The organism is Catenovulum sp. SX2, assembly GCF_052056295.1.
Classification (GTDB): domain Bacteria; phylum Pseudomonadota; class Gammaproteobacteria; order Enterobacterales; family Alteromonadaceae; genus Catenovulum.
In genome coordinates this window covers 3,460,287-3,517,957 of sequence record NZ_CP182493.1, presented here as the reverse complement: position 1 = coordinate 3,517,957, position 57,671 = coordinate 3,460,287, and the positions used below count along the sequence as shown (strand labels likewise).

The 57,671-nt window shown below is 40.6% G+C and carries 53 protein-coding genes and 3 rRNA genes (2 of these 56 cut by a window edge); 21 read left to right on the top strand and 35 right to left on the bottom strand.

From position 1 onward, the window contains the following. From flgL to ACMZOO_RS14710, 13 genes are all read right to left on the bottom strand, one after another. On the bottom strand, positions 1-702 hold the 5' portion of the coding sequence (gene flgL, locus ACMZOO_RS14770) for a flagellar hook-associated protein FlgL (RefSeq protein WP_440904096.1). Its footprint begins 525 nt before the window's first position; only the first 702 of its 1,227 coding nucleotides appear in the window; it begins with the start codon at positions 700-702; the stop codon falls past the left edge of the window. A 3-nt stretch (positions 703-705) separates the two neighbouring features. Continuing rightward, complete coding sequence (flgK, locus tag ACMZOO_RS14765; protein ID WP_440904095.1) at positions 706-2,754, bottom strand: flagellar hook-associated protein FlgK; 2,049 nt, start codon at positions 2,752-2,754, stop codon at positions 706-708. 63 nt (positions 2,755-2,817) lie between these two features. Next, entirely contained in the window at positions 2,818-3,795 is a 978-nt protein-coding gene (flgJ, locus tag ACMZOO_RS14760) for a flagellar assembly peptidoglycan hydrolase FlgJ (protein ID WP_440904094.1), read from the bottom strand. Positions 3,796-3,806: 11 nt separating this feature from the next. Next, on the bottom strand, positions 3,807-4,898 hold the full coding sequence (locus ACMZOO_RS14755; protein WP_440904093.1) for a flagellar basal body P-ring protein FlgI: 1,092 nt from the start codon (positions 4,896-4,898) through the stop codon (positions 3,807-3,809). A gap of 7 nt (positions 4,899-4,905) precedes the next feature. Next, positions 4,906-5,598 carry a flagellar basal body L-ring protein FlgH gene (gene flgH, locus ACMZOO_RS14750; RefSeq protein ID WP_016955579.1) on the bottom strand — a complete coding sequence of 231 codons (693 nt, stop codon included), beginning with the start codon at positions 5,596-5,598 and terminating at the stop codon, positions 4,906-4,908. 25 nt (positions 5,599-5,623) lie between these two features. Then, positions 5,624-6,412 (bottom strand): flagellar basal-body rod protein FlgG, encoded by a 789-nt coding sequence (gene flgG, locus ACMZOO_RS14745; protein ID WP_016955578.1) that lies wholly within the window; start codon positions 6,410-6,412, stop codon positions 5,624-5,626. 28 nt (positions 6,413-6,440) lie between these two features. Next, positions 6,441-7,205, bottom strand: a complete 765-nt coding sequence (locus ACMZOO_RS14740; RefSeq protein ID WP_440904092.1) for a flagellar basal body rod protein FlgF — start codon at positions 7,203-7,205, stop codon at positions 6,441-6,443. A gap of 178 nt (positions 7,206-7,383) precedes the next feature. Then, positions 7,384-8,868 carry a flagellar hook protein FlgE gene (flgE, locus tag ACMZOO_RS14735; RefSeq protein ID WP_440904091.1) on the bottom strand — a complete coding sequence of 495 codons (1,485 nt, stop codon included), beginning with the start codon at positions 8,866-8,868 and terminating at the stop codon, positions 7,384-7,386. Between the two features lie 31 nt (positions 8,869-8,899). After that, complete coding sequence (locus tag ACMZOO_RS14730; RefSeq protein WP_440904090.1) at positions 8,900-9,637, bottom strand: flagellar hook assembly protein FlgD; 738 nt, start codon at positions 9,635-9,637, stop codon at positions 8,900-8,902. Positions 9,638-9,655: 18 nt separating this feature from the next. After that, positions 9,656-10,087 carry a flagellar basal body rod protein FlgC gene (flgC, locus tag ACMZOO_RS14725; protein ID WP_016955574.1) on the bottom strand — a complete coding sequence of 144 codons (432 nt, stop codon included), beginning with the start codon at positions 10,085-10,087 and terminating at the stop codon, positions 9,656-9,658. Beyond that, entirely contained in the window at positions 10,087-10,488 is a 402-nt protein-coding gene (flgB, locus tag ACMZOO_RS14720; protein ID WP_016955573.1) for a flagellar basal body rod protein FlgB, read from the bottom strand. The genes flgC and flgB overlap by 1 nt, the downstream gene beginning before the upstream one ends. A gap of 218 nt (positions 10,489-10,706) precedes the next feature. Continuing rightward, entirely contained in the window at positions 10,707-11,540 is an 834-nt protein-coding gene (locus tag ACMZOO_RS14715; protein WP_440904089.1) for a CheR family methyltransferase, read from the bottom strand. A gap of 15 nt (positions 11,541-11,555) precedes the next feature. Next, positions 11,556-12,479: a chemotaxis protein CheV gene (locus tag ACMZOO_RS14710; protein WP_440904088.1), complete on the bottom strand. Its 924-nt coding sequence runs from the start codon at positions 12,477-12,479 to the stop codon at positions 11,556-11,558. 206 nt (positions 12,480-12,685) lie between these two features. Here ACMZOO_RS14710 and flgA point away from each other — a divergent pair, with 206 nt between their 5' ends. From flgA to flgN, 3 genes are all read left to right on the top strand, one after another. Beyond that, a complete protein-coding gene (gene flgA, locus ACMZOO_RS14705; RefSeq protein WP_440904087.1) occupies positions 12,686-13,375 on the top strand; it encodes a flagellar basal body P-ring formation chaperone FlgA in 690 nt (229 codons plus the stop codon). Between the two features lie 76 nt (positions 13,376-13,451). Continuing rightward, the gene (flgM, locus tag ACMZOO_RS14700) at positions 13,452-13,781 is read left to right on the top strand and encodes a flagellar biosynthesis anti-sigma factor FlgM (protein WP_016955569.1); all 330 of its coding nucleotides are present in this window, start codon (positions 13,452-13,454) and stop codon (positions 13,779-13,781) included. Between the two features lies 1 nt (position 13,782). Then, a complete protein-coding gene (gene flgN, locus ACMZOO_RS14695) occupies positions 13,783-14,208 on the top strand; it encodes a flagellar export chaperone FlgN (protein ID WP_440904086.1) in 426 nt (141 codons plus the stop codon). A gap of 688 nt (positions 14,209-14,896) precedes the next feature. On the opposite strand, the gene ACMZOO_RS14690 is transcribed toward flgN, so the two are convergent. From ACMZOO_RS14690 to ACMZOO_RS14680, 3 genes are read right to left on the bottom strand one after another with little or no spacing between them, the layout of a single operon-like run. Beyond that, positions 14,897-15,601, bottom strand: a complete 705-nt coding sequence (locus tag ACMZOO_RS14690) for a FlgO family outer membrane protein (protein WP_440904085.1) — start codon at positions 15,599-15,601, stop codon at positions 14,897-14,899. Positions 15,602-15,633: 32 nt separating this feature from the next. Continuing rightward, positions 15,634-16,104 carry an LPP20 family lipoprotein gene (locus ACMZOO_RS14685; protein ID WP_440904084.1) on the bottom strand — a complete coding sequence of 157 codons (471 nt, stop codon included), beginning with the start codon at positions 16,102-16,104 and terminating at the stop codon, positions 15,634-15,636. Then, positions 16,097-16,798, bottom strand: a complete 702-nt coding sequence (locus ACMZOO_RS14680) for a FlgO family outer membrane protein (RefSeq protein WP_440904083.1) — start codon at positions 16,796-16,798, stop codon at positions 16,097-16,099. Before ACMZOO_RS14680 ends, ACMZOO_RS14685 begins: the two co-directional genes overlap by 8 nt. Positions 16,799-17,048: 250 nt before the next feature. Between ACMZOO_RS14680 and ACMZOO_RS14675 the strand changes: the two genes are divergently transcribed. Continuing rightward, positions 17,049-18,242, top strand: a complete 1,194-nt coding sequence (locus ACMZOO_RS14675; protein WP_440904082.1) for a flagellar assembly protein T N-terminal domain-containing protein — start codon at positions 17,049-17,051, stop codon at positions 18,240-18,242. On the opposite strand, the gene ACMZOO_RS14670 is transcribed toward ACMZOO_RS14675, so the two are convergent. The 3 genes from ACMZOO_RS14670 to lptF all read right to left on the bottom strand — a co-directional run bounded on the left by ACMZOO_RS14670 (position 18,239) and on the right by lptF (position 20,899). Continuing rightward, entirely contained in the window at positions 18,239-18,643 is a 405-nt protein-coding gene (locus tag ACMZOO_RS14670; protein ID WP_440904081.1) for a YbaN family protein, read from the bottom strand. The genes ACMZOO_RS14675 and ACMZOO_RS14670 overlap by 4 nt on opposite strands. Before the next feature lie 82 nt (positions 18,644-18,725). Continuing rightward, on the bottom strand, positions 18,726-19,790 hold the full coding sequence (lptG, locus tag ACMZOO_RS14665) for an LPS export ABC transporter permease LptG (protein WP_440904080.1): 1,065 nt from the start codon (positions 19,788-19,790) through the stop codon (positions 18,726-18,728). Continuing rightward, positions 19,787-20,899, bottom strand: coding sequence for an LPS export ABC transporter permease LptF (lptF, locus tag ACMZOO_RS14660; protein WP_440904079.1), 1,113 nt, complete (start codon positions 20,897-20,899; stop codon positions 19,787-19,789). Before lptF ends, lptG begins: the two co-directional genes overlap by 4 nt. 315 nt (positions 20,900-21,214) lie before the next feature. Between lptF and pepA the strand changes: the two genes are divergently transcribed. From pepA to ACMZOO_RS14640, 4 genes are all read left to right on the top strand, one after another. After that, the gene (gene pepA / locus ACMZOO_RS14655; protein WP_440904078.1) at positions 21,215-22,720 is read left to right on the top strand and encodes a leucyl aminopeptidase; all 1,506 of its coding nucleotides are present in this window, start codon (positions 21,215-21,217) and stop codon (positions 22,718-22,720) included. After that, positions 22,720-23,160, top strand: coding sequence for a DNA polymerase III subunit chi (locus ACMZOO_RS14650; protein WP_440904077.1), 441 nt, complete (start codon positions 22,720-22,722; stop codon positions 23,158-23,160). The genes pepA and ACMZOO_RS14650 overlap by 1 nt, the downstream gene beginning before the upstream one ends. A gap of 26 nt (positions 23,161-23,186) precedes the next feature. Continuing rightward, a complete protein-coding gene (locus ACMZOO_RS14645; RefSeq protein WP_440904076.1) occupies positions 23,187-26,033 on the top strand; it encodes a valine--tRNA ligase in 2,847 nt (948 codons plus the stop codon). 75 nt (positions 26,034-26,108) lie between these two features. After that, positions 26,109-27,947 (top strand): DEAD/DEAH box helicase family protein, encoded by a 1,839-nt coding sequence (locus tag ACMZOO_RS14640; RefSeq protein ID WP_440904075.1) that lies wholly within the window; start codon positions 26,109-26,111, stop codon positions 27,945-27,947. Positions 27,948-28,215: 268 nt separating this feature from the next. Here ACMZOO_RS14640 and rrf read toward each other — a convergent pair. The 3 genes from rrf to ACMZOO_RS14625 form a co-directional block, all read right to left on the bottom strand. Beyond that, positions 28,216-28,329, bottom strand: a 5S ribosomal RNA gene (gene rrf / locus ACMZOO_RS14635). Positions 28,330-28,481: 152 nt separating this feature from the next. Then, positions 28,482-31,360 (bottom strand): 23S ribosomal RNA (locus ACMZOO_RS14630). Positions 31,361-31,661: 301 nt separating this feature from the next. Continuing rightward, a 16S ribosomal RNA gene (locus tag ACMZOO_RS14625) occupies positions 31,662-33,189 on the bottom strand. Together the 16S, 23S and 5S rRNA genes form the textbook arrangement of a ribosomal RNA operon. 536 nt (positions 33,190-33,725) lie before the next feature. Here ACMZOO_RS14625 and ACMZOO_RS14620 point away from each other — a divergent pair. After that, on the top strand, positions 33,726-35,477 hold the full coding sequence (locus ACMZOO_RS14620; protein ID WP_440904074.1) for a sensor histidine kinase: 1,752 nt from the start codon (positions 33,726-33,728) through the stop codon (positions 35,475-35,477). Positions 35,478-35,480: 3 nt separating this feature from the next. Here ACMZOO_RS14620 and ACMZOO_RS14615 read toward each other — a convergent pair whose 3' ends face one another. Together ACMZOO_RS14615 and ACMZOO_RS14610 are read right to left on the bottom strand one after the other, a co-directional pair. Further along, positions 35,481-36,230: a methylenetetrahydrofolate reductase gene (locus ACMZOO_RS14615; protein WP_440904073.1), complete on the bottom strand. Its 750-nt coding sequence runs from the start codon at positions 36,228-36,230 to the stop codon at positions 35,481-35,483. Positions 36,231-36,266: 36 nt separating this feature from the next. Beyond that, on the bottom strand, positions 36,267-37,010 hold the full coding sequence (locus tag ACMZOO_RS14610) for a dienelactone hydrolase family protein (RefSeq protein WP_440904072.1): 744 nt from the start codon (positions 37,008-37,010) through the stop codon (positions 36,267-36,269). Positions 37,011-37,247: 237 nt separating this feature from the next. On the opposite strand from ACMZOO_RS14610, the gene ACMZOO_RS14605 reads away from it, so the two are divergent. The 8 genes from ACMZOO_RS14605 to ACMZOO_RS14570 all read left to right on the top strand — a co-directional run bounded on the left by ACMZOO_RS14605 (position 37,248) and on the right by ACMZOO_RS14570 (position 46,417). Continuing rightward, the gene (locus ACMZOO_RS14605; protein WP_440904071.1) at positions 37,248-38,180 is read left to right on the top strand and encodes a hypothetical protein; all 933 of its coding nucleotides are present in this window, start codon (positions 37,248-37,250) and stop codon (positions 38,178-38,180) included. Next, on the top strand, positions 38,167-38,985 hold the full coding sequence (locus tag ACMZOO_RS14600) for an HAD-IIB family hydrolase (RefSeq protein ID WP_440904070.1): 819 nt from the start codon (positions 38,167-38,169) through the stop codon (positions 38,983-38,985). The genes ACMZOO_RS14605 and ACMZOO_RS14600 overlap by 14 nt, the downstream gene beginning before the upstream one ends. Positions 38,986-39,054: 69 nt before the next feature. Further along, positions 39,055-40,284 (top strand): glycosyl transferase, encoded by a 1,230-nt coding sequence (locus tag ACMZOO_RS14595; RefSeq protein ID WP_016956884.1) that lies wholly within the window; start codon positions 39,055-39,057, stop codon positions 40,282-40,284. Between the two features lie 52 nt (positions 40,285-40,336). Then, on the top strand, positions 40,337-42,070 hold the full coding sequence (locus ACMZOO_RS14590) for a sugar phosphorylase (RefSeq protein WP_440904068.1): 1,734 nt from the start codon (positions 40,337-40,339) through the stop codon (positions 42,068-42,070). Positions 42,071-42,202: 132 nt separating this feature from the next. Beyond that, positions 42,203-42,907 carry a DUF3334 family protein gene (locus ACMZOO_RS14585; protein WP_440904066.1) on the top strand — a complete coding sequence of 235 codons (705 nt, stop codon included), beginning with the start codon at positions 42,203-42,205 and terminating at the stop codon, positions 42,905-42,907. A gap of 102 nt (positions 42,908-43,009) precedes the next feature. Continuing rightward, positions 43,010-43,753: a sporulation protein gene (locus tag ACMZOO_RS14580; protein WP_440904064.1), complete on the top strand. Its 744-nt coding sequence runs from the start codon at positions 43,010-43,012 to the stop codon at positions 43,751-43,753. A 46-nt stretch (positions 43,754-43,799) separates the two neighbouring features. Next, positions 43,800-45,869: a GNAT family N-acetyltransferase gene (locus tag ACMZOO_RS14575; protein WP_440904062.1), complete on the top strand. Its 2,070-nt coding sequence runs from the start codon at positions 43,800-43,802 to the stop codon at positions 45,867-45,869. After that, positions 45,866-46,417 (top strand): hypothetical protein, encoded by a 552-nt coding sequence (locus ACMZOO_RS14570; RefSeq protein ID WP_440904060.1) that lies wholly within the window; start codon positions 45,866-45,868, stop codon positions 46,415-46,417. Before ACMZOO_RS14575 ends, ACMZOO_RS14570 begins: the two co-directional genes overlap by 4 nt. On the opposite strand, the gene ACMZOO_RS14565 is transcribed toward ACMZOO_RS14570, so the two are convergent. The 4 genes from ACMZOO_RS14565 to rsgA all read right to left on the bottom strand — a co-directional run bounded on the left by ACMZOO_RS14565 (position 46,404) and on the right by rsgA (position 49,990). After that, entirely contained in the window at positions 46,404-47,105 is a 702-nt protein-coding gene (locus ACMZOO_RS14565; RefSeq protein WP_440904058.1) for a glycerophosphodiester phosphodiesterase, read from the bottom strand. The two genes, ACMZOO_RS14570 and ACMZOO_RS14565, sit on opposite strands and share 14 nt — an antisense overlap. Before the next feature lie 5 nt (positions 47,106-47,110). Next, positions 47,111-47,992 carry a DMT family transporter gene (locus tag ACMZOO_RS14560; protein WP_440904056.1) on the bottom strand — a complete coding sequence of 294 codons (882 nt, stop codon included), beginning with the start codon at positions 47,990-47,992 and terminating at the stop codon, positions 47,111-47,113. A gap of 5 nt (positions 47,993-47,997) precedes the next feature. Then, complete coding sequence (gene asd / locus ACMZOO_RS14555; RefSeq protein ID WP_440904054.1) at positions 47,998-48,852, bottom strand: archaetidylserine decarboxylase; 855 nt, start codon at positions 48,850-48,852, stop codon at positions 47,998-48,000. A gap of 97 nt (positions 48,853-48,949) precedes the next feature. After that, positions 48,950-49,990, bottom strand: coding sequence for a small ribosomal subunit biogenesis GTPase RsgA (gene rsgA, locus ACMZOO_RS14550; protein WP_026016885.1), 1,041 nt, complete (start codon positions 49,988-49,990; stop codon positions 48,950-48,952). A gap of 133 nt (positions 49,991-50,123) precedes the next feature. Here rsgA and orn point away from each other — a divergent pair, with 133 nt between their 5' ends. The 4 genes from orn to ACMZOO_RS14530 all read left to right on the top strand — a co-directional run bounded on the left by orn (position 50,124) and on the right by ACMZOO_RS14530 (position 53,835). Next, positions 50,124-50,672 (top strand): oligoribonuclease, encoded by a 549-nt coding sequence (orn, locus tag ACMZOO_RS14545; protein WP_440904052.1) that lies wholly within the window; start codon positions 50,124-50,126, stop codon positions 50,670-50,672. A 210-nt stretch (positions 50,673-50,882) separates the two neighbouring features. After that, positions 50,883-51,470, top strand: coding sequence for a hypothetical protein (locus tag ACMZOO_RS14540; RefSeq protein ID WP_440904050.1), 588 nt, complete (start codon positions 50,883-50,885; stop codon positions 51,468-51,470). A 117-nt stretch (positions 51,471-51,587) separates the two neighbouring features. Beyond that, positions 51,588-52,952, top strand: a complete 1,365-nt coding sequence (locus tag ACMZOO_RS14535) for a S41 family peptidase (protein ID WP_440904048.1) — start codon at positions 51,588-51,590, stop codon at positions 52,950-52,952. Position 52,953: 1 nt separating this feature from the next. After that, on the top strand, positions 52,954-53,835 hold the full coding sequence (locus ACMZOO_RS14530) for a TraB/GumN family protein (RefSeq protein WP_440904046.1): 882 nt from the start codon (positions 52,954-52,956) through the stop codon (positions 53,833-53,835). Between the two features lie 17 nt (positions 53,836-53,852). Here the strand turns inward: ACMZOO_RS14530 and flhB are convergent, their stop codons facing one another. The 7 genes in view from flhB to fliM are tightly spaced (at most 29 nt apart) and all read right to left on the bottom strand, a layout consistent with a single transcriptional unit that may run on beyond the window. Beyond that, positions 53,853-54,986 (bottom strand): flagellar biosynthesis protein FlhB, encoded by a 1,134-nt coding sequence (gene flhB / locus ACMZOO_RS14525; protein WP_440904044.1) that lies wholly within the window; start codon positions 54,984-54,986, stop codon positions 53,853-53,855. Positions 54,987-54,989: 3 nt separating this feature from the next. Further along, positions 54,990-55,739, bottom strand: a complete 750-nt coding sequence (gene fliR / locus ACMZOO_RS14520) for a flagellar biosynthetic protein FliR (RefSeq protein WP_440904042.1) — start codon at positions 55,737-55,739, stop codon at positions 54,990-54,992. 27 nt (positions 55,740-55,766) lie between these two features. Continuing rightward, positions 55,767-56,036, bottom strand: a complete 270-nt coding sequence (gene fliQ / locus ACMZOO_RS14515) for a flagellar biosynthesis protein FliQ (RefSeq protein ID WP_016956868.1) — start codon at positions 56,034-56,036, stop codon at positions 55,767-55,769. 19 nt (positions 56,037-56,055) lie between these two features. Beyond that, complete coding sequence (gene fliP, locus ACMZOO_RS14510) at positions 56,056-56,802, bottom strand: flagellar type III secretion system pore protein FliP (RefSeq protein WP_440904040.1); 747 nt, start codon at positions 56,800-56,802, stop codon at positions 56,056-56,058. Next, positions 56,795-57,226, bottom strand: a complete 432-nt coding sequence (fliO, locus tag ACMZOO_RS14505; RefSeq protein WP_440904037.1) for a flagellar biosynthetic protein FliO — start codon at positions 57,224-57,226, stop codon at positions 56,795-56,797. The genes fliP and fliO overlap by 8 nt, the downstream gene beginning before the upstream one ends. After that, complete coding sequence (fliN, locus tag ACMZOO_RS14500; protein WP_440904035.1) at positions 57,186-57,593, bottom strand: flagellar motor switch protein FliN; 408 nt, start codon at positions 57,591-57,593, stop codon at positions 57,186-57,188. Before fliN ends, fliO begins: the two co-directional genes overlap by 41 nt. A gap of 29 nt (positions 57,594-57,622) precedes the next feature. Further along, a protein-coding gene (fliM, locus tag ACMZOO_RS14495) for a flagellar motor switch protein FliM (protein ID WP_440904033.1) crosses the window boundary here: on the bottom strand, positions 57,623-57,671 show its end. The gene runs 1,025 nt beyond the window's last position; the window shows 49 of its 1,074 coding nt (coding positions 1,026-1,074); its start codon lies off the right edge, out of view; the stop codon is at positions 57,623-57,625.

The following is a 57,671-nucleotide window of genomic DNA, read 5'->3' as shown; positions in this document are numbered from 1 at the left end:
GTCGTTAGAACCAGCCGGACTCGGTGGAATTTTTAGATAGTTTTGTTTGTGGAAGTTGTCAAAACTATCACCATTGTCGAGTCGGTAGCTAGCGCTAGCAGTTGATGTACCTGCGATTGTTACACCATTGCGGGCAGCTGTGTCTTCAAAAATCGAAAAGCCAGATCCAGGAATACCAGATTCAACTTTGAGTGTTTCAGAAATTTGTACTTTCTTGACGTTTTCATCACCTTGATACACATAATTGCCACTGCTGTCTTGGACAAAAGGCGTTTGTGAAGATTTTGCTCCAGCAAAAATATAATCACCTTGTGAATTTTTCGAATTCATCAAGTCGGCGATTTCACCTTTAATTAATTCAAGCTCAACCGCCAATGCGCGTCTGTCGGTATAATCATGCGCGCCGTTACCGGATTGGATTGCTAAAGTATGCGCACGTGTTAACGCAGTATTAATTCCTGTCAACGCGGTTTCTTGGGTACTTAATTGATTTTTTAGATGAATGGTATTTTTACCAAACTGCTCCAGCCGCGCTAAATCTTCATCAAAACGAACAACTTTAGTAGCACCAGTTGGATCGTCAGACGGCTTTAAAATATTCGTCTGTTTAGTTAATACATCGTTTGCGCGTACAAGTTTTTTTTGCGTTTCCAAAATACCTTGTAAACTGCGATCATAAATAAGATTAGTGGTTAATCGCATACATTACCTCACTGCTTGTAGCAAAGAGTCAAACAAAGTGTTTGATACTGTAATGATTCTAGCAGCTGCGTTATACGCTTGCTCGTATCGAACCAAATCAGCGGCTTCTTCATCCAAATTCACACCAGACATATCCGCCACCCGCTGCTCTGACTGTTCAAGCATAGTTGTACTGGCCGTTAAATCGATTTGCGCTCGATTGGCAGTATCACCAACAAAACCAATTAAATTGGAATATGCTTCGGTAAAAGTCAGGGTATTATTGCCTGTCCCAGCAATATTACGGCGCATGGTATCGTCTGATTGTAAATCAGTTAATTTCTGGCCGTTAAAATTATCGTCCAGCGCATCTGAATTAAAACTAATATTAAATTCATCACCCGCTTGCGGCTGGCCTGAAACACTAATTTCATAGCCTGGGTAATCATCACCATGCGTTGCTGTTGGCCAAGTACCTGCTGCTTGCAACTGCGCCATAATATTGTCGCCAGAAGCAACCGTACCAATAACAGCACCCGTGCTGTCTTGAACTTCGTATTCACCCGTTAAGGTATAAACCACTTTCGCTGGCGCATCTGCATCTAACGCATTAGCTGCGTCAAAAGCACTCATATTCAGTGTCGAGTTATCCGTATCAGTAGAGGTTATATCTTGCAACTTTATTGTGCCGTTGCCGATATTAGTGATCGGGTTTTCAACTTTAATTGGTGATGCTAATGCCAGCTGTTCAGGGCGATTTAAATTCATTTCAATTTGCACACCAGCCAAGCGGGTTGGACGAGCTAAAAAGCTATCGCCTGCAACAAAAGCTGTGTCTGGTGAAAATCTTAATTCTAAACCATCAGGTAATCCATCTGCGCTGCCTTGATAATCGGCCGTACTCGCAGGAATAGTGAATGGGCCACTTTGTGAACCTATTGTTTCACCTTGTTTATATGCTTGAATTGTGTATTCAGTCGCAGAAGTAAAGGTGATTTGATAATCAAAGTTGGTGACTTCATCACCCAAACCTTCTTCGATTCGAACCTCAACATAATGATTCGCACTACTGTTGTCATCGTAACCCAAAGCTTGCGTACTAGGTATAGTGAAAATATCACTCCCTAATTGACCGTCTAAATCAACACCTTTTTTGTTTTGCTGATTCATCGCATCAGAAAAAGCAATCGCCAATTGACCAAGCGAATTAATCGCTTCATCTAAAACTGTTGTTCTGTAATCGACCAAACCACCAATTGAGCCACCCAAGTTATCTGTACGGAAATCTTTGACCGCATTTGGGTTATTATTTATGTAGGTTTGAATTTCAGTACGATTTGGGTCTGGATCGCCAGATACAGCTTTAAATTGAAAATAGTTTGCATTAGTTACCAGCGATTGACCACCTTGGGTATTAACATAAATCGCGCCTGTATCTGCTTCTAAAGTTTGAATATTTACTTTTTCGGCAAGGCGGCGAATAACTTCGTTGCGTTCATCTAGTAACTCAGGTGCAGACTGGCCATTTACTGACGATTGTTTTGAGGCGACTATTTTTTCATTGAGTTGATATAAACCTTGAATCAGTGAATTGGTTTCGCTGAGCTCAAGTTTAATTTCATCATTAACAATTTCTTCTTGCTCTAATACCCTGTCAGTCAAACTTTGCATGCGGCTTACTAACGCGTTGGAATCAGAGATCACCAATTGGCGAGGGGTTAATGAAGTAGGCTCGTCGTTCGCTTCGTGCAAACGCTGAAACACACCTTCAAGGCCTTTAGCAATACTAACAGTTTGATCTGAGAAAAGGTTATCCAGCACACTGGTATTTTCAGAATAGGTTTCCAAACGTGCGTTTTCTGTGGTGTCACGGCGATATTGGTCAATTGCATAACGGTCAAACATGCGGATAACTTGTGGGCGACCAAGGCCCCACTCTACATAATTAGCATATTCAGTACGCTGACGGGTATACCCCGGCGTATTCATATTCGCAATATTGTTACTGGTTGTTGCTAGTTGGTTTTGATTACCCAACAAAGCGGAAGAACCAATTTTTAACAAGTCCGTCATTTAATTAAACCTTAAACCGAGCACAAGCAAAACTTTCGCTATGTTCTTTATCGGCAGCTATTCTTAAAACTTTAGCATATCTCTTGCTGAATCGAACACAGAATCTTTTAATACAGACATAATTTTGTCAGCATAGTTAGGATCTGTCGCATAACCTGCTTTTTGTAATTCAGAAAAGTAGCTTTTGGCGCTATCGCTAGATTCCACCGCTTGTTGATATCTAGGGCTATTTAAGATGAAGTCGGCGTAATCTTGCATGGATTCAGCAATATTTGAATAAGCTCGAAAATGCGCTTTTTCTTGTTGAGCAACACCATTGCGATATTCCAAAGTATTGACTGTGGTTTTGTCACCACTCCAACGACCATCAGCTTTAATACCAAAGAAGTTTAATGCATTGCTGCCGTCAAGTTTTTGCATCATTTTCTGACCCCAACCAGTTTCTAACGCTGCTTGACCTATCATGGCAATTGGCGAAATACCCAGTTTGCTTGCCGCCATAGTGGCATACGGCATTAACTTGTCGACAAAATCCTGTTTATTGGCAAACTCTATCTTCTCTTCGTTGCTTGTTTTGTTGGTATTTTGTGCTTGCAAGGGTTGCTGAGTTTGATTGGAATTTTGATTGTTCTCAGCCATTAAATTGAACTGAGCTTTTGCTTGGGCTTGTGCTCTCGCTAATTGGCCATCGTTTCTAAGCGCGGATGCTGGCATGGTATTGTTACTACCTGGAGATAGTTGCTCAACGATTAAATCGGCTAAACCCAAAGCGCCACTCGAGGATAAATCAACCGCCATTTGATCATCCATCATGCCACGGAAAAACTTAGTTTCTTGGCTGTTAAACGGGCTATCTTTGTCTTCTAGTACTTCTTCTGCTTGACGCATGCTTTGCAACATCATTTTCATAAAGATAGATTCAAAATGTTCAGCAGCTTTACGTAAAGCTTTTTGATCGTTCGGATTACTTTGTGCCGCTTCGCGCAGGCCATTTAACCCAGAAAAATCTTGAACAAATTGTGCTTGATCTAACTTATCCATGATGTCACCTACTAGATAACCACTAACTCGCCTTGCAACGCACCCGACTCTTTTAACGCTTCTAATATCGCCATTAAGTCACCTGGTGCTGCGCCAATTTCGTTTAACGCTCTAACTAATTCGTCTAGGCTAGTACCTGCATCCAATACAAACATACGTGTATCGTCTTGCGCAACATCAATTAAAGTTTGTTTGGTTGTCACTGTTTCACCATCAGCAAACGCATTTGGCTGGCTCACTTGCTGATTAGCGGCAATAGTAACTGTGAGTCCACCATGTGTTACAGCCGTTGGAGCTAGACGTACATCTTTGCCTATGACAATTGTGCCAGTACGTGAGTTTACAATCACTTTGGCAGGTGCATCTGCCGGGGTAAATTCTAAATTTTCTAACGTCGCAATGTAAGAAACACGTTGGCCGATATCACGCGGTGCAATTACTTGCACTGAGGTTGCATCTAACGCTGTCGCCGAATTAGGCCCGACTAATTGATTAATCACATCAGCCATACGTTTTGCTGTGGTAAAGTCTGATTGATGTAAGTTAAAGGTAAGTGTATCTCCATGACCTAAAGCAGTCGGAACTTCTCGTTCAACTAATGCACCATTTGGTATACGGCCAACCGTTGGGGTATTAACCAACACCTGTGAACCATCTTGCCCTTGAATACCAAAACCACCAACAATTAAACTGCCTTGGGCAATTGCATAAATTTTACCGTCAGCACCTTTTAACATGGTTTGTAATAAAGTACCGCCGTTTAAACTACCTGCACTACCAATAGAAGAGACTGTGATGTCAATTTGTTGACCTGGTTTGGTAAAAGGCGGCAAAGTGGCTGACACAGCAACTGCGGCTACGTTTTTGATTTTTGGTTTGGTCGACGCAGGTAAACTAATACCAAAGTTATTTAACATGGTTCGAAAACTTTGTTCAGTAAACGGGCTCTGTTCACCTGTTCCCGGCAAACCCACTACTAAGCCATAACCAACCAACTGGTTGTCGCGAATACCTTGAATGCTTGCTAGATCTTTAATGCGTTGCGCTTGAGTAAAACCGCTAACAAGCAACAAACTAATAAATAAAATAAGTTTTTTCATCATCTACTCCTTAAAACGGCCACCAAGTGGAATAGAAGAATTTAGATAACCAACCTTGTTGATTCGATTCAGCAAATGAACCTGTACCACTGTACTGAATGCGCGCATTGGCAACTCGAGTACTGGACACTGTGTTATCACTGCTAATATCGGCTGGGCGCACTATGCCGGTTACACGAATATATTCGTCACCTGTATTTAAAGTTAACCACTTTTCACCACGTACAACTAAATTACCATTGGGTAAAATGCGTGTTACGTGCACAGAAATTTGCCCAGTTAAACTGTTGCTCTGGTCAGCTTTAGAGTCGCCTTTAAATTCACTTTCACTGCTTAAACTTAAATCAAGTGGATTGCCACCAATTGTTGCCACTCGGCCAAGTGCTGAAAATGGCTGTAGTGACACGTCATTTTCTTTCCCATATTCAGCTTTAGCTTGTTTAGACGCTGATGTATTTTCTTTCAATACCACAGTAATGATATCGCCTAACCTTCTTGCTTTGCTGTCTGAGTAAATATTATTTGGGCTAATATCTGAATACAGTGAGCCTGTCGGCACAATAGCAACAGCTTCTGGAATTGGTTCAATCGGTGCAAATTCAGGATCATCAGGAATAGCAGCTGATTCTTTGGTGGTTGCACAGCTTGCTAAACACAAAAGCATTAAGCCCGTTGCCGTTGATTTATACATTAAACTTTTCATCAGCCACCTCCAAATCACACTAAGTTTATAGCTGCTGTACCGCTTGACCCAACATTTGGTCAACCGACGAAATTACTTTAGAGTTCATTTCAAATGCACGCTGACTTTCAATCAGATTAACCAACTCTTCGGTGACGTTTACATTAGAGGTTTCAAGCGCACCTTGAATGGTAAAACCTAAACCATCAACTCCAGGGTTACCCTGCACTGGCGCACCACTTACCGCGGTTTCTGTATACAAATTTTGCCCGATAGGTTGTAAACCAGACGGATTAATAAAATCCGTTAAAGTTAACTGACCAACTACTACGTTATCAGCTTGCCCAGGTAAAGTAACACTCACTTCACCATCTTGAGACACAGTGATAGATTGTGCATCAGGTGGAACTGTGATATTTGGCTGAATTAAAAAACCAGCACCAGAAGTAACCATTTGCCCATCTGCATCTAAGGTAAATTGACCATTACGCGTATAGGCTATGGTGCCATCAGGCTGAAGGACTTCAAAAAAGCCTTTACCTTGCACCATGACATCCAATGCATTGTCGGTCGTTAAAGTATTACCTTGCGAAAAGTTCTTTTGGGTTGCGACTACTTTAGAGCCAGCGCCTAACATTAAACCATTTGGTAACTCAGTATCTTGTGATGAGCGACCGCCTGGTTGGTTAATATTTTGATAGAGTAAGTCTTCAAAAATAGCACGGCTCTTTTTAAAACCAATGGTGCTCGCATTAGCCAAATTGTTCGAGATAACCGAAATATCGGTTTGCTGCGCATCAAGCCCAGTTTTACTGATCCAGAGTGCTGAATGCATATTTCACCTCCTGAGTAATTAAACTCAATTAAAAAACTCTCATTAACATGTCAGATTGTTGGTCGATTTTTTCTGCTTGTTTCATCATTTTGTTTTGCATCTCAAACTGACGCTGCAATGAAACCATATCAACCATAGCGGTTACCGCATTGACGTTGCTCGACTCCAATGCACCTTTGATAATGCGTACATCAGGTGATGCTTCACAGAATCCACATTGGGCAAAAGCGTCTAACTCTTTTGGTCTAAATAAACCATCGTTGCCTTTGTCGAGTTCAAAATCATTGTCAGGTTTTATCAATTTAATCCGGTCAACTTCTTCTAAAAAATTGGCCGGTGCACCTTGAGGACGAACAACAATTGCGCCATCTAAACCAATTTCAATTTTGTCGACTGGAATAGGCAATAAAATAGGTCCACCTTCACCAATAACCGGCTGACCTGTAGATGTTGTTAACAAACCTTCAGGGGTTATTTGTAAATTACCTGAACGTGTATATGCTTCTTGGCCATTTTTATCTTCAACCGCCATCCAACCATCACCTTGAATGGCTATGTCTAGATCACGACCTGTGGTTATCATGGTGCCACCCGACATATTTTGCGAAGGACGTTCAGCCATTGAAAATACGCGTGTTGGTAGCCCTTCGCCAAAAGCTTGCATACTGCGCGCTTGCACAAGATCAGCTTTAAAACCAACCGTTTTTACATTCGCTAAGTTATTGGCTTGGACAGATACCGCCATCAGATTTTGTTTGGCGCCACTCATGGCCACCCACAACATTTTATCCATGTTAACCGCCGTTCTGACAATAGTTTGACATAGGGTTAATTTTGCAAGGTTAGTGCCAACTAGATAAATAAAATAAATTTATTTTTATAAAGAAAGTCAGAAACTTACGACTTTGATAAATAGAAAAACGAGCAGCCATTTTTTTGACTGCCCGTTTGAAGAAGAGGTAAAAATTAAATTAACGAATTTGCAGTATATTTTGTTGTAACTGCGAGTTAACGTCTAATGCTCTAGAGTTAGCTTGGAATGATTTTTGTGAAGTAATTAAATCCACTAGCTCTTGAGTAATATCAACGTTAGATTGCTCTAATGCAGACGAAACTATAGTACCAAAAGTACCTGTATTTGCTTCACCCGCTAACGGCTGACCAGAATTAATAGTTTCTTTCCAACTAACATTACCAATTTGTTGTAAACCTTGGTCGTTAGCAAATCGAACCAAAGCCACACGGCCTAAATAATCAACTGTACCATTAGAATAGTTCGCCGAAACTAAACCATCATCAGCAATTGTTACACCAGTCAAACGACCGACTGTCGCGCCATCTTGTTCAAGTGATGTTACTTCAAATGCGGATGCAAACTGTGTTGGTTCAGTGAAATCTAAAATAATACTTTGGGTTGCATCAGCACCATTGGTTAACACTTGAGCTTCCGCTGGCGCAACACCATCATCAGTACCTAATGGTTGGCTGCGAACAAATGGCTCTGAATCTGTACCTGGGATATATCCGTTAACAGATTGAATTTCACCTTGGCTATTAAATACCAAAGGAACACCAATAAAATCACCATCACCCGCCGCATAACCTGTAGGTGCCGCAGTAATATGGCCACCGCGGGTAATACCATTACCGGTTAAGTTGCCCGTATTGGCAGCATCACTGGCACCAATATCTACAGTGCCATTAACAGCATTACCACCACCTAAGTCGACTGGAATCGGATTACCGTTGGCATCTGCATCCATAGACATAAATACATACCAACGGTTAACTGGTGGTGACGAGCCTGCTGCTGCTGCATCTTTAACAAAATAGGTTGTTTGAATATGACTTTCACCTAATGAGTCAAACACAGTCACAGACGAAGATGCATGATAAGTGGTATTATCATTTGGATTAAACAAGGCTGGATCTAACGGTGTTGAGGTTGAATCAACGTTAAAAGTCATTTCAACTTCACTGGTAGCAACCGGTACACCAGCAGAATCTGGAATACGTAATGTTTCAGTCGTAGATAAGGATACACCTTGTGATGTCCCATCTTCGTTTACTGGGTAAACTTGTAAATAATGACCTTGATTTGAAACCACAAAGTTATCATCATTGAGTTTAAAGTTACCAGCACGAGTAAACGACATATCACGCGATGCTAAATCAGGTGTCATGGCAAAAAAACCATTACCGGTAATCGCCAAATCAAGCGAGTTGTTGGTAAATTTTAAGCTACCTTGGCCAAACTGCTGGGCAACAACCGAGGTTAAACCACCGTCACCCACCTTAGTTTTGCCTGCACCAAATACAGATGTTGCAAACACATCTCCAAACTCCGCACGGCTTTCTTTAAAACCTGTGGTGTTGGCGTTGGCAATATTATTTGCCGTTGTATTTAAATCTTTCTGTGATACCGAAATACCACTTAACGCTACGTTAAAAGACATACCTTATTACCTCTTCGTTTTTTGAACCTAATTAAGGCGCAACCTCAATAATGTCATCCATTGAGTAATTGCCTAACCCGGCTAAATTCATATCTAGTGCATTACCGGCACCAAAGCGCACACTGCTAACCGTTGAGTATGAGCCGTTTGTAATACTTGTTCTTTGACCCGATGATGGATCAATCCCCGTGGCTTTAATTGTGTATAAACCTGCAGGCATTTGTTCACCAGAACTGTTTTTTCCATCCCACGTATAAGTTAGCGGGCCTTCAGAAGTCGCTCCTAACTCTAACGTCTGAATGGTTTTACCCGAGCTGTCTTGAACATTGACACGAATGTCATTCATGCCACCTTCAAACAACAATTGCGCTGGCATCATGTACTCTTCTTCACCTACTTGGAAAAGCGCAGCCTGTTCTGATTCAACTAATACTTGGCGACCAACCATAGATGAAGCTTGCAATGCTTTATTCGACGTTTGATTAACTGTGTTGTTGGCCAAAAACTCACTAAATTGGCTGGTAAAGGTGTCAAATTTATCACCTAAGTCGGTAATACCTTCAGCCATAGTGAAACTGGTCATCTGTGAAATCATTTCTTCGTTACTAGCAGGGTTGGTTGGATCTTGCGCAGCTAACTGGGTAGTTAACAACGAGAAAAAGTCCTCTTGCCCCATAGTGTTACGCTCTGATTCACTCTCGTTCTGAGTTGCCGTGTTTGAGCGTAAACTTTCCAAATAACTAGCAGCACTGGTATCAATCGTTGACATAAATATAAACCTCTACCCTTATTTACCTTGGCCGATTTGCAAGGTACGCGATAACATTTTTTTCGCGTTGTCAGCAATTTGAATATTGGTTTGATAAGCACGTGAAGCCGAAATCATATTGGCCATTTCTTCCATCACATTTACGTTGGGCTTATAGATATAACCGTTTTTGTCCGCCATTGGATGATTCGGGTTATATTCGATATTAAGTGGTTTATCACTTTCAACTACACCCATAACTTTTACACCAATGCTTTCACTGTTTTCCATATTGCTACTTGCTCGAGACATTTCGGCTGCAAAAACTGGATGACGAGCTCGGTAAGTTTGATCAACCGATGAACTGACACTGTCGGCATTAGAAAGATTACTGGCTGTGGTATTTAAGCGCACTGACTGTGCACGCATAGCTGAGCCAGAAATATCAAAAACATTAAATAAACTACTCATTAGCCTTGCCCACCGTTAATTGCTTTTTTCAAACCAGTAATTTTGTCAGTCATAAACTGAACACTGGCATTAAAGCGTAATTGATTTTGTAGAAACTCATTTCGTTCGGCTTGCAATTCAACCGTATTACCATCACCAGTATCTGGTTGGGTTGGTGTTCTAAATTGCAATCCATCATTCATAGTCGACTGAACATTAATGTGCTTTTCGCTAGTACGCTCTAAAGAAGTTGTATACTTTCTTCTCTCGCCAGCTAATGCAGCTTGAAAGTCAAAATCTCTAGCTTTATAACCAGGCGTATCCGCATTTGCTATATTGCTCGCTAAAACTTCTGAGCGTTCGATGCGCAGCTGGATAGCTTGCGGATGCACACTAAAGGCTTTATCTAACGAAATCGCCATTTTTTTGTCTCCTATGTTACTTAAACTAGACAAAGCAACTTAGATGCCAAATTTACAAAGACTCGACAAAAGGCACATCAAAAAACAAACAAAACACTTTAATATCAAACATTTAAAACAAAACCAGAGTCTAAAGCAGACGACTCAAATTTAAGTTAAAACAAGATGTTTTTTAGATTTTGGCAGGTAAAAACAATAAAGCGGCAAGGATTGCCGCTTTATTTTTTCTTAGGACGGTAAACAATTCCTGGATTACAGCGCTGCATTTCAAAATCATCACTTAAACCAGTAATAGATTCAGAAGCGCCTAAAAACAGATAACCATCAGGATTGAGAGCTTGGGCAAATTGACGCAGTATTTTCGCTTTATTTTCAGCAGAGAAATAAATTAATACGTTTCGACAAAAAATAATGTCAAATTTGCCTAACAAGGAATAACTATCTAACAAATTCATTTGTCGGAAGTTAACCAAATTTCGAACATTATCACGTAAACGCATAGTGCCAGCTTCAGCGCACGGCTCAAAAAATTGCTGTTTACGCTGTGGCGATAAACCTCTAGCCAACGCCAACGAGTCGTACACACCACTTTTACAGATATCCAGCATAGACGGCGAAATGTCTGTACCTAATATATTGACTCGTGCGCCCATACGTTTCTTTTGTTGATATTCCAAAGCTGTCATAGCAATAGAGTATGGTTCTTGACCTGAAGACGAAGCCGCAGACCAGACTTTGATACCACCAGCTTTACCGTCGTATTGAGGGAAGATATCTTTAACTAAAACTTCAAATGGGTAAGAATCTCTAAACCAAAGAGTTTCATTAGTTGTCATGGCATCAACAACAGCAGCACGCAATTGTCGCTCTGTTATATTCATCGCACGGTTAACTATTTCACCTAAACTGTCCGCTTTATACTTGGACAATAAAGGTGATAATCGGCTTTTGACTAAATACTGCTTATTTGTACCCAGCACAATGCCACATTGATGCTCAAGAAAAGTACAAAATTTATTGTAGTCGTCAGTTCCAATGGTTTTATCTAACACAGAGTATTCCTAATCTTAAACATTCAACCATTTTTGTACCGCACCAGCCAATTCGTCTGGATTAAATTTGGCAATGAAGTCATCAGCGCCCACTTTATCAACCATAGCGTGGTTAAACACCCCACTCAAAGAAGTATGCAAAATAACATGTAGATTTTTAAGTTTTGGATTATTTTTAATTTCCGCAGTTAAGGTATAACCATCCATTTCTGGCATTTCAATGTCAGAAATTAATAAAGCTACTTTGTCAGTTACATCGCCGGTTTCTTGGGCTAACTCATTTAATTTAATTAATGCATCTTTACCGTTTATGGCTAGCTGCATATCAATGCCCAAGCCTTCCAACGCACGTTTTACTTGGTTACGCGCAACCGACGAGTCATCGGCAATAAACAATACTTTGTTAGTGTAATCTTTGGTGACAGGGTTTGATTCCAACACCTCTTTACTGACTTCGGCATCAATTGGCATGATTTCATGGAGGATTTTTTCTACATCTAAAATCTCGACCAACTCTTTATCAACTTCGGTAACCGCGGTTAGATAACTATAGCGACCAGCACCTTTTGGTGGTGGCATAATTGATTCCCAATTAATATTGATAATTCGCTCAACCGAAGAAACCAAAAAGCCTTGCACCGAACGGTTGTACTCAGCAATTACAATAAAACAATCTTCAGTATTTTGAATTGCTCGGCCACCTGTTGCCATACCTAAATCAATCACTGAAATAGTTTGGCCACGAATATGCGCAACACCACGTATATATTTATTTCGTTTTGGTAGCGAAGTCAGTTTTGGACACTGTAGTACTTCCCGAACTTTAAACACATTAATACCAAACCTTTGTTGGCCTTGTAATTTAAACAGTAAAAGCTCTAGCCTGTTTTGACCAACCAGTTGTGTTCTTTGATTTACGGAATCTAGTACTCCGGCCATTTTTATCTCCAGATTTAAATAGAGTAGATAGCAGTATTGCCTCTATCAGTTTCGGCACAATGTTTGCCTAACTTAACCCTAAAAGCAGAAAAAGTTACCAAATCAACAAATATTTGACAGATATTAGATTCATTTATAACGCTTTTTTCAAATTAAGCATAGTCGAATATTTAAAAAGTGGAACTTAAATTAGTTAGGTAAATATTATGAAGTTAACTACCCATTTATTGTGCTATTTATTCAGTATAATGTCTTTTACGTCAATGGCGAATGTCTATGATAAAAAACACATTGAGTCGCTTGCTGAAGAGCATGCACTGTCTATTTATCCGGCTGAAGCCGATGAGCAACTTGAGGCGTTTGCATCACCCATTGATAGTAGATTAACCATTAGACCTTGTGATAGTGAAATTACCGCACAAGTACCCAACTTTAACAGCTACTCAAAAAATATGACTGTACGTATTCGTTGTGAGGGTGACGACGGTTGGGGGTTATATGTGCCAGTTCAAGTCAAAATTATGACGCCTGTGATTGTCGCGGAAACTTATATCGAATCTGGGCAAACCATCACACAACAAGACTTAAAAGTGGCAATGATTGAAAAGAATCGTTCAAGAAATGGCTTTATTGCCGATATAAAAAGCATAGTAGGCAGCAAAGCAAAAAGGCAAATTCGCTCGGGAGAGGCTATAATTAGCAAAAATATTTGTTTTGTCTGCCAAGGAGAACTGGTTACAATAGAAGCGGTATCTAACAACTTGAGTGTTAAAACAACCGGCGTCGCCCTGTCTGATGGCAGTTATGGTGATACTGTGAGTGTAAAAAACCGTAGTTCTAACCGGGTCATTCAAGGACGGGTCAGCTCTGTATCAGAAGTGCAGATTTTTTTATAAAACTAGCTATTAATTGCTAAAGTTTTTAAACTTATGGCCGATACAGATAGTGAAGTTAAATTTTTAGGTAAAGATCATGGCTATCAATGTAAACAATCTGAACAATAATCAGGTTGGTAAAGCAGCGGCAGAGGCGCAACAAAAAGCGCAACAAGGCCAGCAAACAGCCAACCAAACAAACACTCAAGCTGCGCAAACAGGTGCGCCGCGTCAAGACTCTGTGTCGCTTACTCAAACAGCACAGAACTTGAATAATTTAACCAAAAAGGCTAACGATGCCTCAGGGTTTGATCAAGAAAAAGTGGACAAGTTAAAAAAAGCAATCGCTTCTGGCGAATACAAAGTGAATGCAGAGAAATTAGCTGCTAACATTATTGCAAGTGAAGGTAAACTTTTCGGTTTATAAGATGACAACAAACGCGGTTGATTTATTACAGCAACAACAAGATAACCTAAACCAGTTAATGGGTTTATTGGATAGTGAGCTGTCTGCGTTTAAAAATCGCCAAGCCGATGAAGTTTACCAAATCGCGCAAAACAAAAACGAGTTAATCAACCAAATCCAGCAGATTGATAAATCAATTGCCGAACTGGCTGATTTAGACCATTTAAAAACTCAAGATGATTTTGCTGCTAAAGTTGAGCAAATAGAAACGACTCTAGCACAAGTAAAAAGCAAAAATGCCGTTAATGAACGTGTTATTCGCACTAGCCTTAACAATGTGCAACGCTTAAAACAATCCATCCTCGCGTTAAAAAATTCCGACGCTATGACTTACGATAAACAAGGTCAGGCAAAAACCCAAACCTTGGGTAAAGGTATTAAAGCTTAGTTCTTTCGTAGAATAGTTCCCCCCGCACTCTGGTATACTCCGCTTTTGAAAAAAACTCGCTACTCGTCTGGTGGAAAATGAGCCCATTTGAAGCATAATTTTATAAACTCGCTTGCCTTCTATCTCCATATAACTTTTGAGAGGTAATTCATCCATGAAGGACCACTCCTGTCGTCATCCCTGAATTCACCTCATCAAACTGCGAAGCGGTGCTTCGGTTTCGATTCGCCCTTATCTTTTGAAGTTTTATAAATTAGCATTCAAACAGGCTCATATCAGGCGTTTGAGTTGCTGTTGTTTTTGATTACAACCGCCACTTATTTAGCGTCTGCATAAAAGCAGCACAAAGCAATATAAATGTTTAGAGAGATGGTTGGGGTTGTGTTTCTCAAAACTTCCAATCGGTAGGGATACCGTTTGAGAGCGGGCCATGGATGGCCTTGAAGCGCTTTTGAGAAATTCATCGCAAGCAGCTCGATTTTCTCAGCCACAATTACGCAGCGCCCTGGCAAAGCTATGCTCTAGTATTTTCGCTATTTTTGCACCGCTTGTGCAGCGCTCAACCCACCAACACAAACTCTAATATAACTTGGTGTTTAATTCTCGATCGATTAATAGATTAACTAGGAGTTATTTGCGAGTAACCCCTATGATTGGAAACTCGCAAAACCAAAGTAAGAGGTGCAACTTACTCCTTCACCAACTTAATGCCATCCTTTTGCTTACTCGGCATCAACTGCTGGGCAACATTGTGCGGAATAAAACCTTGAGCTGAAGCAACAATGCCACGCGACTCAATACCAACAACACGCGCAACTACTTCAACACCATTGTCTTTATAAGTAAAAGTACCAGTTAACACATATTCAATTGGATGCCACTGACGTAACTCGTCGATATCACGACTTAATGCAAAGTCGCCGGTTTCGGTTACACGAATTGTCCCTGTCGCTTTATAATCAACTACGGATAAACCCAACACCATAGCTTGATGCTGAAAACTTTCCGCTAAATGAATGCCGAATAAATTAGTCTCTTCTAAATTGGAATCAACCGGCACAAAACTCGCAACCGCAACAGGTGTTTTATCAGTCACATAGCGCATATTCTTAATCAGCTTAATCGCCATAGCCTCTACATAATCACTAATGGCTAAACGAGTGTCAGAACGAATATGGCTATTTTGTTGATTTAAAAACCTATGTGGATCACGCGCCCAATGATTCAATAACGCTGGGTCTTGATGACCATTAAAACTTTCTAGAGACAAACGCGTATTTGTTTCCGGTTCAGTTTGCTCTTGCTGCGCCCAAGGAGACGTGACCTGGCAAGCAGACAAAGCCAACACAGAAACTATTGGCGATGCAATTTTTAGATTTTTCAACGTTTTCATAATGTCCTCACTTTCAATTCGAAAGTTGCCGCCTAATGGTATCTCGCATCTATAATTCGAGTTTGCCCATTGGTAAAGGCTCTGATGCGATACAAATCGCGTAAATTTAATTCTAACTCAGTGATATACACACCATCTAAGTGATAAGTTTTAATAATACGTGCACCTTTAATCACCCCTTGCACCGAGGCTCTAACACTCTCATTACCTAACACTAGATCACTGACTTTTACTTGGCTATTTAATTTATAACCATGTACTTTTTCAGTTAAATCTCTATATGCATCCAGTTTAGACGCTTTTATCGCTTTAACCATTTTAGTCGATTTGTCTTGGCCTAACTGACTGTCAATTGGCGCATAACCAATAGCAGAAACAATGTAATCTTGCTCAGGTAGATCGTATTGCCATTGATAATGTTTATTTATCTCAACCGTAGGCATGGTATTTTGGCAGCCAACAATAACCAATAAACTGATTAATAAAACAAAGAGTCTAATCATATTGAACTCCATTAGCCTGAGGTACGCGTGCCCGCTCTCCTTTATGAATTAACATACCGTCTTGGGTCATAATTTCTTGGCTAGAATAAAAAACATTGTGTGGCACAAACCCCTGCGCAGATGCAATAACCTGCTTACTGCTGCTATCCATCATTCGTACATTTACTACAGCGCCGTTTTGATGCATAGATAAAGTACCGGATAATAAGTACCTAACATCAACATGGCTATTTAGTTTATTAATGTCGCGGCTCCAAATTTTATCGGCCTGCTGCCCCACTTGAATGTCACCAGTTAACTTAAAATCAACCACAGAATAACCACGTTTTTGCAGCTCATAAATAAAACTTTCTTCTAACTGACCACCTAAAGCTTTTAACGGATGCCCTTGCCCATCGATAATCTGACGATTGGCTTGCTCAACAAAATGGGTAACGGCAACATTACCATATAAACTTTCAGGACGGACATTTAACAGTAGCTCATCTGCTAGCATAAAAGCATAAGCTTTTATTGATAGCTGACTGACACTAGGCTGATAATATTGTGGCACTTCCTGAGGCATTTTCTCCGGCACTATATAACTATGGGTAGATTTGTACGCACATCCACTTACAAGTAAAACACTTGCAGCAACCAAGGTTAAGTTTAATGAATTATGCCAGGCCATAAAATGCTCACGTAAATTAGTCAAAAATTACTTCTTGGCTGGATTACTGCAAAATTAGTTCCAAAATTATAATAAGCATATTTATTAATTGCCTTAGCTCCACAATCAAATAATTTTTTCTTTTAAATCAATCTCTAGCTAACAATAGTGTAAGTTTTCCACTCAATGAGAGGTTTTGGCACAGTCTTAGCTTTATCTAATCAATAAAGCTAATTTTGGCGATTTAAAGGTTAATTCGTCAATTAAATGACTGTTTGTGATAGGTAGTCGAATAATGAAAGTTTTGACAAAAATAATCTTTAGTATGCTGTTAACTCTGCCGTGGGCGAATTCTAGTTACGCTGCTTGGTATCAAGCCAGCGCTTCTAGCCGTGTGATCAACGGCAATATTGCTCAGGCGCGCCAAGCAGCGATTGAAGAAGCAGTTAAACAAACTTTGTTGTTTTCTGGTGCTTCCATCACTAGCTCTCAACAAGTAACCAACGGATTATTGACGCAAGACATGTTTATGGTTCGCGCTAGCGGCGTGGTCAATGAAATTGAATTGTTGGACGAGTCAATTAACAAAGGTGAGCTGTCTGTTACGGTTCGCGCAGATATATTTGCCGATACTCGGCAATGTTATGCCTCAGACTACAAAAAAGCTATTACTGTGCTGCCATTGCAAATCAGACATAATGAACATGCAAAAATCGGTGGTCTATATCAACTGGGCATGGTGTTAGGTGAACAAATTTATCAACAAATGAGCAGTCATAGTCGGAATGTTGAAGTAAGAGATTTTTACCAAAATCCCATTTTAAATACCCAAGAAAACAAAAAAGATCAGGTATCGAGCAATCAATCAGCTGCAATATTGCAACAAATAGCGCGACAAACCGATAGCCAATTGGTTATCTCAGGTGAATTGGTCGACTTATCTATTGGCAGTACTTCCAACCAACTCACCCAATGGTTTAGCAATCAAACAGCCGAAAGATTTTTTGAAATGCGCTTATATTTACACGATGCCTTTACTGGAGAGCGTATTCAACAATTTGATTATTTTGACCAAACTATGTGGGAGTTTGATTTAAAACAAAGAGTTGATCTGACAAGTCGACGTTTTTGGTATAGCGCCTACGGGCAAATCATTAAACAATCGATAGCTAAAGCAGTCTCTGAAATTGATGGCTCACTTGCGTGTGTTGCAGCTAAAGCAAGAATTGTGGATGTTGATGCGCACCAAGTCCGATTTAACATAGGTCGTAACAACAATGTGCAGTCTGGAGATATTTTTACCATTTTACATCAAGCGAGTTTTGTTGATAAAAATGGTATTAGCCGCCCACATTTTATTGTTAGTCGCCATCAAATAGAAGTGACTCAAGTGTATGGCCAGTCAGCTATAGCGGTTAGCCAAAACAAAGAGTTATTAGCAAATATTCAAGCAGGTGATATTGTACGCCCATTTAGTGTAATGGATTAATTAACTTCGTGTATCACTTGTGGTGACGGACTTGGCGCATTTGGCATGCGCCACAAGTATAAAGACACACAAATAGCAATGCTAAACAACATAGCGGCTAACCAAACTTTGCCGATAACTAGAGCCGAAGCAGTCATGCTCAGCCAAATTAAACTGATAGCACGAATTTTCGTTTGTTTTTGAATACCTCTATAAGCTTGATAATCTCGAATCATTTGTCCGAAATATTTTTGGCGGAGTAACCACTGGTGAAAACGCGGTGAGGATTTAGCAAAACAGCCTGCCGACAATAAAACGAATGGTGTTGTTGGCAACACAGGTAGTACCACACCGGCAACCGCCAGCGCGAGTGACACCCACCCTGCAATCATTAAACTTATTCTTACGACAGTCTTAAGCATAGATTGAATACTCCAAATTCACCGCTAGCTAATTTAACACTAGCAGCAAGATAAAAAGCAGACAAATAATTCCGACAAAAATTTATCTGCGTTTTAAATAATGCATTGCAACTAGAGTAAAAACTAAACTTGGGATCAGCGCACCTAATACTGGCGGGAAGTTAAATACCAGGACCACAGGGCCAAATATTCGATTGGCAATAAAAAAGCCAAATCCTGTCATAACCCCCATCAAAATGCGCGCGCCCATAGAAGTACTGCGTAATGGGCCAAAGATAAAAGACAGTGCAACCAACATCATAACGGCAACCGTCACTGGCTGAAAAACTTTACGCCAAAATGCCAATTGATAACGAGTTGGATCTTGCTCATTACCAGCAAGATAATCCAAGTGGTCGTGTAAATCAGTTAACGACCAAGCTTCAGGTGTGGCATTAGCAACCGTTAACTTATCAGGGGTTAACTTACTTGACCAAGACTGCTCATCAGTGTCAAAACGAACAATATGCTCAGCAAACAATTGAGTATTGTTTACTTGTTTAAGATGCCAGCCATCACCTGTATATTCTGCTTGTTGCGCGTAAGTCACTTGTTGCAACTTCTGCGCGTCGTTAAACTGATAAACTGTTACTTGTTGTAATGCTTCAGGCTGCTGCCCATCACCAACAAATACAAAGTTATTGCCATCTTTTAACCACATAGCTTTTGGCTGCAAACTATTCCCTGTGCCGTATATCGCGTCATCGCGCACCTGCTCTGCTTTTACTTCTAATTTAGGTGCAACAAACTCACCTATCAAGAGCACAAGTACAACCATAAGTATAGTAGTTTTCATTGCTGATTTAACAATGTTAAGTTTTGACCAACCTGCCGCCTGCATAACAATTAGTTCAGAGTTAGTTGCCAATGCGCCTAAACCTAACAAACCACCTAACAGCGCAGCCATAGGAAAAAAAACTTCAATATCACGTGCAATAGAATAAACCACAAATAACGAAGCTTCCGCCATGGTATAGGTGCCACGGCCTATGTATCTTAGTTGTTCAACAAACCGAATCAAGCCACTTAACGCAGTTAAAACTAAAATAGAGAAAAATGTCGAACTAACAATCGAGCGGCCAATATAAATATCTAAAATTTTAATCATGCTAAACGTCGTCCTTTTTTAAGCTTAAACAACAACTGACGACCTAAAGTTCTTTCCATAGTAAACAAGTACCCACCGTACATAAGTGCACCGGCATGTATCCACCACAAACCTATGCTTGTTGGCAATTTACCATCTTCAAGTGCAGATTTACCTGCCATTAGTAACAAGAAATAACACAAATATATTGCAAATGCTGGGACCATTTTGGCGTATTTGCCCTGGCGAGGGTTTACTCTAGCCAAAGGCACAGCAATTAATGCAACAATCAATACAGTCAAAGGCAATGAAATGCGCCATTGTAGTTCTGCAATATGGCTAAGTTCATTCGACTGCCATAACTCTTGGCTAGATACAGCCATTAGTTTTAGCCTACGCTCTTCAATGGTTTGCTCTTTCACCACCATGCGATATTGGCTAAAGTCGGTAATTTGATAGTTTAAGCGGTTGGTGCCACCTGAATAGGCTGTGCCATCAGACAATACCAGCTGTTCTGTGCCATCTGCAAAGGTTTCCATTGTACCTTTATCTGCGTAAACAAGATGAAACTCATTATCAAAGTTGGTGTCTGGGTTGACCTTAGCAACAAACACTCGGTCGAACGAATTATCTTGTTCGCTTTCGTGAACAAATATAACGGCTTTTTTGTTGCTTGATTCCTTAAATTGGCCTGGCACTAATGAAGATATACCTACATCTGAGCGAATTTCTTCACGCAAGCTTTCACGCTTTTCATAAGATAACGGGGTTAAATACAAAGCAAACAAGCCAGTGATTAAAGCGACTATTAATGCAAACGACAAAGTAACCCGCGTGATATACCACTCACTGACCCCACAAGCTTTAAATACCGTCATTTCACTGTCAGCATACATTTGTCCATGCGCCAGAAAAATACCGATAAACAAACTCAGAGGTAAAATTAATCCAGCCAGTGGTGGCATGCTTAATGTCAGCATGTCGAAGACTAAAGAAGTTGGTACTTTGCCGTCCATTGCGTCATCTAAAACACGCATTAACGTCTGAGAGCTAAATATGGCTAACAATACGCTGAATACAGCGAACTGGGCTTTAAAAGTTTCTGAAAAAATATACCGAAAAATAATCAAACTTTTATCCGTTTATTGTCTATTTTGCTGCAAACCAACAAAAATTTAAGTAAACTCGTTGTTTTCGCAAAGTTAAGCACCATTTTAGGCAAATGCGTGGCAATTTTGTCCTACGCAGCCCTGTTTAACGTATCAGCAGATAATAGCAGTTTATCCGCGATTTGAATTGCTTTTAGCTAGGCTTGCAACAAATTATATAGCTTCTTCGAGAAAAGTAATCCCTTGATATTGCCCTATAGGCAAAAAAGACTATGTTTAATGGGTGAAATTGTCAGTTTGCAAGCTAATTAAGCTAAAGCTATTTTAGGAGTCAGTATGGAATTTAGTGTAAAAAGTGGTAGCCCAGAAAAACAACGCAGTGCTTGTATTGTTGTGGGCGTATTTGAGCCAAGACGCTTAACCGCTGTAGCTGAGCAGCTAGACAAAATTAGTGATGGTTATATCAGTAACCTTATTCGTCGTGGTGATTTAGAAGGCAAAGCCGGCCAAATGTTATTACTTCACCACGTACCTAATGTATTAAGCGAACGTGTATTACTGGTTGGCTGTGGCAAAGAACGTGAATTAGACGAACGCCAATATCGCCAAATTATCGCTAAAACAATTAACACGCTTAATGAAACTGGCTCAATGGAAGCTGTATGCTTTTTACCAGAATTACACGTTAAAGGCCGTGATATTTATTGGAAGTTGCGTTTAGCTGTTGAAGCAACGCAAGATTGTTTATATACATTCGACCAATTAAAGAGCAAAAAAGACGAAACTCGCAGGCCACTGCGCAAAATTGTCTTTAATGTGCCAACCCGCCGTGAATTACATTTAGGTGAAAAAGCAATTGAACAAGCATTAGCAATATCTACAGGTAAAAAAATCTGCCGTGATGTCGCCAACATGCCACCAAATATATGTAACCCTGAATATCTAGGTCAACAAGCTTTAGCTTTAGCTGAAAACTACCAGACAATTGATACTTACCTGGTTAAAGAAGCAGACATGGAACAACTTGGTATGGGTTCATACCTAGCGGTTGGTCGAGGCTCTGATAATGAATCTGTCATGTCTGTTATCCAATACCAAGGCGCAGGTAAAGATGTTGCCCCTATAGTATTAGTCGGCAAAGGTTTAACCTTTGACACAGGTGGTATTTCAATTAAACCTAGCGAAGCTATGGATGAAATGAAATACGATATGGGTGGTGCAGCTTCAGTATTAGGTACTATGCATGCATTAGCACAGCTTAATTTACCTATTAACGTTGTTGGTATTTTAGCTGGCTGTGAAAACATGCCTGGTAGTAACGCATATCGACCAGGGGATGTATTAACCACTATGTCTGGGCAAACAGTTGAAGTATTAAATACCGACGCAGAAGGCCGTTTAGTATTATGTGATGCCCTCACTTATGTTGAGCGTTTTAATCCAGATGTTGTCATTGATGTTGCAACATTAACCGGCGCTTGTGTGATTGCATTAGGTAAACACGCAACAGGATTAATGAGTAATCATAATCCACTGGCGCACGAATTGATGAACGCTTCAGAACAATCTGGTGACAGAGCTTGGCGTTTACCTTTATGGGATGAGTATCAAGAACAATTAGAAAGTCCATTTGCGGATATGGCCAATATTGGTGGCCGCCCAGCAGGTAGTATTACCGCGGGTTGTTTCTTGTCACGCTTTACCCGTAAATATAACTGGGCACATTTAGATATTGCAGGCACAGCTTGGGTAAGTGGTAAAAACAAAGGCTCAACAGGTCGCCCTGTGCCTATGTTAACCCAATACCTAATTGACCGTGCGGCAGAAGTAACTAACAGTTAATGACTCAAGTAACTTTTTACATAGTAGAACAACAGCCGGACGTGAATGTATCGGCTGTTGTGCATTATGCTTGTGAACTTGCTTCACAGCATTATCGTCAGAATAGTCGTGTATTTATTTTTGCCGATAATCAGCAGCAAGCAGAGCAAATTGATGAATACCTGTGGCAATTCGATCCAGCGAAATTTGTTCCACACAATTTACTCGGCGAAGGTCCTAAATACGGCTCACCAGTCGAGATTAGCTGGCAACCACCGCGTGGACGCAAAGATGTGTTGATAAATATCAGCCAACAGATGCCAGCTTTTGCCAAACAATTTAAACAAGTATGCGATTTTGTACCGGCAGATGAAGCCGAAAAAGTACAAGCACGTGAACGTTATAAACATTATCGAGCTGCAGGTTTTGCGCTAGCAACCACACCTGCAACAACCAATTAATACAGTATTAGAGTAAGACACCGGCTATGGAAACTAAATTTAATCCATCCAATATCGAAAAAGCCCTTTACCAAGCTTGGGAAGAAAAAGGCTATTTTAAACCGTCTGGCGAAGGCCAAGCGTACAGCATTATGATCCCACCACCCAATGTGACTGGTAGTTTGCATATGGGTCATGCTTTCCAAGACACCATAATGGATACACTGATCCGTTATAAACGTATGGATCAATTTAACACTTTATGGCAAGTCGGTACTGACCATGCAGGTATTGCGACACAAATGGTTGTTGAACGCAAACTAGCAGCAGAAGAAGATAAAACACGTCATGATCTAGGCCGTGAAGCTTTTATCGACCGAATCTGGGATTGGAAAAAAGAGTCAGGTGGCACCATTACTCAACAACTACGTCGTTTAGGCGCTTCAGTTGATTGGGATCGCGAACGTTTTACTATGGATGATGGTTTATCTGAAGCAGTAAAAGAAGTGTTTGTTCGTTTACACAAAGAAGATTTAATCTATCGTGGCAAACGCTTAGTTAACTGGGATCCTAAACTACACACAGCTATTTCAGATTTAGAAGTAGAAAACAAAGATAAAAAAGGCCATATGTGGAATTTCCGCTACCCATTAGCGGACGGTGTGACCACTAAAGATGGCAAAAACTACATAGTTGTTGCCACTACTCGTCCAGAAACCATGTTAGGTGACACGGGTGTTGCGGTTAATCCAGAAGATGAACGCTACCAAGATTTAATCGGCAAAGAGATCATTTTACCAATTGTTGAGCGCCGCATTAAAATTGTCGCCGATGAACATGCTGATATGGAAAAAGGCACAGGTTGTGTGAAAATCACCCCTGCACACGACTTTAACGATAATGAAGTTGGTAAACGCCATCAACTTCCTATGATCAACATCTTCGATAAAGACGCAGCTATTTTAGCTCAAGGCGAAACCTTCACCTTTGATGGCAAACCACTTGAATTAGACGCACCAATTCCTGAACGTTTTCATGGTTTAGACAGATTCGCTGCGCGTAAAGCCATAGTTGCTGAATTTGAACAGCTGAGTTTGTTAGAAGTGATTGAAGATCACAGTTTAACCGTACCTTATGGTGATCGTTCTGGTGTTGTTATTGAGCCATTGTTAACTGACCAATGGTATGTGCGTGTTGCACCATTAGCAGAACCTGCAATTGACGCTGTAAAAAATGGCGACATTAAGTTCGTTCCACAACAATACGAAAACATGTATTTCTCGTGGATGAATGATGTGCAAGATTGGTGTATTTCACGCCAATTGTGGTGGGGCCATAGAATTCCAGCTTGGTACGATGCTGAAGGCAATGTATATGTAGGTCGTGACGAAGCTGAAGTACGTAGCGAAAACAATATCGCGGCTGATGTAACCTTAACTCAAGACGAAGATGTTTTAGATACTTGGTTCTCATCTGCCCTTTGGACTTTCTCAACCTTAGGTTGGCCAGAGCAAACACCTGAGCTTAAAACCTTCCACCCTTCAGAAGTGTTAGTCACAGGTTTCGACATTATTTTCTTCTGGGTTGCCAGAATGATAATGATGACAATGCACTTTATTAAAGATGAAGATGGCAAAGCGCAAGTGCCATTCAAAACTGTTTATGTAACTGGACTTATTCGTGATGAAAACGGCGACAAGATGTCTAAGTCTAAAGGTAATGTGTTAGATCCTATCGACATGATAGATGGTATCGACCTTGAATCTTTAGTAACTAAACGTTGTGGCAACATGATGCAGCCACAGCTAGCGAAGAAGATTGAGAAGAATACGCGTAAAACCTTTGAAAATGGTATTGAAGCACATGGTACTGACGCATTGCGTTTCACCTTAGCAGCTATGGCTTCAACCGGTCGTGATATCAATTGGGACATGAAACGTTTAGAAGGTTATCGCAACTTCTGTAACAAGTTATGGAATGCCAGCCGTTATGTATTGATGAACACAGAAGAACAAGACTGTGGTTTAAATGGCGGTGATATTGAATTGTCGTTAGCCGACAAATGGATTTTAGGCCGTTTGCAGCAAACGATAGAAACATCACGTAAATATATTGATAGCTATCGTTTCGATTTGTTAGCGCAAACCTTGTATGAATTTACCTGGAATCAATTCTGTGATTGGTACTTAGAATTAACTAAACCAGTATTAACCAGTGGTACAGAGGCGCAGCAACGTGGTACACGTAAAACCTTAATCCAAGTACTAGAAACTTTATTAAAATTAATGCACCCAGTTATGCCATATATCACTGAAGAGATTTGGCAAAAAGTAGCACCTTTAGCAGGTGTGACTGGCGAAACTATTATGCTTCAAGCCTATCCACAATTTACTGCGGATAAAGTCGACGAAGCAGCAATTGCTGACGTTGAGTGGTTAAAACAGTTTATTTTAGGTATTCGTAATATTCGTGGCGAAATGAACATTTCACCAAATAAACCTTTAAATGTATTGTTGCGTAACCTAAATGTAGATGACCAACGCTGTTTAGCTGAGAATCAAACCTTCTTACAGTCATTGGCTAAACTTGAATCGATTGAAATTCTAGCCGCTGACGACAAAGGTCCAGCTTCAGCAAGTGCCTTTGTTGGTGATATGCAGATACTTATCCCAATGGCAGGTTTAATTGATAAAGATGCCGAACTAGCTCGCTTGAAAAAAGCCATGGATAAAGCTGAAGGTGAACTTGGTAGAGTGCAAAACAAACTTTCTAATGAAAAGTTTGTCAACAACGCACCAGCACATGTATTGGACAAAGAGAAAGAAAAGCTGGCCGAGTTTGAAGGTGCATTAACTAAGCTAAAACAGCAATATGATGAAATATCTGCTCTGTAACCTATTAGCTTAGAGCGAAACTGTGTAATAGAGTGATTTACCTGCTCTATTACACATCTTCTAACCCTAACAAACATGGCATATCAACTTCGCCCCTATCAACAACAAGCTGTGAATGCAGCAATCGAACACTTCAAAAAGTCACCCAAATCAGCTGTAATTGTTCTACCAACTGGCTCAGGTAAAAGTTTAGTTATTGCGGAACTTGCAAAAAAAGCCAAGGGTAAAATATTAGTTCTGACTCATGTCAAAGAGTTAGTTGAACAGAACCATGCTAAATATCAAAGTTATGGCCTGACCGCCGGCATCTTCTCAGCAGGGTTAAATAAAAAACAAACCCAATTTAAAGTAACCTTTGCCAGCATTCAGTCAGTAGCACCTAACTTAACAAAATTCAGAGAAAAATTTTCTTTAATCATTATTGATGAATGTCATCGCATAGGTTTACCGTCAGAAAAACTAGTAAAGCCCACTGAAGATTTAACCAGTGAGACCGTGGGTAAAAAGCTTACAGGTCTAGCAACTGAAACCGCGCATAATCAATACACTAAGGTGCTTAGTCACCTACAAGAGCTAAACCCTAATTTAAGAGTATTAGGCTTAACAGCCACACCCTACCGGCTTGATACAGGCTGGATATATAGATACCACTACTATGGATTTGCTCGCAGCGAACATACAGTACAATTTGAACACTGTATTTTTGAACAACCATTAGCCGTTATGATCAAACAAGCTTATCTAACTGAGCCTAAATTAATCAAAGCAGCAACTGAGCATTACGATTTTTCATCCCTTAAAGCAACAGCCAATGGTGAATATAAACCTAATGATATTAATCAATTAGTCGCAAAATATCCAAGAGTCACCCAAGCGATTTGTGAACAAATATATCAGCATGGACAAACTCGCCAAGGAATTATGGTTTTTGCAGCGACAGTTGAACATGCACAAGAAGTTTTTCATTATTTAAGCCAGTTTAACCCAGAGCAAGCCGCTTTGATTACTGGCCAGACAGACAACAAAAAACGTGATGATTTAATCGAAGCTTTTAAACAAAAAAAGCTTAAATATCTAGTAAACGTTTCTGTTTTAACTACAGGTTTTGATGCACCTCACGTCGATTTCATTGCCATTTTACGTCCTACCCAGTCGGTTAGTCTTTACCAACAAATTGTCGGTCGAGGGCTAAGACTAGCGCCAAATAAAAAAGATTGTTTGGTGATAGATTATGCAGGTAATGATTTTGACCTCTATTACCCAGAAGTTGGCTCTGTTAGACCGAATAAAGGTACAGTGCCGGTACAAGTACCCTGCCCTGTATGTGATTTTCAAAATATCTTTTGGGGAAAAGTGGATGCGGATGGTGATTTAATCGAACACTTTGGCCGTCGTTGTTGGGGATTAATCCAGCAAGATCCACCAATCCAATGCAATTATAGATTCGTTTTTAAACAATGCCCTAAATGCCAGCACGAAAATGATATAGCAGCGCGTTACTGCGAAGCTTGCAAACAAGTATTGGTTGATCCAGATGAACAAATAAAAGACGCGCTTAAACTAAAAGATGCTATGGTCATTCGCTGTGCAGGAATAACCGCTGAAATTAAAGGCCAAGCGCTTTATATACAATATTTTGATGAAGACGGCAGCGAGATAAAAGAAAGCTTTAATTTTAATTCTAAGCGCCAACGCGAAGTGTTTAATCAAGAATTCTCAAGAAGAATTGGCTCTGGAGCCTCACCAAAACAATTTGATCAATTAACAGAGTTAGCTCCTTACTTAAGTATGTTGCCTCATCCAGACTTTATAATCGCCAAACAAGACAAAAAAGCCAAACAGAAAAACTGGCTAGTCAGCACCCGTATTTTTGATTATCAGGGAAATTATAGAAAGGCTAATCAGATTAATTAATACGAAGTTAGCAGAAGATTTTTCCGAATGAGTTAGGAATTTGTCTAACGTTAGGCCTGATTTGGACCGAGTTTCTTGAAAAACCGGATATAACAGATGCACAGCAACGGATGGAAAAAGCCCGCCTCGAATATTTACAGACTATAAACGAAAAAACCCCGCCTCGAATATTTACAGACTATAAACGAAAAAACCCCGCCTCGAATATTTACAGACTATAAACGAAAAAACCCCAACTCATTGAGTTGGGGTTCTTCTTAAATTAAAAGCCTGGCAGTGTGCTACTCTCACATGGGAACTCCCACACTACCATCGCCGCTATTGTGTTTCACTTCTGAGTTCGAAATGGTTCAGGTGGTTCCACAATGCTATCGCCGCCAGGCATAAACTGTCTCGTGATTAATTTCTTAATCACCAATCTGAATTTGTAAAAGCTTAATCTTTAAGTTCTATTTCAATCTGTTGTTTATCTAATCTATTTAATCAAACAACTATCTTTGTATTCTTCGCAACCCAATAAACATTTGGCGTTGTATGGTTAAGCCGCACGGGCAATTAGTATTGGTTAGCTCAATGCCTCACAGCACTTACACACCCAACCTATCAACCTCGTAGTCTACAAGGGCCCTACAGGACCTCAAGGGTCTGTGACAACTCATCTCGGGGCTCGCTTCCCGCTTAGATGCTTTCAGCGGTTATCGATTCCGAACTTAGCTACCCGGCAATGCTCTTGGCAGAACAACCGGAACACCAGAGGTTCGTCCACTCCGGTCCTCTCGTACTAGGAGAAGCCCCCCTCAATTCTCAAACGCCCACGGCAGATAGGGACCGAACTGTCTCACGACGTTCTAAACCCAGCTCGCGTACCACTTTAAATGGCGAACAGCCATACCCTTGGGACCGACTTCAGCCCCAGGATGTGATGAGCCGACATCGAGGTGCCAAACACCGCCGTCGATATGAACTCTTGGGCGGTATCAGCCTGTTATCCCCGGAGTACCTTTTATCCGTTGAGCGATGGCCCTTCCATTCAGAACCACCGGATCACTATGACCTGCTTTCGCACCTGCTCGACGTGTCTGTCTCGCAGTTAAGCTGGCTTATGCCATTGCACTAACCGTACGATGTCCGACCGTACTTAGCCAACCTTCGTGCTCCTCCGTTACGCTTTGGGAGGAGACCGCCCCAGTCAAACTACCCACCAGGCAATGTCCGCATCCCAGATTATGGGACTACGTTAGAACATCAAACATACAAGGGTGGTATTTCAAGGATGGCTCCACACATACTGGCGTACATGCTTCAAAGCCTCCCACCTATCCTACACATGTAGGTTCAATGTTCACTGCCAAGCTATAGTAAAGGTTCACGGGGTCTTTCCGTCTAGCCGCGGGTACACTGCATCTTCACAGCAAGTTCAATTTCACTGAGTCCCGGGTGGAGACAGCGTGGCCATGATTACACCATTCGTGCAGGTCGGAACTTACCCGACAAGGAATTTCGCTACCTTAGGACCGTTATAGTTACGGCCGCCGTTTACCGGGGCTTCGATCAAGAGCTTCTCCATAAGGATAACCCCATCAATTAACCTTCCGGCACCGGGCAGGTGTCACACCGTATACGTCATCTTTCGATTTTGCACAGTGCTGTGTTTTTAATAAACAGTTCCAGCCACCTGGTTACTTCGACCACCTCTCGCTCCAGGCGTAAAGCCCTTCACAATAACGTGGCGTACCTTCTCCCGAAGTTACGGTACTATTTTGCCTAGTTCCTTCACCCGGGTTCTCTCAAGCGCCTTAGTATTCTCTACCTGACCACCTGTGTCGGTTTCGGGTACGGTTCTTATTAACCTGATGCTTAGAAGATTTTCCTGGAAGCCGGGCATCAACTACTTCGCTACCTTGGTAGCTCGTCTCGTATCTCAGCCTAATAAAGTTCCGGATTTGCCTAGAACTTTAGCCTACTTACTTTCACTTGGACAACCAACGCCAAGCTAGTTTAGCCTTCTCCGTCTCTCCATCGCAGTTAATAAAAGTACAGGAATATTAACCTGTTTCCCATCGACTACGCATCTCTGCCTCGCCTTAGGGGCCGACTTACCCTGCCCTGATTAGCATGGGACAGGAAACCTTGGTCTTTCGGCGAGCGGGTTTTTCACCCGCTTTATCGTTACTCATGTCAGCATTCGCACTTCTGATACCTCCAGCATGCTTTACAACACACCTTCAACAGCTTACAGAACGCTCCCCTACCACTCATACAAAGTATGAATCCGCAGCTTCGGTTACTAATTTAGCCCCGTTACATCTTCCGCGCAGGCCGACTCGACTAGTGAGCTATTACGCTTTCTTTAAAGGGTGGCTGCTTCTAAGCCAACCTCCTAGCTGTCTAAGCCTTCCCACATCGTTTCCCACTTAATTAGTATTTGGGACCTTAGCTGGCGGTCTGGGTTGTTGCCCTCTTCACGACGGACGTTAGCACCCGCCGTGTGTCTCCCGGATAGTACTCACTGGTATTCGGAGTTTGCAAAGGGTTGGTAAGTCGGGATGACCCCCTAGCCTTAACAGTGCTCTACCCCCAGTGGTATTCGTCCGAGGCGCTACCTAAATAGCTTTCGGGGAGAACCAGCTATCTCCCGGCTTGATTAGCCTTTCACTCCGACCCACAGGTCATCTCCTAATTTTTCAACATTAGTGAGTTCGGTCCTCCAGTTGATGTTACTCAACCTTCAACCTGCCCATGGGTAGATCGCCGGGTTTCGGGTCTATACCCAGCAACTGAACGCGCAGTTAACACTCGCTTTCGCTACGGCTCCCCTAAAAGGTTAACCTTGCTACTGAATATAAGTCGCTGACCCATTATACAAAAGGTACGCAGTCACAGAACAAGTCTGCTCCCACTGCTTGTACGTACACGGTTTCAGGTTCTATTTCACTCCCCTTACAGGGGTTCTTTTCGCCTTTCCCTCACGGTACTGGTTCACTATCGGTCAATTGGGAGTATTTAGCCTTGGAGGATGGTCCCCCCATATTCAGTCAAGATAACACGTGTCCCGACCTACTTAATATGTATCATAAAGCTTTTCGCATACAGGACTATCACCTACTATGGTCAAACTTTCCAGAATGTTCTGCTGAACTCTATGATATCGGCTGTTCCGCTTTCGCTCGCCGCTACTGACGGAATCTCGGTTGATTTCTGTTCCTCCGGGTACTTAGATGTTTCAGTTCTCCGGGTTTGCTTCTTACAGCTATGTATTCACTGTAAGATACTCTAAAAGAGTGGGTTGCCCCATTCGGAAATCTTGGTCTCATGCGTCTTTTATCGACTCGACCAAGCTTATCGCAGATTAACACGTCCTTCATCGCCTCCAATTGCCAAGGCATCCACCGTGCACGCTTAGTCACTTAACCATACAACCCGAATGTTTATCAGATTATAAAATTAAACAACGCTTCGTTTATTTGAATATATCTTTCGATATATTCTGGATTAGAATACTTGGTTTGCTTGATTAAACTCGTTAGATCAGATTTAAAATTGAACTTAAAAATTTAATTTTAGCTTTTACTTTTTCAGATTGTTAAAGAGCATTTGACGTTAAGTCATTGCTAATACACTTAGGTAAGCATCTTAGCGATAACTTCTCGTCGTTCTTAATTATTAGTACCGTTATTTATCTGTGTGAACACTCAGCACGTTTAATAGCTTCGTTAAGGAGGTGATCCAGCCCCAGGTTCCCCTAGGGCTACCTTGTTACGACTTCACCCCAGTCATGAACCACAAAGTGGTAAGCGCCCAATGTTAAGCTACCTACTTCTTTTGCAGCCCACTCCCATGGTGTGACGGGCGGTGTGTACAAGGCCCGGGAACGTATTCACCGCAGCATTCTGATCTGCGATTACTAGCGATTCCGACTTCATGGAGTCGAGTTGCAGACTCCAATCCGGACTACGAACAGCTTTAAGGGATTCGCGTACTCTCGCAAGTTAGCTGCCCTCTGTACTGTCCATTGTAGCACGTGTGTAGCCCATCCCGTAAGGGCCATGATGACTTGACGTCGTCCCCACCTTCCTCCGGTTTATCACCGGCAGTCTCCTTAGAGTCCCCAACTTAATGCTGGCAACTAAGGATAAGGGTTGCGCTCGTTGCGGGACTTAACCCAACATTTCACAACACGAGCTGACGACAGCCATGCAGCACCTGTCTCAGAGTTCCCGAAGGCACTAAAGCATCTCTGCTAAATTCTCTGGATGTCAAGGGATGGTAAGGTTCTTCGCGTTGCATCGAATTAAACCACATGCTCCACCGCTTGTGCGGGCCCCCGTCAATTCATTTGAGTTTTAACCTTGCGGCCGTACTCCCCAGGCGGTCTACTTAGCGCGTTAGCTTCGCTACTCACGCATTAAATGCACAAACAGCAAGTAGACATCGTTTACGGCGTGGACTACCAGGGTATCTAATCCTGTTCGCTACCCACGCTTTCGCACCTCAGTGTCAGTAATGGGCCAGGGGGCCGCCTTCGCCACCGGTATTCCTCCAGATCTCTACGCATTTCACCGCTACACCTGGAATTCTACCCCCCTCTCCCTTACTCTAGACAGACAGTTCTGAATGCACGGCCGAGGTTGAGCCCCGGTTTTTCACACCCAGCTTATCTATCCACCTACGTGCGCTTTACGCCCAGTAATTCCGATTAACGCTTGCACCCTCCGTATTACCGCGGCTGCTGGCACGGAGTTAGCCGGTGCTTCTTCTGTTGTTAACGTCACAGATAGCAGGTATTAACTACTACCCTTTCCTCACAACTGAAAGTGCTTTACAACCCGAAGGCCTTCTTCACACACGCGGCATGGCTGCATCAGGCTTGCGCCCATTGTGCAATATTCCCCACTGCTGCCTCCCGTAGGAGTCTGGGCCGTGTCTCAGTCCCAGTGTGGCTGATCATCCTCTCAAACCAGCTAGAGATCGTCGCCTTGGTGAGCCATTACCTCACCAACTAGCTAATCTCACTTGGGTTCATCTCGTCGCAAGAGCCGAAGCCCTCTTTAACCCGTAGGTATTATGCGGTATTAGCCATCGTTTCCAATGGTTATCCCCCACAACAAGGCAGATCCCCAAGCATTACTCACCCGTCCGCCGCTCGTCATCATCTAGCAAGCTAGATATGTTACCGCTCGACTTGCATGTGTTAGGCCTGCCGCCAGCGTTCAATCTGAGCCATGATCAAACTCTTCATAAAAAAGTTTTAATCTTTGTCTCAATCTTACTGAATTAACAAGTATGTCACTTCTGATAGATTGAATATTTTTTATCTATTCAAACTATGCGAGTGCCCACACAGATAAATAAGGTTACTAATTTTTAAAGAACATTTTAGCGAGCAACTTATGTTTAACTCGTTAAGTGAGGCGCGCATTCTACGCTTCTCATTTCGCTTGTCAACCTTTTATTTTTAAGCTTTTTAGATAAGTTTTAAAAACAAGTTTTTGATTCAAGCTAGCAGGATTTGGAGGAGTTGAACTTCACCGCGTCGCTGCGTTGTGGTGGCGCATTATAGGGAGAAAAGAATGGGCGTCAACGATTTTTTTAAATATTTATTGATAAAAGTTTTGTTTGTTCAGTTAACGTACAAATCAAACAATCTTGTTACAGCTTAGGTTATATTTCCCAACAAGTGCCACAATGAAACTACATTTAAATGTCGTATTGAGTTAGGCATTTTCTTTAAGTTGCGCCTATAGTGTTTATGTGGTGTTTTCAAAAATTACTAACTAGATGAAACAACTTAGTATTTCTCGTAAGCTTTTAACCAAAGTACTGACCATATACTTACTCTTAACTGTCATAGTGACTGCTGTGCAAGTCGTTAGTGAGTACTACATCACCAAAAGTCACATTGAAGACGAATTAAAAACCCTACAAAAAACCTTCAGCGGTAGTCTCACTCGAGCAATTTGGGAGTTAAATGTTCAGCAATCCGTAACTATTGCTCAAGGTTTGTTAGCTATGCCTTCTATAGAAGGTATTATTTTACGTGACGAAAATGGCCAAGTCATTTCTCGACTTGGTGACGCCATAGTTAATGATAATCTCGATGTGAACTACAACAAAGACTCTGTCATTATCAATAAAAATCCAGATGGACTATTCGGCTACATATATCCTCTTATATTTGAGTTTTCTGGCCGACCAATTCAAGTTGGTGATGTGACACTTATTTCCTCTCGAAATATCATTATAGAAAGAATAAAAATTCCGCTGTTCTTATTAATGTTTAAAGCGGTTTTTATTACCTTGAGTTTATTTATCATCATTTGGCTCACTTTTAGAACTTTACTCTCTAGACCTTTATACGAATTAACAGAACAGATAGAAGACTTTGATATTGAGCGCCTTGCAAAATCTAAAATTAATCTAGATCAGGCCGAGCACAATGAATTATCAGTGTTGCAAGATGCTTACAATGGCTTAATTGATCGTTTAATCGACTACAACAAAGAACTAGAGTCAGCTCACAGTCGTTTAGTTGAAGCCAATAGTAAGCTTGACGACCAGAATCTAATGCTTGAACAAGAAGTTGCGCGCAAAACCGCAAATTTGAGTCGGGTTATGCTTGATTTAGAAGAACAGAAAAAGGAGCTTGAAGGCAGTCGTAATGAATTAAGGCAAGGTATCGAAACCCGTAAACACGCCGAGCAAGCATTATTGGTTAAACAAAAAGAACTTGAAGCCTCGTTGCACGAGCTAAAATCGGCACAAGGTCAACTTGTAGAGTCCGAAAAAATGGCCTCTCTTGGCGGCTTAGTTGCCGGCATCGCCCATGATGTTAATACACCAATAGGAGTCAGCGTAACAGCCAGCAGTTATTTAACTGAACAAATTCGTGTGTTAAATAAACACTTTGAAGAAAAAACTCTGACACCAAAACACTTGCAAAAATATGTCAAGGATGCAGAAGAAAGCATCAACCTAATCACCTCTAATTTAAAACGCGCTTCTGATTTAGTTGCTAGTTTTAAACAGATAGCGGTTGATCAAGCGAGTGAAGCCATTCGAGATATCGAACTCAATCATTACGTCCACGACATCATTAAATCTCTTAATCCACATTTAAAGAAAACTCAGCATAAAATTTCAGTGGCATGCCCAGAACAATTAGATATGCGTTGTCCAGCGGGTGCTATTTCACAAATTTTTACCAACTTAATTATGAACTCAGTGATCCACGGATTTGAGCGGGTGAAACAGGGTCAGATCGATATTGAAATCACCGACCTAGGTGAAGAGATCCAAATTGAATACCACGATAATGGTAAAGGTGTTAGCAAAGAAATCCTCAATAAACTATTTGACCCATTTTTTACCACTAAACGTGAAAAAGGTGGTTCTGGTTTAGGCACCCATATTACCTACAACTTAGTTAAACAAACGCTAAATGGCAGTATTAGTGCTAAAAGTGAATTGGGCAAAGGCTTGCATTACAGTATTACCATACCTAAAGTAACTGAAATGCAAGCACTTGCTTAAACTTTACCAATTCATTGCTTGGCGAATTGGCAAGAAGTATTTTTGTAGATCGATACGAATTGGCATGAAATAACAGTGTGAACCTGTCTGCTGACAATGTTTCAGTACTTTTACTGCAAAATCCGTATTCCAATCATAGTCTGGTTTAAAGTCAGATGGGAATACTACCTTATTAACATTTTCCCAATACGCTTGGCTACGCTCAGTAATAACTGGAGAAACCCCCCAATACACTTTATCTGCTGGTAAAAAATCAGCATATATATCTAACAAACGCGTATCAAAAAATGGCTGCGATAAAATGTAATCAGCCCCTGCTTCAAACTTATCTAAGATATAGTCTTTTTCTTGTTTAACACCATGACGATATGGGTCAAAGCCACAATAAATTTCGATATTAGGGAAATCTTTTCGTATGACCTTAATTAAATCCACTACGTCTGTTGAATAAACTAAATGAGTTCTATCTGGTGGTGGATCACCTGTGACCAATAATATTTTATCTAACTCATTAGCTTCGATAATTTGCTGCAATCGAGTTGATTTAATATCAAAATCAATCGCACGTACATGTGGAATGTAACGATACTTTTGACGATTAACCAACTTAGCACCGTCCCAACTGCGAATAGGCAAACGCAACAAATCAGGTATATTAATTGTGTCTACAAAAGGCAAATTTTGTTCAACAAATTCTAATTGTTCAAAAGTTGCTTCTTCAGTCCTTGGGACGACTTCAAACGAAATATTCATATATCCTCACACTTACTGAGCTAATTTAAACCGAAATTACGCAAGTAAGCTTCTTCTAAATAAATCAACAGCCATTTTATAAACTGTTAAGGCTAATTCTGGATCGAATCTATCTAACCCTTCATCACGCATAAATGCATGGGCAGCATTAAATTCATGCCAAGTAAACTTAACTTTGCTATCAAGCAAATTTTGATGAACTAAAAAACGCCCTGCATCAGGGACATGTGGGTCTTGTTTACCCCAAATCATCATTAACTCCCCTTGAATTTCTTTAGTACGAGTTAATGAGTCGCCGTTTTCTTCACTCGGTAAGGTGTTTGAATGAATATCTGTTGCATATAAACAAACAGCGGAAAGTATATTTGGGTTGATCGCAGCACGGTATGCCAAGTGACCACCAATACAAACCCCCATAGCACCAACTTTGCCAGTACAATAAGCTTGTTGCTGTAAAAAATCATACATAGCAACAACATCAGAGTCATGGCTTTCTAAAGGTTTGGCAAACTTATCTGCATTGCCTTTGTCTTTACCTTCATCATCATAACCTAACACAGTACCGATTGGATTTAATTCATGAAAAACTTCCGGAACCAATACAACAAAACCGTGCCCAGCCATTAATGCGGCAGAACGTGCGATAGGTGCGGTTTGCTGAAATATTTCTGAGTAATAAATTATCGCAGGATACGAACCTTCCGCTTGCGGACGATATATATATGTTCTCATAGTGCCTGTTGGCGTTGGCAAGTCGACAAATTCAGTTTGAATAATCATGAAAAATCCTAATTTAGCGCTTTTGGCCGCGCATTATATACCCAAGCTACTTGGGTATAAAGTTTTCCAGCCATTTAGTTTTTTCTCTATCTCCTGTCGCAAAACAATTTTTTTGCTATGCTTAATTTGTCGCTAATTAAGTCATTAACAAGGATTGGCGCTGAATTTGCTTGATACAGATAAAGGCAACAAAGTTCTACCGAGTTACCTATATTCAGCACTAACATGGAGCAGCTAATGTCAACAACCACTCTCTGCCAACCGACGGCACTGTCTAAGCAGTGTTTAACCGCTGTCAGTAATTTAATGCAAACACATAAATTACCAACATCTTTTATTGATACAGTGAAAGACTGGTACTGGCCGATTGCCAAACAAATTACCGAGCTTAAACAACAGAAGGGACAAACTTATTATCTGGCGATAAACGGCAGCCAAGGTAGTGGTAAATCGACTATGGCAGCTTTTCTACAGTGCATCTTCGAACATCAATTCGACCTGTCTGTCGCTAATTTATCAATAGATGATTTTTACTTAACGCGTAAAGAGCGTAAACATTTAGCTGAACATATCCACCCACTCTTGGCCACCCGTGGTGTGCCAGGCACACACGATATTCCATTAGCGATAGAAACATTAAAAAAACTCAGTGAGCTTCATAATAATGTCCAACTTGTACGTTTTAATAAAGCTTATGATGATAGAGCAGAAAAACACCTCTGGGACAAAGTGGCCGCTCCAGTAGATATTGTGATACTTGAAGGTTGGTGCATGGGTTTACAAGCACAAAACCCAGCTGACTTGTACACCCCGATAAACCAACTAGAGCAGATGGAAGACAGCAATGGTCGCTGGCGTAAATTTGTCAATGCTCAACTTGAAGAGCACTACCCAGATTTATTTAATATGTTTGATCAACTCATTATGCTCAAGGCACCTTCGTTCGATTGTGTGTATAAATGGCGGAAAAACCAAGAAGACAAGCTTATCTCGCAACAATCCACCCGTTTTACTATGGATCAAGCGGAACTGAATCGATTTATTCAACACTATCAAAGGCTCACAGAGCATGCATTAGAATCATTACCAGATTATGCCAACTTAGTGATAGAGCTAAACGAACAACAACAATTTGTAAAAGCCAAAGGAGCCGCTTATGACTTCAGCTAGATTGCTGGTTTTTACCGACATGGATGGTACTTTGCTTGATCATGACGATTACTCGTGGCAAGCCGCTAAACCAGCATTACAACAATTAGCCGAACTCAATATTCCTGTTATTTGTAATACCAGTAAAACCTTTGCTGAAGTTAAACAATTACATCAACAAATTGGTTTATCTGCACCTTTTATCGTAGAAAATGGCTCTGCGATTTATCCAGCTGACGCAAAAGATGCCGAACAAACATTGCACACAATTGGTGCAAGCCGACAACAAATCTTAGTTGAATTAGCCTCGCTGCGAGAGCAAGGCCATGAATTTTCAGGATTCAACGATTGGAGTAATCAACAAATAATTCAAAATACTGGACTATCGTCAGAAGAAGCAGAACTCAGTAGCCAGCGACAATACTCTGAACCACTTTTATATTCTGGAAATGAAGTAACGAAAGCTGAATTTATCCGCCAGTTAGAACAGAAAAATTATTTAGCTTTGCAAGGCGGACGTTTCCTGTCAGTTCAAGGTCAATGCGATAAAGGCAAGGCGCTATTGGAGTTAAAAAACCAATACCAAACCTTGTGGCAAACCCCTGTTATAACAATAGCTTTAGGCGATAGCCAAAATGATTGCGCCATGCTTGAAGCCGCTGACGTGTCGGTATGGATAAAAAGCCATAAAGCCTTTCCAACAATTCAGAAAAAACAACAAGTTTTTTATAGTGATTTATGTGGGCCCGCTGGTTGGAATGAAACTATGGCTCACATATTGCTTCAACATTCAAACGAACAATTAAAACCAGTAACAACCAGCTAGAACAAATCGAACCAACTAATGTTTAGTTGGGAAAGTAACGACAATTATGTCAATAAAAGAGGATTCTGTATGGGTGATTTCTATCAAAATGGAGTAATTACAACGTTACACAACTTGTCACGAGACAGTGTAACCATTGAACAAATGGAGCATCAACTCACTGAGTTTGCCAAAGTCCGTCCATTGTCACTTGTTTTACCTTCTTTATATTCAGAGCTTCAAGGTCCAGCTTTAGCTAATATTATCAACGAATTGGCGGAAGTACCTTATTTAAATCAAATCGTCATTGGTCTAGACAGAGCAACCGAAGACGAATATCGCCATGCACTTAAATTTTTCTCAAAATTACCACAAAACGTAAAAGTGTTATGGAACGATGGTCCAAGATTACAAAAAATAGACGCCTTACTACAAAAAGAAGGTTTGGCCCCTAAAGAATTGGGTAAAGGTCGTAACGTTTGGTATTGCTTGGGTTATGTATTGGGCTCAGGCGAAGCCGCATCAGTTGCATTACATGATTGCGACATATTAACTTATGACAGAAAGCTGCTCGCAAGATTAATCTACCCTGTTGCAAACCCAACTTTCAATTACGAATTCTGTAAAGGTTATTATGCCCGTGTAGCAGATGGCAAAATTAATGGCCGTGTTAGTCGCTTGCTTGTAACCCCCTTACTTCGCGCGTTAAAAAAGATTTTTGGCAACCTAGATTATTTAGAATATTTAGACAGTTACCGCTACCCGCTAGCGGGTGAATTTTCGTTTAGAACCGACGTGATCAACGATATTAGAATTCCAAGTGATTGGGGTTTAGAAATTGGTGTACTGTCTGAGATGGAGCGCAATTATTCTACTAACAGATTGTGCCAAGTGGATATTGCCGATACCTACGACCATAAACATCAGTCTTTATCAGTAGACAATGATGAAGGTGGTCTATCAAAAATGTCGATTGATATTTCTAAAGCTATCTTTAGAAAACTCGCAACTAATGGTGTGGTATTTAACACGGAAACATTCCGTTCAATCAAAGCGACTTATTATCGAATTGCGTTAGATTTTGTTGAAACCTATCGTAACGACGCAACTATTAACGGCTTAAATTTCGACATTCATAGTGAAGAACAAGCAGTTGAATTATTCGCGCACAACATCTTAAAAGCAGGCATTCACTTCTTAGAAAACCCAATGGAAACCCCTTTTATTCCAAGTTGGAACCGAGTTTCAAGTGCAGTGCCAGATGTATATGGACAAATGATCCAAGCCGTTGAGGCTGATATGGAGGAATTTGGCGGTTAGTCCAAAATATTTATCAACAAATAACATTCGAACAAAAAATGGGGTGGTAAAAATGGCAATTGAAACTGAACTAGAACACAAGGTTCAAACACATTTAAAGTTTATTTATCCAGAATTAGACGAAGCAGAAGTCTGCCAGCAGCTGCTAACTTTAATGCGCTTGGATAGAGCCACCCCAACCCCGCCCAATCATCAAAATCATTGGAGCCAGAAAGATATAATTGCCATTACTTATGGCAATAGTTTATTGCGTGAACAAGAAAAACCACTGCACACATTACATGGTTTTTTCAAAAATAATCTAGCAGGCATTATCAACAGCATACATATACTGCCGTTTTATCCATATAGTAGTGATGACGGTTTTGCGGTAATGGATTACTCCAAAGTAAATGATTCTTTGGGTGACTGGGTTGATGTTGAGGCAATTTCAACTGATTTTAGATTAATGGCTGACTTAGTGATAAACCACTGTTCTAGTCGCAGCCTCTGGTTTGAAAATTTTAAGCTTGATAAAGAACCGGGCAAAAACTACTTTTTTACCGCAGACCCGACTGATGATTTAGACTCAGTGGTACGGCCACGCACCAGTCCTTTGCTACGAGAAGTGAATACTCCATCTGGCACCAAACATGTCTGGTGTACATTCAGCCATGACCAAGTTGATTTTGATTTTCGCCAGATTGAAGTTTTATACGAATTTGTCAAAATCACCCGCTTGTATCTAGACCGCGGGGTTAAAATATTTCGCTTTGATGCGGTGGCTTTTTTATGGAAAGAAGTTGGCACCAACTGTATTCACTTAGCACAAACACATGAAATGATAAGGCTATTGCGCGTGTTGGTTGAACATGCCGTGCCAGACGCAATAATCATTACCGAAACCAATGTGCCCAATCATGAAAATCTAAGTTATTTTGGTAACGGTAACGAAGCCCACTGTGTATATAATTTCTCATTGCCACCCTTGCTGGTAAACACCCTAATTACCGGTAACTGCAAACATTTAAAGCGCTGGATGATGAGTATGCCACCCGCGCAAATAGGTACAACCTACTTCAATTTTATTGCATCACACGATGGTATAGGTTTAAGACCTGCCGAGGGTTTGCTTGATGAAGATGAACTAGCCACACTAGCCAACACAGTTAATATGTTTGGCGGTAAAGTATCTTGGCGCACTGCCAATGGCAGCAACAAACCTTACGAGCTAAACATCAGTTTGTTTGATGCGCTGCAAGGTACATTCAAAGGTACCGACAAATACCAAATTGACAGGTTTGTCTGCGCGCATGCAGTTATGTTGGCGCTCGAAGGCATCCCTGGTATTTATATTCATAGTTTATTGGCCACCACCAATGATTATGAACGCATGGATAATACCAGCCATAATCGCAGCATTAACCGTCATCAGTGGGATATTCAAGCACTAGAAGACGCGTTAGCCAACCAATTCTCTCACCATAGCAAAGTATTTAAACGTATGTGTGCGCTAATTGAAAAACGCATCGCCCAACCTGCCTTTCATCCAAATGCGGTACAATTTACTTTGCAGTTAGGTGAAGAAATTCTTGGTTTTTGGCGTCAAAGTCATAGTCGAAAACAAAGCATATTCTGCATTTTTAACGTGACGGATCAGGAACAACACATTGAAATGGCAGAAATTAACTTAATTGACACTGAACATTGGTTTGATTTGATAGCAGAGCAACCAATCAATGATTTACGTGGCACCTTAGTATTAAAACCGTATCAAGCCGTTTGGTTAACTAATTACCGCACTTAGCCTAGTTAAGTGCGCAATTTTACCAACAAACTCCTTGCCTTTGTTGCAAGTTCCACCTACTTTTAATAAGTTACATAGCTATCAAGCTATTGTGATTCTTTTTATAAAAACAATTTGTTGGCAGGAACTTATATGAATAAACCGGCGGTTAAGCCCAATAAAAAATCGACTTTTGTCTCAACTGACGACATTTTAGTCATGTTGTGTAAATCAGTGACAGACGTGTTAGCAGGTGCAAATGCCAATCAAGTGACTTATTCAGCTTTAGTGCAAAAAATCACTAAAACGAGTTTAAAACCCGACATAGGTTCTTTTGTCCTTTTTGATGGTGGCTTTTCAGGTTTGGTGGTCATTAACTTTAGCGCAGCTGCTGCTATCGAAATATACCAAAAGTATATGACCAATATGGGCATTCCAATTGAAGAACTCTCTTCGCAACACACCTCAGATGATGTTGCCAATGTTATGGGTGAATTACTTAATCAGATACTCGGTGACTTTACAGGTTTAGTGCATAAAGAGTTACAAACCTCTATTACCCAAAGTCAGCCGAAAATGTTGACGGTAAATAAACAGTTGATTATTTCGATTGATACGAATTTAGATAGACCTCAAGCACGCCGAGTAACTTTTACCACACAAAAAGGCAATATTTTCTATCTAGAGATGGCGATGGATAGAACTGAATTTATTAAACTGCATGATTTTGTCCCTGAAGAATTTGACCCAGATGACATTATTCGTGGTGCTTCTGTGCAAATGGAAGAAGAAAACAACCAAAATAATAAAAAAGGCCCAGATGTTGACCAAGATTTACTAGATGAACTTGGATTATAAATATTAATTTTGCGGGGACATTCCCCCGCAAAATATCTACCAACCCAGCCATACAACTGCTATAGTCGACTTGTTCATTTAATAAACACTGGATGTTTAATTATGAGTTTGCTCAAGCGGATATTTACCCAGTTAACCTCTACAGAACAAGCTGCCAGCATACATTGGAATATGGAAGAAAAAGCCTATGCCTTAGGCAGTGATCTGACATTTTCTGTTGAATATCATGGTGGCGCGGTAGAACAACATATAGATAATGTAGAGGTAGAACTCATTTGCCACTTACATGAGATCTCAGGTGATGTTAATGCAGTTCAAGTAAAATTAGTCAGCTGTGATATTGATAGAGACTTTTTTATTCCAGCAAAACAAAAGTTACAAAAATTCTATTCGATTCACTTGCCAAAATTTTCGCCCATTTCAAATGATATATGTCATTACAGCTTAGAACTAAAGTTAAACCATGGAACCTCAGCAGCCAATAACTTATCGACAGAAATTAAAATTGCGCCGTCAGAGCATATATCCACTTGGTTTCAGTTACTTAATGCACTTAATTTTGTTCACCAATCGCATTGGAATCAGCCATTAAATAACTCCTATGACGCAGCTCAGTTCGTACAAAAGTATAGATACAGAAAAAACAACTTTGTTGAGCAAAAGTCGCTAGATTTGATCTTTAGATTTGAGCAGTACAATGATTATCTTGATGTTTTTGTCGAAGCTTACATAGCTAATCAAGCACAATTTTCTCATCAAACCACAAATTCGTTTCGTTTTACCATTGAAGACAACAGGGTTGATTTGTATAAAAGCAAACTGCAAGAGCAATTAAGCCAAAGTTGAAAAGCTGCTATACTGGCATCAAAATAACACCTAACCACAGCGCCAAATGACAGCAACTATTTCTTCTGCCTTATTCAGTCAATTAACCAACAATGGTTGGCGTTGCCCAATCTTGATAAAAGGCGATATAGAAACACGCTATCAGATTGCACAAACATTAATAAATCAGCAAAATTGGCGAGCAGGTTTTAATCCAGATACGCTCAATACAAATAACAAACACTTACAAGCCTACCTAGGCCAAGAGCTAGATTATGTTTGGCTCGATAGTTCAAGCTTTTTTGATATAGATGTTGTCTGTGCGTTAGCTGGATGCATACAACATGGTGGGGCATTAATACTCACCTTAAGTCCAACCTTTATCGAGCAAGATGCGACCAATATCAGCAGCCTGCCCCACCCATACAATCAAGCAAGCCATAATTATTCATATTATATGCAAAGACTATGGCAACTTAGCCAGCAAACGGCGGGCTGTGTTATCGTCGATAACTGTGAATTAACAACCAATGCATTCCCTCAAGCACTAGAAGAAAAATTTGTTAAACCAACAGATTTAACCAGTGCACAACAAACAATATTTAATGCCTTATCAAAGTTAAAAAAACAGGGGCATTATTTTATCAAAGCAGACAGAGGCAGAGGGAAATCAACCGTTTTAGCGGCTTTGGTGAAAGAGTACCTACAACAAGGGACACATATAACCGTTACAGCCCCAGCGAAAAGATGCTTAACAACCGTATGGAACTGGTTAGATAAATGGCAATGCGACAAAGATAATTTAACTTTTGTCGCACCAGATGAACTCACTCAAGTCGTTAGTAGCAAACAAAATAACAACAGCGTTTTGATTGTTGACGAAGCTGCAGCCTTACCGAGCCAACTACTCAGAGCCATTAGCCAAAAATTTAACTGGGTAATATACGCAACAACAGAACAAGGATATGAAGGATCAGGTAAAGGACTCAGCCAGCACTTCATCAAACAACTTAGTATGGATAATGAGTTGGTTGAAACATTTGAGTTAACCAAGCCGATTCGTTGGGCGCTTAAGGATCCACTTGAAAATTGGTTAAACTCTATCTGCATGCCTAACTATCAGCCAAGTTTGAGCAATAATCAAAGCGACAAGATATCATTCAAGTTTATTCAATCTGCCGAGCTAGTCGGCAATAACCAACTCGTCGTAGAAATTTTTGGTTTATTAAGCCAAGCGCATTATCGAACAACGCCTAACGACTTAAAACACATGCTCGATAGTCCCGCGTTAAAATTGTGTATTGGGCAAAATAGTCAGGGTCAAGTGATAGCGGCAACCCTGTTATCGGAAGAAGGAAATTTAGCTCCGGCTTTAGCCAATGAAGTACTTAATGGGACACGCCGACCCAATGGCCATCTGACGCCACAAATTATTGCAGCACAATCAGGTATTGTAGAATTCAGCCAATTAAAAGGTTTAAGGGTAGTCCGTATTGCCGTTGCAGAAACATTACGCAATAACAATATTGCTTCAAATATGCTTGAATGGCTAAGCCAACAAGCGTCAGATATAGATTATTTAGCGAGCAGTTTTGCTGCGAGTTATCCAGTTGCCAACTTTTGGTTTAAAAATAATTTTAAATTAGCCAGAGTCAGTACAACAGCAGAACATCACAGCGGGCTATTTTCGACCTTGTGCTTAAAAATGTTAAGCAAATCGAATACTGAGCTAAACCTGCAGATTCAGCAAGGCTGCGCGCGGCAACTGGACTTTTTTCTACCAAGTCATTATCAAGACGTAGCAGGTCATTTATTGTGGTTATGGTACGCCTCCTTGGCACAAAATAGTCAGCCTACTCGCAGTTATAAGTTAGGTTTAATCTCAGGGTTTGCACAACATAGCACCAACCTATATGCAGCTTTGCCTGAGCTATATAACTTTTGCTTAGACAAATCGACCACAATTATGCACATTTTCCCTATAGAGCAGCAGAATTTACTCGCAGACACTATACTTAAACGCCAAGCACCTAGTACAGTGGCCAAAAAATACCATATATCCGGACAAAAACAACTGATTAAAAGGCTACGGCAGATCATCACTGAGCTTATGCAGCACACGGGTCCAGCACAATGAAATTTTATGTCATTTTAAGCTTAATATGTTTATGCAGTTTTAAACTGAGCGCGCAGCAAAACATCTACATCCAAGCAGCAGCGTGCCATAAACAAAAATGTGTCGATACCTATAGGCAATATATTGAAAATTTAGGTTTGCCAAGTCAGGTAAAATATACCCAACAAAACAAAGATAGATTTTCAGTACTGTCGAGATTAACCAGCCAACAGCAGGCAGCACAAGCATTTGTCGAATTAATCAACGCGGATAAACGCGTTAGAGTACAGGCTAAGATCGAAATGATAGATCACAGGTTATATATAGATTTAGGTGAGCAGTCTAACCAAACTCAAGCCGAGTGGTTACAGGGTTTCGCTAACCACTTAGCCAAAAATAACAACTTGCCGACCAACCAATTAGAATTCACGATAAAACACAAAATTGAACAAATGTTCGCAATTAAAATTCTGGCGGGGCCGTTTAAAACAGATGAAAGCGCAGCACAAGCACTCGCAAAAATTAGAACAATAAAGGCTTTTTCACGCGCCTTTGTTACTGACAATTAGCCTTAAAGTACTGTATAGCTCTAGCTGGGTAATCAGTAAAAATACCGTCTACGCCGAGTGATTGCATCAAGGTAATATCCTCTACGTGATTAACCGTATAAACGTAAACTTTCAAACCTTGAGCTTGTGCGTCTTTAACTAGCTCTATATCAATAAAGTCACGGTTGCAATGCAGTGACCACGCCTTTAGTTCAACTGCGAAGCGACTATTATCAGTCGGTAAACAGGCAGTCAAAGCGCCAATGCGTATGTTCGGCATTAAGCTGGCAAATTGTTGCAATTGTTTATGATCAAATGAAGATACAATCAATTGTTCAGGTTTAAACCAAGCATTATCAAGCGCCAACTGTATATCTTGCGCAACTAAACCTGCACTATTCGGCGCTTTAATTTCTATGTTAACTTGGCAACGCCCAGCAATTGTAGCTAAAGTTTGCTGCAAGCTTGGTACAGCTTGACCATTGCCAGCATCTAAACTTTGCACATATTCTAGTGTTGAAGAGCGCACTAACCCCAATCCATTGGTGGTTTTCTGTAGCCAAGCGTCATGCAATACAATAGGCACATCTTCAACAATTTGTACATCGAGTTCAATGCCATCAGCACCAGCTTCAATAGCTTGTTCGAACGCTTGTAATGTGTTTTCCGGCGCTATGCCACTCGCGCCTCTGTGTGCCCAAATAAACATTTGATTTACCCTCGTTTATGTCCACTCAAAGTTTCGTACACAGCAGCGGAAACCACAAGTGTGCCACCCACTAAAGTTTGCCAACTTGGATATTCAGTTAACAACACAGCAGCAAATATAGTGCCATAAAACGGCGATAAACAAGACACCAAACTCATTGTTTTTGCTTTTATGCTACGCAATCCATTTACAATCAAAGAATGTGGTAATGCAGTAAAGAGTACACCTAATAAGATAATCCAAGCGAACGTGCTCAGGGGCAATTCGGCAAAATGGTGGTATTCAAAAGGCAATAAAACACAGGCGATGATGCTTGATTGAAACATCATATTTTTCATGCCTGAGTAGTGCGAAAAAACTCTGTGGCTCATAATGTTGCGCGCGGCAAAAAAGACAGCAGACAAAACACCGAGTAAAATACCGACTGTATATTCACTTTCAAGTGACAACTCTGGCACCATAAGGCCAACCCCAGCAAGTACAAACAAAGCCATCATAAAATCGAGTTTATGTGGCAGTTGTTTATTTAACAGGGGTTCTATCAAAACTATCATGACTGGATAGGTGTACAAAGCAATCATACCTGTCGCCACAGTAGAAAACTGCATGGCATAAAAATAGGTTACCCAATGCACAGCCATCAACACGCCTAAAATAATACCGTTGCGGTAGTCGCGCAAACTATTTAAACGCACTCTGCCTTCAGTTACCTTAACCAACAGAGTTAACACTAAAGCTGCAACACAAGCGCGTGCAAATGAAATCGCAGCACCATCAAGCGGAATAATTTTGGAGAATAAGGCCGTACCGCCAAGTAGCAATACGCCAAGGTGAACCTGCAGCAAAGCACTTTTACGCTGTGCTGCAGAATTTAATTGTTGCGACATGAAAACTACTTAATTGATGATGCGAGAGCCTGACCTAATGTAACTTTGCTAGCGGCATCAATAGCTGCATCAAATTCAATTGCACCCGGCTCAAATGCCAATACTACAGTTGAACCTAATTTAAAGCGCCCCATCTCTTGGCCTTTTTCAATGACAGGCGCATTGTCGTGATTATAGTGCCATGTAAAAGGACGTTTGCCAGCAGGCGGTGTTATAACACCAGCCCAAGTTGTTTCTATGCTCGCGACTATCATAGCCCCCACCAGCACCAAAGCCATTTCGCCATATTCAGTGTCAAATACGCAGACAACACGTTCGTTACGCGCAAATAGCCCATCAACATTCCGAGTTGTTGCTTGATTCACTGAAAATAATTTGCCTGGTACATACACCATGCGTTTTAATTTACCAGTGCACGGCATGTGAATTCTGTGATAATCACTTGGTGATAAATAAATAGTGCTAAAAACACCATTGTGAAACGGCTGTGCGTTTTCTTCGTCACCACCTAACAATTGCGTCAAACTATAATTGTGCCCTTTAGCCTGAAAGATAGCATCGCCATCAATTGGTCCCAACTGACTCACTTCCCCATCTACTGGCGACACTATGTCTGTGTCAGCAATAGGTCGAGCATCTGGCAACAAAGCCCGGGTAAAAAAGTCGTTGAAACTAGCGAATTCAGAAAATTTTTGAACTTGTGTATCCTTCAATTGAATTTGATAGTTTTTAGCAAATAAGCGGATAAAGGTTTGGCTAATAAATTTATTTCGACTAGCTGCAATTTTACCAATAAACCTTGAAATAAGATGTTGTGGTACTAAATATTGAAGTGCAACTTTGAATTTTTCTACAGACACCGAAAGTTCCTTTAATAATGAATAGCGCAAGATGTTTTATATAACACGCATAATACCGACAATGACGGATTAGGTCTAATGCTGTCGGTCATTAAGCTTAATAATGTTTGCTATGAGCTGGTTTATTTTCAGCAATAGATTGCAAAATTTTATGGTAATTTTCCAACCTCGAAGCCAATATTAACCCTTGCTCAACAGCGTCTTTTAATCCACATTTTGGATCGTCTAAATGTTTGCAGTCACGAAATTTGCAATTGCCGCGGTATTGCGCAAACTCAACAAAACCGTCAAAAATTTCTTCAGCACTTAAGTGCCATAAAGCAAATTCGCGCACACCTGGAGAGTCAATTAAATCGCCACCTGTCGGTAAATGATAGAGTTTAGCGACTGTTGTAGTATGTGTACCCAAACCAGACACATCGGATACATCACCCGTTTGCGCATTCGTGTCAGGTAATAGTTTGTTGACCAAAGAAGATTTGCCTACACCAGATTGACCAACCACAATAGAAACTTTGTTTTGCAGCAATTGCGCAATAGTTTCAAAACCTTGTTGCGTTTTAACACTGAGTAAATGAACTGGATATCCAATTGATTGATAATAATCGGCTATTTTTTGAATATCAGCCTGTTTTGCACTATCAAGCAAATCAACCTTGTTAATCACCACAACTGGATGTGCACCCATTTGTTCAACAGCAACCAAATAGCGGTCGATAATTTGCCAAGATAATTCGGGTAATATTGAAGATAAAACAACCACTTGTTCAATATTAGCTGCAACCGCTTTTACCCCATCGTAAAAGTCTGGGCGCGTTAGTACCGACTCCCTTTCTTCAACAGCCTCAATGACACCTTGTGCACCACCTTCAGACTGCACTTCATGCCAAATGACCTTGTCACCAGCAACTATGGATTCAACCGTGCGACGCATATCACAACGAATAAGTTCACCTTGTTCGTTTTCAATGTCGGCTTGCTGACCATATCTACTAATAACAACACCATGACGAGCAGGGCCTAATAGACAATCTTCCGATAAATTTTCCGGATTATTTCTAGTTTGTTCTATTTTTCTGCTACGATTAGATCGCATGCGCCTAAGTTGTTGTTTGGTTAGTTTCTTTTTTTTCGTCACGGTGCTACTTTTTATCAATAATCAGTTAAACTAAAAACGAAGAGTACTTTACACCAATTTGGCGATAAAGTTTTAGGAATGTACACAGATTAATTGAAAGTTGTACCTTTTGAGGGGTTAGTAGGAATACTATATGTCATTTAATGAAAATAATCTTATTTGGCTAGACTTGGAAATGACAGGTTTAGATCCAGATACAGATAAAGTGTTGGAAATCGCAACCATAGTCACCGACAGTGAATTAAATATTATTGCAGAAGGGCCAGTATTTGCGATCCATCAACCAGACGAAGTTTTGGATAATATGGATGAGTGGTGCATTAACCAACATGGTAAATCAGGACTAACTCAAAGATGTCGTGACAGTAATACCACAATTGAAGAAGCTCAGAAGCGTACCATTGAATTTTTGCAACAATATGTACCAGCTGGCAAGTCACCTATGTGTGGCAATAGCATCAATCAAGATCGCCGCTTTATGTTTGTGCATATGCAAGAGCTAGAAGCCTTTTTCCATTATCGCAACTTAGACGTTAGTACAATCAAAGAACTTGCTCGTCGCTGGAGACCTGAACTCGTTAGCGATTATAAAAAGAAAGGGACTCATCTAGCTTTAGAAGATATCCACGAATCCATCGAAGAATTGGCTCGTTACAAACAAGATTTTTTTAAACTAAAATAATTTTTCGATATATATTGCGTCAATTCAACAAGTTGGCGCACTCTCCTCTTCCACCGACAAAAAATTGTATATTTTTTCTGCAAACTACCTATTTTAATCTACACTTAAAAAGCTAGCTTAACCTGAACTTCAAGTAACAAATTAGCAGTTCAGTTTTAGGTTACACAGTACAAAAACAAATAAAAATTGAGAATTGTTGGAGCACAGATTATGGAGAAATTGCAATATTTGCGCGTGCGTCTACTCGCTTTAATCAGTGTAGCCTTGTACGCTTTTGCACCTGTTTGTTCAGCCATTGACAAATCCTTTGATATTACCCAAAGTTCAATGAGCTATTTCCAACTCGATCCTTCAAGCTTATCTAACTTTACAATCAGCCCCAAAAACACAGTGCACGAGCGTTTGTATATTGTCGCGGAACAAAATAGTCCTGTGAATCAGCTTAATTTACAGGCAGGCGCTGGTTATGCAATGCCTGTTACCGCGCAGTTAGATATTAAAGCCGCAATGTTATATCAAGAAAACAGCACACAATCTGCAACAGATCAGCCAATCAAACATCTTGCGATTGAGGCAGGCACTCAATACCGTCTTAATCAGGCAATTCAGCTCTATAGTGCAATAATTTATCGTGTGCCCAAAGAGCAGCAGCAAGCCAACTTAGAAACAGCAGACAAAGAAGTTGGGTTTAAGTTTTCGGGAGAATACTTTTTTAGCCAATCTGTATCGGCGGGGATCCACGCACAAATCATTGCTGAAAACAAAATTTATGGTGTGCAAGGTAGCTTCCATTTTTAATTGGCATAAATTAACCAGCGTTTAACAATCAAAAATAATCTCTTGCGTTCACAAGCGCTTATCCATATCCTAAGCCACCGAAATCGATAACAATTCTTTAAATAAAGGGACTATTTTATGCGCAAAGCAAAATGCCTAAGCATTGGACTCGCTTGTTCAATATTTTTAACTGCCTGTGGCGGCTCTGATGATGGTGGCCAATGCTCAAAACAAGATATCCACTCGCATTGGTATCAAACCTTAGAGCAAGACTATTTATGGTATGACGAGCTCTCTTCACCATCAACTTCATTTAATTTGTATGAAGACAGTAATCAACTATTAAACGACGTACTGCCAAGCAAAGATAGATTCAGCGTGGTATTAAATAGTGATGATTGGCAAGATAGTATTGCCGGTAACAACTTCGGTTATGGTATAGAGCTCGCGGCAGCGCCAGGTAGCCGAATTGTTGTTGTGCAATCGTTTAATAATTCCGCCGCGGCAAATGCAGGTATTACTCGAGGAGACCAACTTGTCTCGATTGGAGAGGTAGCCGCGTCCAAATTATACGAGTACCTATATTATGGAAATTATACAGCTTACTCAGAAGCATTCGGCCCAGACCAAAATGGCTATGAGCTTGAATTTGTCTGGCGTGATAGCAATGGTGCTGAAAAAAGTGCAACTTTGGCAAAATCACAGTACCAAGTAAATACAGTGACCGAAGTAGAAATTATTGATAGTAACGCAGGCAAAATTGCCTATCTGGGTTTCCAAAATGGTTTCTTAGAACCATCTCCAGCTGAACTAAAACAAGCTTTTAGTTATTTAAAATCGCAAGACTTTGATCATTTTGTATTAGATTTACGCAACAACACTGGTGGTTTAGTCAGTGTAGCCGCTGAGCTCGCGTTATATCTTGCTGGAGATACAATCTACAACCAAATATTTCTGGAGTTTGAGTTTAATCCAAATAACAGTGAGTATGGTGGAGTTGCCCGTACTGAAGAATTGATCTACACCGAACTCAACGGCAGTGTGACAAGCCATATCAATTACATTAGGCAAAATAGCTTAAATCTAGATAACTTAACTATTTTAACCAATGATTATTCGGCTTCGGCGAGCGAAGTATTAATCAATAGTTTAGACCCATATATTACAGTGCATACTATAGGAGAAAGTACTTATGGTAAGCCAGTCGGCTTTTTACCAGATGACTACTGTGACGAAACCTTATTAGCAGTAAATTTCCAAACAAATAATGCAGTCGGTTTTGGTGATTATTTAAATGGTTTAGCGCCTGATTGTGCCGTTTCCGAAAGCAGCAACATCTATCCATGGACCAGCATGCAAGATCCAGTATTTGCGAAAGCGGTTAGTTATATTAATAGCGGTTACTCGTCATGCAGCAGCTCGTTAGCTCGCCCATTAAATGAAGAAGCATTAATTATCCCACCTAACAATAAACCGCAAGGCATGTGGTTGGAGAAAAAATAATATGCGCTTTATTAAATTCCCTTGCCAAATATTATTTGTTTTATTGTTGGCTGTTAATTCAGTGCAGGCTGCTCAGCCTGCACTTTGGAAACTTGAATATCAGGATAAAACCTCTTGGGTGTTTGGCACAATTCACGCTTCCACCCAAGTTATGCGTAATGATAATTCACTGGGTTTAGTTAAAAACAAAATTACTAATGCACGTTTACTAATCACCGAAGTCGATTTAGCGCAATATTCAGCCGAGCAACAGCAAGAATTAGCGTTGAAAGTAGCACTGCTCACTAACGGCAAAAACCTGCAACAACAAGTTGACGATAAAACTTGGCAAAGTTTACTCAGGTACCAGCAAAACAAAGGGATCCCAGAAAATGCCTTTAGCGCTTTTACACCTTGGTTTGTCGCATTGCAATTGGGCATTATCGAAGGACAAATAGCTGGGCTCGACTTTACCCAAGCTATTGATGATATCTTGATGCAACATGCACGAGCTAACCAAGTCCAAGTGAGCGGATTAGAAAGTCTAGAACAACAGCTCGGATTTTTTGCGAATTCAGGTATAAGTGAAGAGTTGTTAGTCGATACCTTAGCGCAAATTGAAACGAACGAGTACACAATCAAACATCTAGCCGACATGTGGCAAAATGGTGAGATTGAGCAACTAGAAAAACTGTTAACCCTAGGTTTAGCTGAATACCCAAGCACAGATTTTGTGTTAGATACTTTATTAAAAGAGCGTAACCAAAATTGGATGAAAAAATTAATCGCCGAGGTAAAAACAGGTAATGTTGTTATCGCAGTTGGATTAATGCATATGGTTGGTGAAGGCAATATCATTCAACACTTTGAGCAACAAGGTGTGAGTGTTAAACGCGTACAATAATCAACTAACTGCAACACTTAATAATGCATATCAGGCGGTATAGGTAATTTACTCGGGGTAAATTGTTTAGGCCGCTTTTTCACCTTGCCTTTTTTATAATCGCGCAGTGCAAATACATAAGCCAAAACTTGTGCAACGGCGGCAAAAAGCTTTTCAGGTATTTCTTCTTCAAACTCAGTTGTATAATAAATTGCCCTCGCCAACATAGGCGCGGTTAGAATAGGAACTTGATGTGCCTCGGCAATTTTTCGAATATGCGCGGCCATTTCATCCGCCCCTTTAGCAACTAACCTAGGTGCACCTGTGCCTAATGGATCATATTTTAACGCCACGGCAAAGTGGGTCGGGTTTGTCACCACCACATCGGCTTTTGGCACTTCTTGCATCATACGTCTTTGGTGAGCTCTAAACATTGCTGAGCGTATACGCCCTTTAACTTGCGGATCACCTTCTGAGTTTTTGTGTTCGTCTTTAACTTCTTGTTTGGTCATCTTCAGCTGTTCGTTGTGATGATAAAGCTGATACGGCACGTCAATCAAAGTAATTACGATTAACGAACAAGATAAAATTAAGAACACCCATATAAGAATTTCTAACGCTTTGAATAAACCAGATGGCATATTCTCAACATTAATGTGCAACAACTCTTGGTAAAACAGGTTAAAACACATGTAAGCAGTGCCAATAACCACAGCAACTTTGGCAATCGACTTAACCAGCTCAATTAATCCTTGTGTACCAAAAATGCGTTTAATCCCATTAATTGGATTCATTTTACTCAGTTTAGGCTGCATAGCTTTGGTCGAGAAATTGTAACCACCAACAGCGACATTGCCGATAACAGCAAACACCACCAGCACAATCAGCACAGCCAATACTGGCCAAGTGACTTCGAACAGAAGATTTTCTAGCCGTACTAACATACGGCTCATATCAAATGCATCTTCACGCTCTAAGATAAAACCTTGTTTAAACATGCGAAACAGTGCGCCGGCTAAATAGTGGCCGTAAAGTAAAAAGCCAATACCACCACCAACAAGCACCATCATAGTACCGAGTTCACGTGAGCGCGGTATTTGCCCTTTATTTCTTGCGTCTGATTTCTTTTTCGCCGTGGGTTCTTCTGTGCGGTCTTGATCATCAGCTGCCATAGATTAGCACCCCGCAATTTCACACATAAGGAAAGCAGCACTGTCCCAGATAGTTTCAAAATGCAGCATAAAGGCCGATAAACTGATCCACACCACTATCAAACCTGTTATTTGCGACACAGGAAAACCGATAGAGAATATATTTAATTGAGGCGCTGCACGCGTCATAATACCGAAAGTTAAATTTATGATTAACATAGCGGTTATCGGCGTTAAAGCTATGGTAATTGTCGCGATAAATAACCATTTACCCCACTCGACAATTTTGTATATTTTATCGAGTGATAACCAACCAGAGCCAATTGGCATAGCTTCAAAACTATAAACCAACATTTGGATCATAGCTAAATGCCCATCCATAGCCCAAAAAACTAGCGTTGCAAGTATGATATAAAACTGGCCGACGGCAGCTGTATTAATACCGTTCACAGGATCAACCAAAGTAGCAAAACCTAAACCACTTTGTACCGCAATTGTCTGACCCGCCATTACGAAGGTATTTAAAAAGATTTGTGAAATAAAACCGATTGATACGCCAATCAACACTTGCTGTATGACCAATAAAAACCCTTCAAGGGAAAACAAATTGGTGAAACCACTCGAAGGCACCATAGGGCTGACGATAAAAGCAATTGATAAAGCTAACAGTGCTTTAACTTTAGTTGGCACAGATTTACCACTAAAGCCTATCATAGCCACCAGCAAAGCAGAAATGCGCACAAACGGCAGCATTAAATCCGCAATATACTGCATGATAAGTTCTGTGGTGTAAGTCACGGTTTAGCCAACAACCTGAGGAATACGGGTAAACATGTCTATGGTGTAGTCCATCACTTTGTTCATACCCCAATGACCACCATAAATAATAGCGGCTAAGGTCACAAGCAACCTAGGTAAAAAGCTTAAGGTTTGTTCATTGATAGAGGTCGCGGCTTGAAATATGGAGACAATTAAACCAACTATCATACTAGGGACAATAACTAAACTCACCAGCAAGATAACCATAAACATGGCCTCTTGTAATATGTCGACAAATACTTCTGGTTGCATAGTGTGACTCCTACGTCAGCTAAGTGCCGACACCAAAGCTGGTGGCTAATGTACCCATAGTCAAATTCCAGCCATCAACCAATACAAATAACATAAGTTTAAAAGGTAGAGATACCATCATAGGTGAAAGCATCATCATACCCATGGCCATTAATACTGAAGCGACGACCAAGTCTAAAATTAGAAACGGAATAAACAGCATAAAACCAATTTGAAAGGCTGTTTTTAACTCTGAGGTGACAAAGGCAGGAATTAACACTCGCATCGGTACATCTTCTGGGCCATTTAAACTTTGATAACCCGCAATTTCAGCAAAGGTCGCTATGTCTTTAACCCGAGTTTGCTGCAACATAAAGGCTTTTAATGGCAAATGTGCTACATCAAACGCCTCTCTAGCAGTCATTTCTTCGGCGATATACGGCTGGATTGCCGTGTCATTAATTTCTTCAAAAACCGGCGCCATAATGAAAAAAGTTAAAAATAACGCTAGACCAACAAGCACCTGATTCGGCGGCGAACTTTGTAACCCTATTGCTTGACGCAATATACCTAAAACAATAATGATACGGGTAAAAGATGTCATCATAATCACAACTGCAGGGATAAAACTTAGCATTGTCATTAATGCTAAAACCTGCAAAGTGATCGTATAGTCTTGAGTGCCGTCAGGATTATCTGTGACTGTTAACGCCGGAAGACCCGTGTTCGCCAGAGCTATCGGTGAAAACAAGCTAATTAAAATTATCAACCAAGAATATTTAGTCATTATTTTTCTTATTTGCATTAATAAATTGGCTAAGTGATTGTTTAAAATCAGGCGCTTTTATATCCAGAGGTTCGGAAAATTCTTTTAGTAAATTAATTGATTGACTGGTCACACCTAACAGAAGTTGACTATCGCCGACTTGAACTAACAAGAGTTTTTCTTTCGCAGTTAAAGGCAGCACAGCCAAAACCTGCATAGTGCTGTTTTTAAATTGACCCAAATTGGTTTTGCGCGCAAGCCCAGCTAAAGCATAGATAATAGCGATAGTCGCGCATAACCCAAACAACATAGTTGGAATTGCAGCGCCAAGCTCAGCAGATTGCGCCAATACCTTGGAGCTAACACAAGTTAACCCCATGGCTAGTACAAACTGAACTGCTGACTTATTTGAGCTTTTTAATACGCTCGATTTGACTGATAACATCCGTTAGTCGAATCCCAAATTTGTCATTAACAACTACAACTTCGCCGTGCGCAATCAAAGTGCCGTTGACCAATACATCTAATGGCTCACCTGCGACACGGTCTAGCTCAACTACTGAACCTTGGTTTAATTGCAATAAGTTGCGAATACTTAACTTACTGCGACCCACTTCCATAGAAATGGTTACAGGAATATCTAAAATTGTATCAAGTTTGCGTTTTTCTTCAGCGGTAATTGGTGGGCTATCCGCATTCAAATCTTCTAATTCTGCGATTTGTGCTTCGTCGCCAGCGTCACCTTCTTGCTCTGCTTCGGCTTCTGCCTGTTCAGCCATAGCGGCTGCCCAGTCATCCATATCGTCACTCATAATCTTTGCTCTTTGTTACATCAATCTAATTATTCAAAATCTTCAAGTTCGCGTAATTCTGCTTCCGCATCTATACGT

Bases quoted from the DNA above. Each gene is read 5' to 3' on its own strand.
- ACMZOO_RS14565 (WP_440904058.1), bottom strand. From the start codon at position 47,105: ATGTTTATTTGGGCACACAGAGGCGCGAGTGGCATAGCGCCGGAAAAC.
- flgK (WP_440904095.1), bottom strand. From the start codon at position 2,754: ATGACGGACTTGTTAAAAATTGGTTCTTCCGCTTTGTTGGGTAATCAA.
- ACMZOO_RS14755 (WP_440904093.1), bottom strand. From the start codon at position 4,898: ATGATGAAAAAACTTATTTTATTTATTAGTTTGTTGCTTGTTAGCGGT.
- flgE (WP_440904091.1), bottom strand. From the start codon at position 8,868: ATGTCTTTTAACGTAGCGTTAAGTGGTATTTCGGTATCACAGAAAGAT.
- ACMZOO_RS14575 (WP_440904062.1), top strand. From the start codon at position 43,800: ATGACAGCAACTATTTCTTCTGCCTTATTCAGTCAATTAACCAACAAT.
- flgJ (WP_440904094.1), bottom strand. From the start codon at position 3,795: ATGGATAAGTTAGATCAAGCACAATTTGTTCAAGATTTTTCTGGGTTA.
- ACMZOO_RS14730 (WP_440904090.1), bottom strand. From the start codon at position 9,637: ATGTCAACGATTGATACCAGTGCTGCTAGTTATTTGGAAAGTTTACGC.
- flgC (WP_016955574.1), bottom strand. From the start codon at position 10,087: ATGAGTAGTTTATTTAATGTTTTTGATATTTCTGGCTCAGCTATGCGT.
- ACMZOO_RS14600 (WP_440904070.1), top strand. From the start codon at position 38,167: ATGACTTCAGCTAGATTGCTGGTTTTTACCGACATGGATGGTACTTTG.
- ACMZOO_RS14690 (WP_440904085.1), bottom strand. From the start codon at position 15,601: ATGAAAACGTTGAAAAATCTAAAAATTGCATCGCCAATAGTTTCTGTG.
- ACMZOO_RS14535 (WP_440904048.1), top strand. From the start codon at position 51,588: ATGCGCAAAGCAAAATGCCTAAGCATTGGACTCGCTTGTTCAATATTT.
- ACMZOO_RS14640 (WP_440904075.1), top strand. From the start codon at position 26,109: ATGGCATATCAACTTCGCCCCTATCAACAACAAGCTGTGAATGCAGCA.
- lptG (WP_440904080.1), bottom strand. From the start codon at position 19,790: ATGATTAAAATTTTAGATATTTATATTGGCCGCTCGATTGTTAGTTCG.
- ACMZOO_RS14530 (WP_440904046.1), top strand. From the start codon at position 52,954: ATGCGCTTTATTAAATTCCCTTGCCAAATATTATTTGTTTTATTGTTG.
- flgB (WP_016955573.1), bottom strand. From the start codon at position 10,488: ATGGCGATTTCGTTAGATAAAGCCTTTAGTGTGCATCCGCAAGCTATC.
- ACMZOO_RS14650 (WP_440904077.1), top strand. From the start codon at position 22,720: ATGACTCAAGTAACTTTTTACATAGTAGAACAACAGCCGGACGTGAAT.
- ACMZOO_RS14615 (WP_440904073.1), bottom strand. From the start codon at position 36,230: ATGAATATTTCGTTTGAAGTCGTCCCAAGGACTGAAGAAGCAACTTTT.
- fliP (WP_440904040.1), bottom strand. From the start codon at position 56,802: ATGACTAAATATTCTTGGTTGATAATTTTAATTAGCTTGTTTTCACCG.
- orn (WP_440904052.1), top strand. From the start codon at position 50,124: ATGTCATTTAATGAAAATAATCTTATTTGGCTAGACTTGGAAATGACA.
- flgH (WP_016955579.1), bottom strand. From the start codon at position 5,598: ATGAAAAGTTTAATGTATAAATCAACGGCAACGGGCTTAATGCTTTTG.
- fliO (WP_440904037.1), bottom strand. From the start codon at position 57,226: ATGTTATCAGTCAAATCGAGCGTATTAAAAAGCTCAAATAAGTCAGCA.
- ACMZOO_RS14710 (WP_440904088.1), bottom strand. From the start codon at position 12,479: ATGGCCGGAGTACTAGATTCCGTAAATCAAAGAACACAACTGGTTGGT.
- ACMZOO_RS14595 (WP_016956884.1), top strand. From the start codon at position 39,055: ATGGGTGATTTCTATCAAAATGGAGTAATTACAACGTTACACAACTTG.
- ACMZOO_RS14560 (WP_440904056.1), bottom strand. From the start codon at position 47,992: ATGTCGCAACAATTAAATTCTGCAGCACAGCGTAAAAGTGCTTTGCTG.
- ACMZOO_RS14685 (WP_440904084.1), bottom strand. From the start codon at position 16,104: ATGATTAGACTCTTTGTTTTATTAATCAGTTTATTGGTTATTGTTGGC.
- ACMZOO_RS14540 (WP_440904050.1), top strand. From the start codon at position 50,883: ATGGAGAAATTGCAATATTTGCGCGTGCGTCTACTCGCTTTAATCAGT.
- ACMZOO_RS14580 (WP_440904064.1), top strand. From the start codon at position 43,010: ATGAGTTTGCTCAAGCGGATATTTACCCAGTTAACCTCTACAGAACAA.
- ACMZOO_RS14590 (WP_440904068.1), top strand. From the start codon at position 40,337: ATGGCAATTGAAACTGAACTAGAACACAAGGTTCAAACACATTTAAAG.
- ACMZOO_RS14675 (WP_440904082.1), top strand. From the start codon at position 17,049: ATGAAAGTTTTGACAAAAATAATCTTTAGTATGCTGTTAACTCTGCCG.
- ACMZOO_RS14740 (WP_440904092.1), bottom strand. From the start codon at position 7,205: ATGGATAAAATGTTGTGGGTGGCCATGAGTGGCGCCAAACAAAATCTG.
- fliN (WP_440904035.1), bottom strand. From the start codon at position 57,593: ATGAGTGACGATATGGATGACTGGGCAGCCGCTATGGCTGAACAGGCA.
- ACMZOO_RS14610 (WP_440904072.1), bottom strand. From the start codon at position 37,010: ATGATTATTCAAACTGAATTTGTCGACTTGCCAACGCCAACAGGCACT.
- flgA (WP_440904087.1), top strand. From the start codon at position 12,686: ATGAAGTTAACTACCCATTTATTGTGCTATTTATTCAGTATAATGTCT.
- flgM (WP_016955569.1), top strand. From the start codon at position 13,452: ATGGCTATCAATGTAAACAATCTGAACAATAATCAGGTTGGTAAAGCA.
- ACMZOO_RS14670 (WP_440904081.1), bottom strand. From the start codon at position 18,643: ATGCTTAAGACTGTCGTAAGAATAAGTTTAATGATTGCAGGGTGGGTG.
- ACMZOO_RS14620 (WP_440904074.1), top strand. From the start codon at position 33,726: ATGAAACAACTTAGTATTTCTCGTAAGCTTTTAACCAAAGTACTGACC.
- ACMZOO_RS14585 (WP_440904066.1), top strand. From the start codon at position 42,203: ATGAATAAACCGGCGGTTAAGCCCAATAAAAAATCGACTTTTGTCTCA.
- flgG (WP_016955578.1), bottom strand. From the start codon at position 6,412: ATGCATTCAGCACTCTGGATCAGTAAAACTGGGCTTGATGCGCAGCAA.
- fliR (WP_440904042.1), bottom strand. From the start codon at position 55,739: ATGCAGTATATTGCGGATTTAATGCTGCCGTTTGTGCGCATTTCTGCT.
- ACMZOO_RS14570 (WP_440904060.1), top strand. From the start codon at position 45,866: ATGAAATTTTATGTCATTTTAAGCTTAATATGTTTATGCAGTTTTAAA.
- ACMZOO_RS14605 (WP_440904071.1), top strand. From the start codon at position 37,248: ATGTCAACAACCACTCTCTGCCAACCGACGGCACTGTCTAAGCAGTGT.
- flgN (WP_440904086.1), top strand. From the start codon at position 13,783: ATGACAACAAACGCGGTTGATTTATTACAGCAACAACAAGATAACCTA.
- flhB (WP_440904044.1), bottom strand. From the start codon at position 54,986: ATGGCAGCTGATGATCAAGACCGCACAGAAGAACCCACGGCGAAAAAG.
- fliQ (WP_016956868.1), bottom strand. From the start codon at position 56,036: ATGCAACCAGAAGTATTTGTCGACATATTACAAGAGGCCATGTTTATG.
- ACMZOO_RS14645 (WP_440904076.1), top strand. From the start codon at position 23,187: ATGGAAACTAAATTTAATCCATCCAATATCGAAAAAGCCCTTTACCAA.
- pepA (WP_440904078.1), top strand. From the start codon at position 21,215: ATGGAATTTAGTGTAAAAAGTGGTAGCCCAGAAAAACAACGCAGTGCT.